The 57,671-nt window shown below is 41.4% G+C and carries 42 protein-coding genes and 1 tRNA gene (2 of these 43 only partly in view); 23 read left to right on the plus strand and 20 right to left on the minus strand.

The window, feature by feature from the left end:
• Positions 1-26, plus strand: the final stretch of a protein-coding gene (locus ACE38W_RS11910) for an aminopeptidase C (RefSeq protein WP_375831106.1). 1,120 nt of this gene lie to the left of the window's left edge; only the last 26 of its 1,146 coding nucleotides appear in the window; the start codon falls outside the window, past its left edge; it ends in the stop codon at positions 24-26.
• Between the two features lie 122 nt (positions 27-148).
• Here the strand turns inward: ACE38W_RS11910 and ACE38W_RS11915 are convergent, their stop codons facing one another.
• Positions 149-766 (minus strand): L-threonylcarbamoyladenylate synthase, encoded by a 618-nt coding sequence (locus tag ACE38W_RS11915; RefSeq protein WP_375831108.1) that lies wholly within the window; start codon positions 764-766, stop codon positions 149-151.
• A 71-nt stretch (positions 767-837) separates the two neighbouring features.
• Here ACE38W_RS11915 and mtgA point away from each other — a divergent pair, with 71 nt between their 5' ends.
• Positions 838-1,575 carry a monofunctional biosynthetic peptidoglycan transglycosylase gene (gene mtgA / locus ACE38W_RS11920; protein ID WP_375831110.1) on the plus strand — a complete coding sequence of 246 codons (738 nt, stop codon included), beginning with the start codon at positions 838-840 and terminating at the stop codon, positions 1,573-1,575.
• Here the strand turns inward: mtgA and ACE38W_RS11925 are convergent.
• The 4 genes from ACE38W_RS11925 to ACE38W_RS11940 all read right to left on the minus strand — a co-directional run bounded on the left by ACE38W_RS11925 (position 1,572) and on the right by ACE38W_RS11940 (position 5,177).
• Entirely contained in the window at positions 1,572-2,093 is a 522-nt protein-coding gene (locus ACE38W_RS11925; RefSeq protein ID WP_375831111.1) for an AAA family ATPase, read from the minus strand. The genes mtgA and ACE38W_RS11925 overlap by 4 nt on opposite strands.
• Positions 2,090-2,716, minus strand: coding sequence for a nicotinamide riboside transporter PnuC (gene pnuC / locus ACE38W_RS11930; RefSeq protein ID WP_375831113.1), 627 nt, complete (start codon positions 2,714-2,716; stop codon positions 2,090-2,092). The genes ACE38W_RS11925 and pnuC overlap by 4 nt, the downstream gene beginning before the upstream one ends.
• 78 nt (positions 2,717-2,794) lie before the next feature.
• A complete protein-coding gene (locus tag ACE38W_RS11935) occupies positions 2,795-4,480 on the minus strand; it encodes a PNGase F N-terminal domain-containing protein (protein ID WP_375831114.1) in 1,686 nt (561 codons plus the stop codon).
• A gap of 100 nt (positions 4,481-4,580) precedes the next feature.
• Positions 4,581-5,177 (minus strand): NifU family protein, encoded by a 597-nt coding sequence (locus ACE38W_RS11940; protein WP_167014124.1) that lies wholly within the window; start codon positions 5,175-5,177, stop codon positions 4,581-4,583.
• A gap of 370 nt (positions 5,178-5,547) precedes the next feature.
• Here ACE38W_RS11940 and ACE38W_RS11945 point away from each other — a divergent pair, with 370 nt between their 5' ends.
• Positions 5,548-6,000: a methylglyoxal synthase gene (locus tag ACE38W_RS11945; protein WP_375831116.1), complete on the plus strand. Its 453-nt coding sequence runs from the start codon at positions 5,548-5,550 to the stop codon at positions 5,998-6,000.
• Between the two features lie 157 nt (positions 6,001-6,157).
• Here the strand turns inward: ACE38W_RS11945 and ACE38W_RS11950 are convergent, their stop codons facing one another.
• Together ACE38W_RS11950 and ACE38W_RS11955 are read right to left on the minus strand one after the other, a co-directional pair.
• A complete protein-coding gene (locus ACE38W_RS11950; protein ID WP_375831117.1) occupies positions 6,158-6,730 on the minus strand; it encodes a nucleotidyl transferase AbiEii/AbiGii toxin family protein in 573 nt (190 codons plus the stop codon).
• Positions 6,731-6,814: 84 nt separating this feature from the next.
• Complete coding sequence (locus ACE38W_RS11955) at positions 6,815-7,342, minus strand: hypothetical protein (RefSeq protein ID WP_375831118.1); 528 nt, start codon at positions 7,340-7,342, stop codon at positions 6,815-6,817.
• Between the two features lie 180 nt (positions 7,343-7,522).
• On the opposite strand from ACE38W_RS11955, the gene ACE38W_RS11960 reads away from it, so the two are divergent.
• From ACE38W_RS11960 to ACE38W_RS11970, 3 genes are all read left to right on the plus strand, one after another.
• Positions 7,523-9,391 (plus strand): mechanosensitive ion channel family protein, encoded by a 1,869-nt coding sequence (locus tag ACE38W_RS11960; RefSeq protein ID WP_375831119.1) that lies wholly within the window; start codon positions 7,523-7,525, stop codon positions 9,389-9,391.
• A gap of 60 nt (positions 9,392-9,451) precedes the next feature.
• Positions 9,452-9,973, plus strand: a complete 522-nt coding sequence (locus tag ACE38W_RS11965) for an exonuclease (RefSeq protein WP_375831121.1) — start codon at positions 9,452-9,454, stop codon at positions 9,971-9,973.
• Positions 9,974-10,090: 117 nt separating this feature from the next.
• On the plus strand, positions 10,091-11,632 hold the full coding sequence (locus ACE38W_RS11970) for a family 10 glycosylhydrolase (protein WP_375831122.1): 1,542 nt from the start codon (positions 10,091-10,093) through the stop codon (positions 11,630-11,632).
• A 16-nt stretch (positions 11,633-11,648) separates the two neighbouring features.
• On the opposite strand, the gene ACE38W_RS11975 is transcribed toward ACE38W_RS11970, so the two are convergent.
• Complete coding sequence (locus tag ACE38W_RS11975; protein ID WP_375831123.1) at positions 11,649-12,725, minus strand: hypothetical protein; 1,077 nt, start codon at positions 12,723-12,725, stop codon at positions 11,649-11,651.
• Between the two features lie 500 nt (positions 12,726-13,225).
• Between ACE38W_RS11975 and gltB the strand changes: the two genes are divergently transcribed.
• The 5 genes from gltB to ACE38W_RS12000 all read left to right on the plus strand — a co-directional run bounded on the left by gltB (position 13,226) and on the right by ACE38W_RS12000 (position 27,974).
• The gene (gltB, locus tag ACE38W_RS11980) at positions 13,226-17,755 is read left to right on the plus strand and encodes a glutamate synthase large subunit (protein ID WP_375831125.1); all 4,530 of its coding nucleotides are present in this window, start codon (positions 13,226-13,228) and stop codon (positions 17,753-17,755) included.
• A gap of 59 nt (positions 17,756-17,814) precedes the next feature.
• On the plus strand, positions 17,815-19,290 hold the full coding sequence (locus ACE38W_RS11985; protein ID WP_375831126.1) for a glutamate synthase subunit beta: 1,476 nt from the start codon (positions 17,815-17,817) through the stop codon (positions 19,288-19,290).
• A gap of 256 nt (positions 19,291-19,546) precedes the next feature.
• The gene (locus ACE38W_RS11990; protein ID WP_375831128.1) at positions 19,547-20,176 is read left to right on the plus strand and encodes a hypothetical protein; all 630 of its coding nucleotides are present in this window, start codon (positions 19,547-19,549) and stop codon (positions 20,174-20,176) included.
• 207 nt (positions 20,177-20,383) lie between these two features.
• The gene (locus ACE38W_RS11995) at positions 20,384-25,456 is read left to right on the plus strand and encodes a translocation/assembly module TamB domain-containing protein (RefSeq protein ID WP_375831129.1); all 5,073 of its coding nucleotides are present in this window, start codon (positions 20,384-20,386) and stop codon (positions 25,454-25,456) included.
• Entirely contained in the window at positions 25,443-27,974 is a 2,532-nt protein-coding gene (locus tag ACE38W_RS12000) for a BamA/TamA family outer membrane protein (RefSeq protein ID WP_375831130.1), read from the plus strand. Before ACE38W_RS11995 ends, ACE38W_RS12000 begins: the two co-directional genes overlap by 14 nt.
• A gap of 53 nt (positions 27,975-28,027) precedes the next feature.
• Here the strand turns inward: ACE38W_RS12000 and ACE38W_RS12005 are convergent, their stop codons facing one another.
• Positions 28,028-29,764 carry a thiamine pyrophosphate-dependent enzyme gene (locus ACE38W_RS12005; RefSeq protein ID WP_375831132.1) on the minus strand — a complete coding sequence of 579 codons (1,737 nt, stop codon included), beginning with the start codon at positions 29,762-29,764 and terminating at the stop codon, positions 28,028-28,030.
• A gap of 135 nt (positions 29,765-29,899) precedes the next feature.
• Between ACE38W_RS12005 and ACE38W_RS12010 the strand changes: the two genes are divergently transcribed.
• The 3 genes from ACE38W_RS12010 to corA all read left to right on the plus strand — a co-directional run bounded on the left by ACE38W_RS12010 (position 29,900) and on the right by corA (position 33,405).
• Positions 29,900-30,280 carry a septal ring lytic transglycosylase RlpA family protein gene (locus ACE38W_RS12010; RefSeq protein WP_375831133.1) on the plus strand — a complete coding sequence of 127 codons (381 nt, stop codon included), beginning with the start codon at positions 29,900-29,902 and terminating at the stop codon, positions 30,278-30,280.
• A 328-nt stretch (positions 30,281-30,608) separates the two neighbouring features.
• Complete coding sequence (locus tag ACE38W_RS12015) at positions 30,609-31,865, plus strand: DUF3472 domain-containing protein (protein WP_375831135.1); 1,257 nt, start codon at positions 30,609-30,611, stop codon at positions 31,863-31,865.
• A 433-nt stretch (positions 31,866-32,298) separates the two neighbouring features.
• Positions 32,299-33,405 (plus strand): magnesium/cobalt transporter CorA, encoded by a 1,107-nt coding sequence (corA, locus tag ACE38W_RS12020; RefSeq protein WP_375831136.1) that lies wholly within the window; start codon positions 32,299-32,301, stop codon positions 33,403-33,405.
• On the opposite strand, the gene ACE38W_RS12025 is transcribed toward corA, so the two are convergent.
• Positions 33,402-33,908, minus strand: a complete 507-nt coding sequence (locus tag ACE38W_RS12025) for a DUF2480 family protein (protein WP_375831138.1) — start codon at positions 33,906-33,908, stop codon at positions 33,402-33,404. The genes corA and ACE38W_RS12025 overlap by 4 nt on opposite strands.
• A gap of 87 nt (positions 33,909-33,995) precedes the next feature.
• A complete protein-coding gene (locus ACE38W_RS12030; protein WP_375831140.1) occupies positions 33,996-36,092 on the minus strand; it encodes a SurA N-terminal domain-containing protein in 2,097 nt (698 codons plus the stop codon).
• Between the two features lie 766 nt (positions 36,093-36,858).
• Between ACE38W_RS12030 and nadA the strand changes: the two genes are divergently transcribed.
• On the plus strand, positions 36,859-37,866 hold the full coding sequence (gene nadA, locus ACE38W_RS12035; protein WP_375831141.1) for a quinolinate synthase NadA: 1,008 nt from the start codon (positions 36,859-36,861) through the stop codon (positions 37,864-37,866).
• 2,497 nt (positions 37,867-40,363) lie between these two features.
• Here the strand turns inward: nadA and ACE38W_RS12040 are convergent.
• On the minus strand, positions 40,364-40,600 hold the full coding sequence (locus ACE38W_RS12040; RefSeq protein ID WP_111591138.1) for a FeoA family protein: 237 nt from the start codon (positions 40,598-40,600) through the stop codon (positions 40,364-40,366).
• Between the two features lie 155 nt (positions 40,601-40,755).
• On the opposite strand from ACE38W_RS12040, the gene ybeY reads away from it, so the two are divergent.
• The 4 genes from ybeY (at position 40,756) to ACE38W_RS12060 (ending at position 45,407) form a co-directional block, all read left to right on the plus strand.
• Positions 40,756-41,184 (plus strand): rRNA maturation RNase YbeY, encoded by a 429-nt coding sequence (gene ybeY / locus ACE38W_RS12045; protein WP_375831143.1) that lies wholly within the window; start codon positions 40,756-40,758, stop codon positions 41,182-41,184.
• A gap of 393 nt (positions 41,185-41,577) precedes the next feature.
• Positions 41,578-42,186, plus strand: coding sequence for a hypothetical protein (locus ACE38W_RS12050; RefSeq protein WP_375831144.1), 609 nt, complete (start codon positions 41,578-41,580; stop codon positions 42,184-42,186).
• A gap of 90 nt (positions 42,187-42,276) precedes the next feature.
• A complete protein-coding gene (gene mnmG, locus ACE38W_RS12055; protein WP_375831146.1) occupies positions 42,277-44,145 on the plus strand; it encodes a tRNA uridine-5-carboxymethylaminomethyl(34) synthesis enzyme MnmG in 1,869 nt (622 codons plus the stop codon).
• 830 nt (positions 44,146-44,975) lie between these two features.
• Positions 44,976-45,407, plus strand: coding sequence for a hypothetical protein (locus ACE38W_RS12060; protein ID WP_375831147.1), 432 nt, complete (start codon positions 44,976-44,978; stop codon positions 45,405-45,407).
• Here the strand turns inward: ACE38W_RS12060 and cls are convergent, their stop codons facing one another.
• Positions 45,408-46,886: a cardiolipin synthase gene (gene cls, locus ACE38W_RS12065; protein WP_375831148.1), complete on the minus strand. Its 1,479-nt coding sequence runs from the start codon at positions 46,884-46,886 to the stop codon at positions 45,408-45,410.
• Between the two features lie 146 nt (positions 46,887-47,032).
• Positions 47,033-49,177: an alpha-galactosidase gene (locus tag ACE38W_RS12070; protein WP_375831150.1), complete on the minus strand. Its 2,145-nt coding sequence runs from the start codon at positions 49,175-49,177 to the stop codon at positions 47,033-47,035.
• Between the two features lie 497 nt (positions 49,178-49,674).
• Between ACE38W_RS12070 and ACE38W_RS12075 the strand changes: the two genes are divergently transcribed.
• The 3 genes from ACE38W_RS12075 to ACE38W_RS12085 all read left to right on the plus strand — a co-directional run bounded on the left by ACE38W_RS12075 (position 49,675) and on the right by ACE38W_RS12085 (position 51,650).
• Positions 49,675-50,115, plus strand: a complete 441-nt coding sequence (locus ACE38W_RS12075; RefSeq protein ID WP_375831151.1) for a hypothetical protein — start codon at positions 49,675-49,677, stop codon at positions 50,113-50,115.
• A 378-nt stretch (positions 50,116-50,493) separates the two neighbouring features.
• Positions 50,494-50,808: a hypothetical protein gene (locus tag ACE38W_RS12080; protein ID WP_375831153.1), complete on the plus strand. Its 315-nt coding sequence runs from the start codon at positions 50,494-50,496 to the stop codon at positions 50,806-50,808.
• A 23-nt stretch (positions 50,809-50,831) separates the two neighbouring features.
• Positions 50,832-51,650, plus strand: coding sequence for an IS3 family transposase (locus ACE38W_RS12085; RefSeq protein WP_375831154.1), 819 nt, complete (start codon positions 50,832-50,834; stop codon positions 51,648-51,650).
• Positions 51,651-51,697: 47 nt separating this feature from the next.
• On the opposite strand, the gene ACE38W_RS12090 is transcribed toward ACE38W_RS12085, so the two are convergent.
• The 6 genes from ACE38W_RS12090 to recQ all read right to left on the minus strand — a co-directional run bounded on the left by ACE38W_RS12090 (position 51,698) and on the right by recQ (position 57,074).
• Complete coding sequence (locus ACE38W_RS12090; protein ID WP_375831156.1) at positions 51,698-52,687, minus strand: hypothetical protein; 990 nt, start codon at positions 52,685-52,687, stop codon at positions 51,698-51,700.
• Positions 52,688-52,919: 232 nt separating this feature from the next.
• On the minus strand, positions 52,920-53,285 hold the full coding sequence (locus ACE38W_RS12095; protein WP_375831158.1) for a nuclear transport factor 2 family protein: 366 nt from the start codon (positions 53,283-53,285) through the stop codon (positions 52,920-52,922).
• 56 nt (positions 53,286-53,341) lie between these two features.
• A complete protein-coding gene (locus ACE38W_RS12100) occupies positions 53,342-53,554 on the minus strand; it encodes a hypothetical protein (protein WP_375831159.1) in 213 nt (70 codons plus the stop codon).
• Between the two features lie 354 nt (positions 53,555-53,908).
• Positions 53,909-53,981: transfer RNA gene (locus tag ACE38W_RS12105), tRNA-Phe, on the minus strand.
• 82 nt (positions 53,982-54,063) lie between these two features.
• On the minus strand, positions 54,064-54,831 hold the full coding sequence (locus ACE38W_RS12110; RefSeq protein ID WP_375831160.1) for a DUF3050 domain-containing protein: 768 nt from the start codon (positions 54,829-54,831) through the stop codon (positions 54,064-54,066).
• A gap of 41 nt (positions 54,832-54,872) precedes the next feature.
• Positions 54,873-57,074, minus strand: coding sequence for a DNA helicase RecQ (gene recQ / locus ACE38W_RS12115; protein ID WP_375831161.1), 2,202 nt, complete (start codon positions 57,072-57,074; stop codon positions 54,873-54,875).
• Between the two features lie 165 nt (positions 57,075-57,239).
• Here recQ and ACE38W_RS12120 point away from each other — a divergent pair, with 165 nt between their 5' ends.
• Positions 57,240-57,671 carry the beginning of an SIS domain-containing protein gene (locus ACE38W_RS12120; protein ID WP_375831163.1) on the plus strand. It continues 543 nt past the right edge of the window, so 432 of the gene's 975 nt are visible here — the first part of the coding sequence; it begins with the start codon at positions 57,240-57,242; the stop codon falls past the right edge of the window.

A 57,671-nucleotide genomic window follows, 5' to 3' on the forward strand; every position in this document is an offset into this window, starting at 1 on the left:
TCGCTAAGAAACTCGGCATCAAATAAATCATTGCGTTAACGCATTAAAAAAGCCTTCTCAATCTATTTGAGAAGGCTTTTTTGTTAACATTCTTATTCAGTTGACGATGTCAATCAAAATTATTTGACAGTGTCCAATTCAATAAATATCAGGTGATTGCCTCGAAACTACCGATGCCTTCACGGATTAATTCTGGTGTATCTCCTGTGCAATCTATCACCGTAGAAAAAGCGATTCCACCAGGGCCACCATCTACCACAATATCTACCTGACTACCAAATTTCTCATAAATAACTTCCGGGTCTGTATATTCCTCTACATAAGCATCTATGGGAAGAGTAGTACTCATGAGCGGATTCCCCAAATCATTTACGATGGTCCGGCAGATATTATTATCCGGCACCCTGATACCTACTGTATCTTTTTTCGTCTTCAGTAATTTAGGCACCTGTTTACTTGCATTAAGAATAAAGGTATACGGCCCAGGCAATGCCTTTTTCAGCATCCTAAAAATGGGCGTATCCACACTTTTTGCATAGTCCGACAGATGGCTTAAGTCATAACAGATGAAGGAGAACTGGGCTTTTTTAGGATCTACCTGCTTGATACGTGCTACCCGTTCGATCGCTTTATGCTGGGTGATATCACAGCCTAGCGCATACACAGTATCCGTAGGGTAGATGATGACTCCGCCGTCTTTCAGACACTCAATAATCATCTTCATATTTCGCGGATTCGGGTTATCCGGATGTACTTGTAAGAGCATACCCAAATTTAACAAAAATGCATGTCAAATTATCTTACTAACTTTCCGCGGATTTTTCTAAACCTACTTGGATGAAGCTTAAAGGAATTGTTCCGAGATTGTGGAGGAGATTGAAGAGAGTATTATTGGTATTGATTATTGCACAATTTGCCTATATCGTTCTATTGAAATGGGTAAACCCGCCTATCACCATAACAGAGATCTCCAGCTGGTTTAGCCTATGGGGAACTGATAAAAAATTACATAAAAGCTGGGCTGATTATGATGAGATTTCTCAACATGCAAAATTAGCGGTGATAGCCAGCGAAGATCAACTATTTACTGACCATGATGGCTTCGATTTTAAATCGATCGAAAAGGCCATGAAACACAATGCTACCAGTAAAAAAATAAGAGGCGCCAGCACCATCAGCCAGCAGGTAGCAAAAAATGTTTTTTTATGGCAGGGTAGAAGTTGGGTTAGAAAAGGGCTGGAAGTCTATTTCACCTTTATGATAGAAAAAATCTGGGGTAAAAAAAGAATACTGGAAGTCTATCTTAACGTGGCCCAAACCGGCGACGGCATCTTCGGATTTGAATCAGCGGCGCAAGCATACTATAATAAAAGCGCCGCCAGTCTTACCCGTGAAGAAGCTGCCATGATTGCTGCTAGTCTTCCTAACCCTGTCAAATACACAGTAAATCCTCCGGCGAAATTCACGGTATACCGCCAGCGTAAAATCATGATCCAGATGCGCAACATCGCTCCGGATCCAGATATCAACGAATTGGTTACTGGTATTCCTACCCCTGCAGATAAAAAGAATTAATCTTGCAGTAGTTGCTTTACAGCGGCTACTGCGGTGTTTTCCCGCTCAGTATAACTTCCTCGGATATCCGTAAATGGAACACCCGACTGCATCACAATATCTCTGTAAATATTATAAAAATAAGTGCGCATCTCCGGTTCCGGATATTCGCGCTGTGGATCTTCTTCCCATGGCAAATCAATTGCAGTAAGCAAGTACAAGTCACATTCCTGTTCAGCGATCATCTTTAAAATCCGGCTATCGCAATCGCCATATTTATGCTCGCTCCAAACTTTTACCACATATAAGTCGGTATCACATATCAGGACTTTATCTGCCTTTTCCGCCTGCTGTTGCTCTAATTGTACTTGTCCGGCGGCAATGTGCAGGAGGTCATCCTGTGTATAAGGTCTGTTAAGCTGATCTATATATTCACGCGCATATTCGGGCGTCCAGGCCGTATGAAAATAACGGGCGAGGAATTCGCTTAATGTGCTTTTGCCTGTAGATTCAGGCCCAATAACAACTACTTTCTTCATGAATGTGCGCTTTCGTTTGCCACCACTTCTTTTTTCCAGCTGAAATAGCCAAATACGGCAATGATAAATAAAAACACCGTTAACGCGGCGGTGAGATATAAATGTTTATAAACAAGCAGCGGAATAGCCACCAGGTTGGAGATATTCAGGAATAACCAGTTTTCCAGCTTACGTTTAGCCAGCAACCACATACCCGCGCAGGCGGATGCAGATACAAAAGCATCCATCACCGGCACATTAGAATCGGAGAAGTTCCGCAGCAGAAAATAAAATATTCCCCAACCAACAAAGGTGATCAATACAGCAGTGGATAGCTCCCGGCGGTTACCACGACTCACTTTCACATGCTCCTGTGTTGCTCCTTTTTTACGGGCCCAGTAAATCCAGCCATATACGCTCATGATAAAATAATAAGCATTGAGAGTAGCATCTGCATATAATTTGAAATGCTCCCTGGACAGCAGGTAAACGTAAATACCAGTGCTTATAAGTCCGGTAGGATATACGAGTATATTATTTTGTTTCTGGAAGATAACAGATAAAACAGCAAAGAATACTGCTATTAATTCTAATCCGGTCATCTCGTGAAACCCATTCAACAGGCCCTGGTAAATCTCATTCATGGGCTTAAAATTAAAACGAAAATGCGGAAGCAGTCTTAAATACCACTTCCGCATCTCAATTATTTTTAAACAGGCTGTTTATTTCTCTCCAATCAGGGTACCTGAAACATTCCAGAAGCTCTGGCTGGTGCCAGCAGGTTTTCCTTGCGGAATAGCCACCCTAAAGGTATGCAGCCCGGGTTTTACATCATGCAGATTAATAAACACAGGAGAACTCAACGTGCCAGGGCACCAGTTGCTACGACTCAAGTCTGAAGAGGATAATCCGTCTCCGAAATTACCACTAGCCGGATTAGAGAAACGATAGGTAGCACAGTCCGTGCGCCAAGGAATGAAATGATATGCACGTTGATTGTCGATAAAAATCTCATTCTCTTTAGGGTTGAACTCATCGCCACCTCCCCAGCCACCATGGCCAGTGGTGAGATAACGCAGCTGTAAGTTTTTAAGTCCTTCAGGAATGTTTACCGTAACGGTCAGACTATCCTTATCAAAGAGGGTTGCATATTCCTGTCCGGCCATTTCCATTACGTTGGTAGTATTGAATATTGGCATCACCCATTTGCTTTTGGCGGTAGTATCCGCGTCGGCGTCGGCTGGGTAATATTTGAAGCTAAGACTCACTTTATGGCCGCCTTTATCATAGTTGCCTATGTATACGCCAATCAGCACTTCGCCTTGCAGGGCGTCCTGGAGCTCAGTGATATCCTGTTTATAGATTACGGAATCTGCCCAGTTATAGCCTTTGATTTTCACCTGATCATTGAACTGACGAACACCAAAAGGTGTGAAGAAGCGCATAATTTCGAGGGTAGGCGTATAGTGCGAAGTGGCAACCATGCCTTGATATTTCTTGCCGTTTCTATCCTGGAAGGCAGGTAATGCAGCCACACCTTTTGTAAGGCCATCAAGGAAGGAGGTATCACCAGTAGTTGGAATCATGAATACAGAGCCAGTACGATCGTAGGCGTCGCCATTGGAGTATTGCACCAATTCTGCAAAGAGGGACTGTCCTTTCTTTGGCTCCGGTAATTTCACTCGTTTTACGATTACGGTGCCACCAGCAAAGTGGAAGGTTTTGTCCAGCTCATTGATAGCAGGATTGGCGTTATTATTTCCCCAGGAGATTTGTTCGTTCTGGAAGATAGGGAGTGTAGTATATCTGCTGTCGATAACAGCGCGCATATAAGCGGCATCATCTACCTGCTGACCTAAGGCTGCAGGCCATGACAGTTCTTGTGGCGTTACTTTACGGTATTCAATTTTGCGTGCGATGGTTTCGCTATTGCCATTGCGTACGATGCGTAAAATTAATCCCAGATTGGGACCATAGCTCAGAAAGGGAGTGCCTTTCAGTTGGACAGCGTTGGTATACCATACTTCTATGGTATTGGACCTTACGAAGAGTTTTGCTTTTTTACAAGGAAGACCCAATATGGTGGCGGTATCAGGGAGTAGTTCAGGCTGAGGGTGATCTTTAAAAGGTTTTTTCAGCGTGTATACATCACCGTTGGACAGCGATAGCACTTGTAAGGTGCTGTTGTCTGTGTAATCGAGGTATTGTTGTTCTTTTTGCGGTTTGCCACCAGGCAGGAGGTGGGCTTTTCCGTGGTCTATAACGAGTTTCAGGCCATCGCCACCGGTGGGTTTGCCATTACTGACATAACCATAGGTAATAACGGCTACAGTACTGTCTACTTTTTTTTTCTGGGCGGCAGTTGGCAGGGCCGCGGCCAGCATGACACAGGCTAAAATTCCTTTCATTGTTACTTCTGTTTAGGACTCCAAATAACAATATTAAATAAAAAAGCACAGTCACGAGGACTGTGCTTCAATTTAACACTATCATTCACTCAACTATGGCTTATTCTGCTTCTGCCACTACTTCCTTCACTTCAGGGATCATACGCTTCATCATGCCTTCGATACCGGCTTTCAGCGTAATCATTGAAGATGGGCAGCCTGAGCAGGAACCTTGTAACATCAGTTTCACGGTACCGTCATGGTAATCTTTGAACTGGATAGCGCCGCCATCCATTTCTACGGCCGGTTTAACATAGTTTTCCAAGAGTTCCTTAATACGTTTTACCACATCGCTGTCATCCGCGCTCACAGTGTTGCTGGCAGTAGCCTTGGTTACAACAACTTCTTCTTCGTTCACAACAGGACGGTTATCCTCCAGGTATTCCTTCAGGAAGGCTTTGATAGTAGGGATAACATCACTCCAGTCTGTTTCACTGGTTTTGGTAAGCGTGATAAAGTTAGCCATGATAAACACACCTCTGATGAAAGGGAAACTAAAGAGTTCCACTGCTAAAGGAGATGGTTTTGCGCTGGCTTCATCCGGAAAATCGATGCTTTTACCAGGATACAGAAGTTTGTTAGCAACAAACTTCATTGTTTCTGGGTTAGGCGTCATTTCCGTGTATATGCTGATAATGGGATTTCCTGTTTTAATCATTTTATCCATATTTACCGGGCAAAGGTAACATTTTTAGCGCAGACTCAGGTCTAAATTGGCTATCTAAACCATCGAATTTTACAATATCGTTATAGGTAAATTTGATTGGAGACGGCGATTTTATGGCAGAAACCGGCCAATCTCGCTATGGCGCGTGACTTCCTCTTATATTCATTATTTAATCAATACGAAATCATCCTTTCAAAATTTCCGTTTCGCGCAAAAAGGCCGTCAGGAATTCCCAAATGAATAAATGCATATTTACCACTGTCAATTATGCGGTGGAGATGATTTAAGGGAATGATTCACATAATATTAACAAAAAACAACATTTATTTATTTGTTTTCCTATGCTACTTTTGCAGAAGATATGCAACAAGTAAAAACGCTGAAAGCACGCAAACGCATCGCATTAATTGCGCACGATCACAAGAAAGCCGAATTGATTGAATGGGCAACTTACAACAAGGTTGTTCTGAGCCGCCATGAGTTATATGCTACCGGTACTACTGGTAAGCTGATAGAGCAGGCACTGGATGTATCTGTACGTAAGCTGCTCAGTGGCCCACTTGGTGGCGACCAGCAAATAGGGGCGCTGGTAGCTGAAGGCGCCCTGGATGTGATCATCTTCTTCTGGGATCCTATGGAAGCATTGCCCCACGATCCCGATATTAAAGCACTCCTGCGACTGGGCGTTGTTTGGAACATTCCAATCGCCAATAATAGGTCTACCGCAGATTTTCTACTGACATCACCTCTGATGCATGAGGATTACGAAGTGATTTTACCAGACTACACACAGTACCTGGGTCGTAAGGTTTAATAAGCTGCTGGTTTTATAATTTCCTGATTTTTACTGCCTGGAGCCATAATGGCTAGAGGATTTCTGTAATTAAGTTTACGGGAAGAAGGGGAGATATTGCTATCGTTAAATAGTAATAGTTATCGAATAATATTGATTTCCAATTCAAGGCTGTAAATTAATTTCTGGATACTGTCGGCAGGATCAGCTCCATATGGGGCTGATCCTGCCGACAGTATAATCCCTCTTCGAATTCTGGAGTTAATAGTATTTCTCCTATCTCCTGTGCTAAATATTTTCTAACAACGTCCGGGCCATAAATAAGATGAGTAGGGAAGTCATCAATATGTTCAAATATATAAACCATATCTTCAAAATCCTTGCTTGTTCGAAGGTCATTACCTCCACGCGATTTATAAGCCTCCCATTTTGATGCTAAAAAATAGGGAAGCGAAAAAATAAGGACTTCTGTTTCCTCATCTAGTTTACAATTAACTGCATTGCGCAAACCATCTGTATACCATTTGTTACTAAATCCCAGGATTGTTGAATTGGTAGGCATTATATCTACAATGATTCCTTGTACAACATACCTGCAAATAACTCCAGAGTCGCTATCATTCGTAAAGCCCAGATCTCTCAATCTTTCTTCTATTCTGGTGTGGTCAGCGTAAGTTAATAACTCAACCACTATATCAACATCTTCCGTGGGCCGAACACTTGACGATAAAAGCGGAGAGGTAGCATACAAGGAGACGGTAGCCCCTCCTACAAAGCATAATGTTGATGTAGATTCTTCAGGATATTGGCTATTGCTTTAATCCGTATTATGTTTTCATGCATGATGTTGGTCAAATTTTTCTTTCAGCAATTTCATAGCAACCTCCTTCTCTCTAACCTTTCCAACTCGCATCACATCTACCAGAATTAATAATTCATACAGCTCCGGGTCGTGAAGTGCAGCCTTAATAATATTCGGATATAATGGACTTATGGATTCACCTTTAACAGTTCCTTTTGGATCAGCCCAAACCAGGTTGTCACTTTGATCTCTGATGAAAAATTTTGACATAATAGGCGCCGAATATGCAGTCGGTAGCCCCTTCGCAGCACTCCCTCTAATCGCTGGAAAAACATGTGGTAATCCATACTGAATAAATTCTAAAAGCGTTCTACGCATAACTTTTCGGCCAGTTTTATCTATCAGTTCGGCCAGTTTAGACCGTTGTAAAGAATTATTTACCTCAGCTGCACTCAAAAAAAGCGCAGCCGCAATATCCTTCTGCATCCATTTACCAGGTGAGATTATTATTTTCAATAAAACGGCGATATCCTGTGGTCGCATACCATTATGCTGTGTCATACAATAAAGGCAATCATTGTTTCAATTCACAATTCATGATTTGTGAATCATGAATTAAATAATATTTTTAATTACTTTATTACACTCTAATTCTCTTTAGGTCTAATATTTCCTGATTTTTATTGCCTGGAGCCATTTCCGCTTGAGGAATTTTCCGTACTTTAAGATAAAGCTTCGGGAATGAGAATCTTATGCACCGTTATATTAACCTGCATACTGTGCTCTTTCGGACGGAATGCCCAGGCACAGGCAGATAGTTTAAAAGCGAAACAACAGTCAGCTATTGATACCCAATTGGTCATTACCACGGCCTGGCTACGGGAGACCGATTCTATCATTAAAGCCGATTCGGCTGAAAAACAAGCCCTAATCTCACAACTCGAATCACTCAAGTCTTCCAATGATTTCAGAAAACAAAAAGAACTACAGGAAAAACTAGCGGTTTTTCAGCTAGCCGATTCTCTGAAAAAACAACAGCAACTCCAGCGTATAAAGAGCCTTCGCGCCACTAATACAGGCATTCCCGTTACCCCCTTCGGCAATACGCTTTTCTTTATCTATAATAAACTCGGGCCCCTACTTCCAAGCGAAAGAGCCGCCAATACAGAACATAAAATCAAACAGCTAGCAGATGATCCGCTATTCTCTAAAGATTCTCTACAAGCTATCAACAACGAAAACAATATAGATATTACCTATGGAGATCTCATCCTGTCTACCATTACCAATGATGATGCATTATGGATGGACCAGGACAAGCCAGCTGTTGCCCAGGCACGCCTGCAGGCAATTTCCACAGCCATAGATAAATACCAGCAAGACAATAGCTGGAAAAGCCTGCTGAAAAGAATTGGGCTGCTCATCGCCATACTGCTCGTTTTTGTTGGTTTGGTATATCTCATCAATCGGATCTTCCGGCGAATACGCCGAGGCATAAACGAAAAGAAAGAGCGCTACTTCAAAGGGCTTAAGGTACAGGGATACGCCGTTATGAACCCCGACAAGCAACTACACTTCGCCTATAACGTACTTCGTATAGTCCGCATCGTTATTATAGTTCTCGTGTTTTATCTCACGCTCCCTTTAATATTCAGCATTTTTCCCTGGACTAAAGGAATTGCAGACAGCCTGATTCAATGGACACTTGCCCCTATAAGATCTATTCTAAATGGCGCACTTCATTATCTACCTAAGTTATTGACTATAATTGTAATATACATAGCAACAAGGTATATTGTAAAGGGAGTGGACTATCTTGCAAAAGAAATAGCAACAGGCAATTTTGTTATTAAGGGTTTTTATGCAGACTGGGCAAGGCCTACAGCAAGCGGAGTAAAATTTCTGTTGTATGCTTTTATGTTCGTGATCATATTTCCATATCTCCCGGGCTCTGATTCTAAAATATTCCAGGGAGTATCTGTCTTTCTCGGGATACTGTTTTCGCTGGGTTCATCCACTGCGATATCCAATATTATTGCAGGTTTTGTCATCACATATATGCGACCATTCAAACTCGGTGACCGTATTCGCTTAGGAGATATTACCGGCGATGTGATAGAAAAAAGCTTGCTAGTGACACGCCTTAGAACGATTAAAAACGAAGAAATTACTGTTCCCAATGCCAGCATTCTCAATGGATATACCATCAATTTTTCTTCATCCAGTCAGAAGCTGGGATTGATCCTGCATACAACCGTCACCATTGGCTATGACACTCCCTGGGCACAGGTCCATGAACTGCTAATACAAGCGGCGCTTACCACCGATGGGGTGCTGAAAGATAAAGCGCCCTTTGTGTTTCAAACAAGCCTGAATGATTTCTCGGTTGCCTATGAGATAAATGCTTTTACCGACCAGCCTCAGAAGATGGCTGATATATATTCAGCGCTTCATCAAAATATCCAGGACAAATTCAATGAAGCCGGTGTTGAGATCATGTCGCCCAATTACTTTGCACACCGAAACGGTGCGTCGTCTACCATTCCTAATGAATATCAGGGCAAGCAAAAACCTGAAGATCCAATGTTTAACATCCGTGTGGAAAAATAGAAATAACAAAAAAACACAATATCTTTGCGCCCATATTTGTTAAACCCAATTGTTTATTTTATGCCTTACATTATGGTAGATATCGAGGCCGATGGCCCGATACCAGGGGATTTCTCAATGATCAGTTTTGGAGCTGTGGTAGTAGATGAATCTCTCAGCGAAACTTTTTACGGACAACTCAAACCTATTTCTCAAAATTATATTCCTGAAGCACTCGCCGTTTCTGGTTTTACTAGAGAAGAAACATTAGCGTTCGAAGAACCATCCACTGTTATGCACAACTTTTGTGCGTGGCTTAAACTGCAAGCCCGTAAAGGTCAGCCACGCTTCATTAGCGATAATAATGGATTTGATTGGATGTTTATGTGCTGGTACCTGCATCACTTTACTAACTCAAATCCATTTGGCCACAGCAGCCAGAATCTCGGTAGTTTGTATAAAGGATTAGTCAATGACTCTTCTAAAAACTTTAAGCACCTGCGTATCCGCAAGCATACACATAACCCTGTAGACGATGCTATTGGCAATGCCGAAGCACTGCTTACAATGAAAAAGGAACTCAACTTCAACATAAAATTGTAACGGTACATAGTAATTACAACAACATCTCCGTTATACGTGTAGACTAGTAATCAAATAATTAGGGTCTCTCACAATGGGTTTTCCTATTTTCGCATTATACGTATTTAAATAAGGCAGATGTTGAAGCAATTATTAGCTGGTGCAATCTTATTGATAGGCATTATGCAGCAGGCCTGGGCGCAATTACCGCCCAAAAGGGAAATGAGAGCCGTTTGGGTAGCCACGGTAGAAAACATCGACTGGCCATCCCGAAGAGGCCTGAGTTCGGACCAGCAAAAGCAGGAATTTATTGCACTGCTGGACCAGATGCAACGCAATGGTATGAATGCTGTGGTAGTTCAGATAAGACCTGCCGCAGATGCATTCTATCCATCTCAGTATGAGCCCTGGTCCGAATACCTTACCGGCCAGCAAGGGAAGGCGCCATTTCCTTATTATGATCCATTACAGTTCATGATTGAGGAAACACATAAACGTGGTATGGAATTTCATGCCTGGTTCAATCCTTATCGTGCAGTCTTCAACGTTAGTCGCAGCACTATTGCCTCAGATCATATCACACGCCTGAAACCACAATGGTTCCTCACTTACGACGGTAAGAAATATTTCGATCCCGGCGTTCCTGAAGTGCGTGATTATGTTACTTCTATTATTAAAGATGTTGTTAAGCGCTACGATGTAGATGCTATCCACTTCGACGATTACTTCTATCCATATCGTGTTCCGGGAAAAGAATTTCCTGATAACACATCATATCGCTTATATGGCGGTAATATGATGAAAGATGACTGGCGCAGAGCTAACGTAGATGCTATCATTGAAAAGTTAAGCAAAGCCATCAAAGCAGAGAAGCCATATGTAAAATTCGGTATCAGTCCTTTTGGCGTATGGCGCAATCGGGACCGCGACCCTGAAGGTTCGTATACCCGTGGGGGTATGTCTAATTATGACGACCTGTATGCCGATGTGGTAAAATGGTTGAAGAAAGGCTGGATTGATTATGTAACACCACAGTTATATTGGGAGAGAGGCCACAGACTGGTAGATTATGAGATTCTGCTCAACTGGTGGAGTCAACATGGGTTTGGCCGTCAGGTATATATTGGACATGGTGTATATAAAATAAACAGTAATGCCATCTGGAGAAATCCAAACGAGATCCCTAGCCAGATTGAAGAGGCACGTACTCTCAATACCGTGCAGGGTAGCTTCTTCTACAGTGCAAAATCTTTTGCCGGTAATCCACTCGGCATAGAAGATACACTACGTAATCATCTTTATAAATACCCTGCTTTACGACCAACAATGGACTGGTTGCCTAATACGGCCCCTGAAGCGCCTTATTTCGATGATGCCTTTGAACGTCCGGGATATTTGGAAATACACTGGTCAGATAGCGATACCAGTGGCCATACCAAGCAATATGTATTATATAGATTTGAGCAGGATGAAACGATTAACCTGACAGATCCAAGTAAGATCTTAGCAATATTGCCACAGGCCTCTGATCCTGAGTATAAGGACCGCACTTATGTGAAAGGCAAAGACTATACTTATGTCATCACTGCACTCGACAGAATGCAGAATGAAAGCCTGGCCAGTGAGCCACTACGGGTACGCCTAAACGCAGGCAAAGTGCAAATGTTTTTTGAACAATAACCGGATTGCCGGTGCATTAAAATATTAATGCACCGGTTTCCATATCAATAGCAGTGCCGGCTGGCATAGGCGTCAATTGTGGAAAAGCATCTGCTGTTACCAGTTGTACAGTTCCCATCACTACAGCACCCGCTATAGCACCACCGCCAATTGTAGACCAGATAATCCCCGCATTTCTCTTTTTAGCATTATCCAGATACTTAGTGAGGATATAACCATCCTGGTTTTTAGATAATGGCATCACGGTATAACCCATATTTTTAAAGAGTTGTCCTTCTTTCACTGCGCCCCAGCATTCAATGTGGTTACCGCTTTTGTCTACTACAAAAATTTTCCTTTTCTCTTTTTTAAATTCGAAATCTGTCACGGCAGGTTTGTTTTCCCTAAAATCAGCGAAAGTGAGATACACCCCTTCTTTTAAAGAATCCTTTAATGCCGGGATATTTCTTTTAGCATCGTATATGGCTAATATTCCTTGACGGGATAGCGACAGTGCATTGGAGGAAGCCATACCATCCATATGGGCAACGGTGGAATCTATCAATTCCTGGAGTGCGTTGGCAATATTGGTTTTGTGCTTATGTGTAACGTCCATTCCACCGTTTGATCTGGCAATATTAGCAGCAGCCAGTTCTCTATAGTTGACTCCATCTAAAGAGCCATAGGAAGTTCCTTTAAAGTGGATGTAAGCTTTTTCGCTCATTCCACCGGTTCTTTCTGCGATACGGAGCGCTTCCACCACCAGCAAAATCTGTGCACCTCCAGGTTGGTAGAAGTGCCCATAGGCCTTGTCAATATGATTTTGCAGAAATGCAGTGGCATCGGTATCTGGTATGGCTACGACCATACTGTTCATCATACCTTTTTGTGCATAACCGATATGGGAGCTATCCCATAGATACTGCACTACCTGGATTTTACCAATTGGGTGAGTGGAAAAAGAGCTGATATCTCTTTTACTTTCGCTCAGGCTGATCTTCGTGGTTTTAATTTCTTTTGCGGTGGTATCTTTTTCATACATCGCATCTTGGGCAAGGGTGCAAACTGCTATGGAAGACAATAACAGTGTCGTGGTGATAAATTTAAATGACATAAAATTAGTTGGAGATATAGGTTACTGATTACTGTTGGCTTCGGTATAAAGTTAAATGTCCCTTGCGAATAAATAACAAGTTGGATTCTTTTTGTTTTAACCTCAGGAAGTAAATAACATACATATATTATTATCGTCTCATTATTATAAAATTTAACATCACAAGACAACTTCACTCGCTGAAACCCGCCACTGTATGCTATTTTAATAAATTCATGTAGAATTTTCCCATTTAGGGAGCTCAGGATTTTTTTTATTGTTGATGACCAATGTCAGCGCACTGTCCCCAGCCTTCCGCGCGTCCTTTTTTTTTTCAAAAAATTCAAATCATTTCGAATAATTTTTCAATTTTTCTAAATTTTACCCCTATAACAAAAATTTGTATAAAAAATACCGCATTCCTTTAGTATCTTTAAACCGTTCCCGAAACATATCGTACACCATCACCCAACGGCGCAAGTCATATGGGGAGAGTGTGCCTAAGAATAAAATCTAAATCAATGGATGAAGTGAAGCAAACGCAAGGTTTATACCGTCCTGAATTTGAACATGATGCCTGCGGAACAGGTTTTACCGCCCATATCAAGGGGCGTAAATCCCACCATATTATTAGTGATGCGCTCACCATGTTAGAAAACATGGAACACCGTGGGGCTTGCGGTTGTGAGCAAAATACTGGTGATGGTGCAGGAATCCTGTTTCAGCTGCCACATGAGTTTTTGTATGACGAGTGTCTGAAGCTGGGCATTCGTTTACCGGAATTTGGTAAATACGGTGTAGGGATGATTTTCTTCCCTAAAGAACCTCGTTGGCGCGAAGAGTGCCGTGAAATCCTGGAGCGCAGCGCAGAGAAGCTGGGCCTGGAAATTCTTGGTTACCGCAAGGTGCCTGTGCGCCCCGATGGAATCGGCGAAAGCGCCCTTTCTGTAGAACCTGAAATTGAACAGGTATTTATCGCCTGTCCTTTTAATATTAGTGATGTAGATACTTTTGAACGTAAGCTCTATGTTCTTCGTAACTACGTTTCTAAAACAGTGCGCAATACAGTGCCTAAAGAAAAAGCGCTGTTTTATATTGCCTCACTTTCCACTAAAACCATCGTTTATAAAGGTCAGTTGACTACATATCAGGTACGTCATTATTATCCTGACTTGTCCGATGAGAAAATGGTTTCTGCGTTCGCGCTGATCCACAGCCGCTTTGCGACCAATACTTTCCCAAGCTGGCGCCTGGCGCATCCTTACAGGTATATCGCTCATAATGGTGAAATCAATACATTAAAAGGTAACCTCAACTGGCTCCGTGCCGGCGAAAGAGATTTCGTATCTAAATATTTCAGTGCTGAAGAAATGGAAATGCTGCTTCCTATTGTGGAAGAAGGCCAGTCCGACTCCGCCAGCCTGGACAACGTAATTGAGCTGCTGACCTTATCTGGTCGTTCCCTTCCTCATGTAATGATGATGCTTGTTCCTGAAGCATGGGATGGCAATGAGGATATGGACCCGGTGAAAAAAGCATTCTACGAATACCATGCTTCTCTGATGGAGCCATGGGATGGTCCAGCCTCTATCTCTTTCACAGATGGTAAGATCATCGGTGCTACGCTAGACCGTAACGGCCTGCGTCCCAGCCGCTTTGTAGTGACCAAAGACGATCGCGTAATCATGGCTTCTGAAGCCGGCGTATTACCGATCGATCCTAAAAATGTTAAAGAAAAAGGCCGCCTGCAGCCTGGTAAAATGTTCATTGTGGACATGGAACAAGGCCGTATTATTGGTGATGAAGAGCTGAAACAACAGATCTGCTCTCAGCAACCTTATGGCGAGTGGCTTAATAAATATAAGATCCGTCTGGAAGAACTGCCAGAACCACGTGTTACATTCACTCACCTGGAACATGAGCAGATCTTTAAATACCAACGAGCATTCGGATATACTACAGAAGACCTGAACACCATCATTGCGCCAATGGCCATCGATGGAAAGGAGCCTATTGGTTCTATGGGTACAGATGCGCCGTTGGCTGTATTAAGCAATCAGCCACAACATCTCTGTAACTATTTCAAACAGTTATTTGCACAGGTTACCAATCCGCCTATTGATCCTATCAGAGAGAAACTGGTAATGTCGCTGGCAACTTTCGTTGGTAACAACGGCAACCTGCTGGATGAAAACCCGTTGCACTGCCATGGCCTAGCTTTACAGCACCCTATCTTGAACAACTATGAGCTGGAAAAAATCCGCAGCATTGATACTGGTCTGTTCCAGGCTAAAACACTGCAGACATACTTCAAGGCTGATGGTAAACCAGGATCATTGGAGAAAGGTCTGGCGAGATTATGCCGTTATGCAGTAGACGCCGTAGAAGATGGTTTCGAAGTCGTTATTCTTTCTGACCGTGCCATCGACTCAGAACATGCGGCGATTCCTTCTATACTGGCTGCTTCCGCAGTACACCACCATCTGATCAGAAAAGGTTATCGTGGTCAGGTAGGACTGATCGTTGAAGCTGGCGATATTTGGGAAGTACATCACTTTGCTTGCCTGCTGGGCTTCGGCGCAACAGCTATCAACCCTTATCTGGCATTGAGCACCATCCGCGATATGAAGCTGAATGGTAATCTGGATACAGAGCAGGACCCTGATAAACTGAAGAAGAATTATATCAAAGCGGTTTGTGAAGGCTTGCTGAAAGTATTCTCTAAAATGGGTATCTCTACACTACAATCATACCAGGGTGCCCAAATTTTTGAAATCCTCGGTATTAGTCAGGCGGTAGTGGATAAATATTTTACTGGTGCTGTTTCCCGCATCCAGGGCTTAACTACAGATGATATTGCCCGTGAAACACTGGCAAAACACTGGATGGGTTATGGCCGCAAAGAAACACCTGTACAACGCCTCACTGAAGGTGGTGTATACCAATGGAAACGCAAAGGTGAATTCCATCTTTTCAATCCTAACACAATACACCTGCTGCAATATTCCACTCGTATGGGAGATTACAGCGTGTTTAAAAAATATTCCAAAGCGGTTAATGACCAGGCGGAAAAAGCATGTACCCTTCGTAGCATGTTTACGTTCAAACGTACTCGCCCGTCTATTTCTATCGACGAAGTAGAACCAGCTAACATTATCCTGAAACGCTTTGCTACAGGGGCTATGAGCTTTGGTTCCATTTCACATGAGGCGCACTCCACACTGGCTATTGCCATGAACCGTATCGGTGCTAAAAGCAATACCGGTGAAGGGGGAGAAGATGAACTCCGCTATGAGCAGCTACCAAACGGCGACTCTATGCGTTCTGCCATCAAACAGGTAGCCAGTGCTCGTTTCGGCGTAACCAGTGAATATCTGACCAATGCAGATGAACTGCAGATCAAGATGGCACAAGGTGCGAAACCAGGCGAAGGTGGCCAATTACCTGGTCACAAAGTAGATGAATGGATCGCGAAAGTTAGGCACTCCACACCTGGTGTAGGGCTGATTTCTCCGCCACCACACCACGACATCTACTCAATTGAAGATCTGGCTCAGCTGATCTTTGATTTGAAAAATGCAAACCGCGCTGCACGCATTAGTGTGAAACTGGTGTCTAAAGCCGGGGTTGGTACTATCGCTGCAGGTGTTGCAAAAGCACATGCCGACGTAGTACTGGTGTCTGGCTTCGATGGCGGTACCGGTGCATCTCCAATCAGTTCTATCAAACATGCGGGTCTGCCTTGGGAACTTGGCCTGGCTGAATCTCACCAGACACTCGTAAAAAATAAACTCCGCAGCCGTGTTGTTCTTCAAACAGACGGACAGCTGAAAACAGGTCGTGATATCGCTATCGCTACACTGTTGGGCGCGGAAGAATGGGGCGTTGCTACCGCTGCACTGGTAGTAGAAGGTTGTATCATGATGCGCAAATGTCATGTGAATACCTGCCCTGTAGGCGTAGCCACCCAGGACCCTGAATTGCGTAAACGCTTCACCGGCGATGCTCAACACGTGGTAAATCTCTTCAACTATTTAGTAGAAGAACTGCGTGAAATCATGGCTGATCTTGGATTCCGTACCATTAACGAAATGGTGGGCCAGGTAGACAGTCTACAGATGCGCGAAGATATCAGCAACTGGAAAACACAGAAACTGGATCTCACTCCAATTCTCTTTAAAGAGCCAGCAGCGCCAGAAACTGGACTGTACAAACTGGAAGAGCAGGATCATGGTTTGAGAGAAGTTTTAGACTGGCAGCTCCTGAAAGCTGCACAGCCTGCGCTGGAAAAGAAATCCAGGGTATATCAACAATTCCCTGTTAAAAATACTGACCGTACAATCGGTACAATTTTATCAAACGAAATCACTAAACGCTACAAGAGCGAAGGCTTACCGGAGGACACCCTCCACTTCAAATTCCTTGGTTCAGCAGGTCAAAGCTTTGGCGCATTTTCAACCAAAGGTTTGACCCTGGAACTGGAAGGAGAAGCAAATGACTACTTCGGTAAAGGCTTGTCAGGTTCTAAACTGATCCTCTATCCAGCGGGAGAAGCTGGCTTCAAAGCAGAAGAAAACATCATAGCAGGCAACGTATGCTTCTATGGCGCTACTTCCGGAGAAGCTTATATCCGCGGTAAAGCAGGCGAACGTTTCTGCGTACGTAACTCCGGTGCTACCATCGTAGCAGAAGGGGTAGGCGATCACGGTTGTGAATATATGACTGGCGGCCGCGCTGTAATCCTAGGTGAAACAGGACGCAACTTCGGCGCAGGTATGAGTGGTGGTATTGCATATGTATATGATGTCAAAGGCAACTTCGCCAATCATTGCAACCGCGATATGATCGACCTGGACCCACTAGATCAGGAAGATGTAGCCGCACTACAAGACCTGATCACTAAACACCACGCCTACACGAATAGTACCGTGGCGAAGTTTATACTGAAAGACTGGGATAATCAACTGCGTCACTTTGTGAAAGTATTCCCTAAAGAATACAAGGCAGTATTGAAATCAGGAAAAGCAGTAGGCCAGAAAGTAGGTAAATAGTAACAATTAACATTCATCATCAAAATATCCCTTGCTGAAGGGACTTGTGGAGGAAAATTATGGGTAAGCCTACAGGATTCCTGGAATTTACACGCGAGATGCCGGGGAAAACAGAGCCACGGGAAAGGACAAAAAACTACAACGAGTTTGTAGAACGCTATGCCGATAATAAATTAAATCAGCAGGCCGCCCGCTGTATGAACTGCGGTGTGCCTTTCTGCCACAGCGGATGCCCGCTCGGCAACGTTATTCCTGAGTTTAACGATGCTGTATATCGTCAGGACTGGAAAGAAGCATACGATATTTTATCATCTACCAATAACTTCCCGGAGTTTACCGGCCGTATATGCCCCGCACCTTGCGAAAGCGCCTGTGTACTGGGTATCAACCAACCGCCGGTTGCTATCGAAGAGATAGAAAAACATATCATTGAAATCGCTTTTGATAAAGGACTGATACAAGCAAAAACGCCTCGCGTTCGTACAGGCAAGAAAGTTGCAGTGGTTGGCTCAGGTCCTGCCGGACTTGCAGCAGCAGCTCAACTGAACTATGCCGGTCATCAGGTAACAGTTTTTGAAAGAGATGATGCCCCTGGAGGCTTGCTGCGCTACGGTATTCCAGATTTTAAACTGGAAAAATGGGTGATAGAACGCCGCGTGAAACTGATGGAAGAAGAAGGGGTAACCTTCCAATGTAATACCAATATCGGTGTGGATATTCCTGCCAACGATCTGTTGAGAGAATTCAACGCTGTGGTGCTCGCAGGTGGTTCTACAATTCCACGCGACCTCACCATCACCGGCCGCGAATTGAAAGGTGTTCATTATGCAATGGACTTCCTCAAACAACAGAACAAGCGCGTTGGTGGCAAACAAGTAGAAGGAAATGATATCTGGGCTACTGGTAAAAATGTAGTAGTAATAGGTGGTGGTGATACCGGTTCCGACTGTGTAGGTACCAGCAATCGTCATGGTGCCGTAAGCATTACACAGCTTGAGCTATTACCAAAACCTCCGGGTGAACGTACCGACTATATGCCTTGGCCTACTTTCCCAATGATCCTGAAAACATCTTCCTCTCATGATGAGGGTGCAGATCGTCAGTGGGCAATAGCAACCAAAGCATTCATCGGCGACGAAAACGGTAATCTGAAAGCACTCCGCATCGTAGACCTGCAATGGTCGCTGAGTCCAGATGGCCGCCCGGCTAAATTTACCGAGGTTCCAGGATCAGAAAGAGATATTCCTTGTGAACTGGCCTTGCTGGCTATGGGCTTCGTTCATCCGCAACATACCGGTATGCTCGAGCAGCTGGAAGTGGAAAAAGATGAAAGAGGTAACGTAAAAGCTACTGAAAGAAATTACCTGACATCCATACCAAAAGTCTTTACCGCAGGTGATATGCGCCGTGGTCAATCACTCGTAGTATGGGCAATTAGCGAAGGTCGCGAATGTGCAAGGAAAGTGGATGAATTCCTGATGGGCAGCTCCCAACTGGAAAGTAAAGACCATTCGTTACAAGCAATGGCATTGTAACAAGCTGTTTAAGACACAGCCTGTCTTAAAATACTGACAGTTTAAAAGCTGTCTCACTTTTCTCATAAGCAGGTTTAGATTTTGTTGTAACCTTCAGTCGGGCCGGGTCTTTACCCGGCCTTTTATTTTATAGCAAACGCCACCATTTTGTCTTTAAAATTCTCTTGTAGACAGAATTAATTTTTATAGAGAAGAAAACAGCCCATTCAGCTATTTCTCTCCATTTCCGCAGTCATGGCAGATATATTTGTAGGATATGAAAAGAGCACTGCTGTTTTTGGGAAGCCTTTTACTGACAGTTTCGGCTGTTGCGCAGGAAATGCGCAACACGACAGATCTTTCTACTCTTATCATCTACGCAAAAGAATATAACAAAGGGCTTTACAGAAGCTTTAAGGATTTCCAAACCAATTCCCCTTCAGAGAATGGCGACCTGGTCATAATAGACCGCAGCACCGCCGCGCAAACCTATTTACTCGCCGATAAAAACCAGCTGGTCATCAGAGATGGGGCAGGAGAGCATAAAGTGAAAGACTATTGGGGATATTGTGATGGCAGAAATCTCTATGTAAAAGACAACGGCCTTAATAAAATCATAGAAACAGGCTACTACTGCATATATCGTCAACACGGCCAGCAAGCCTCAAGGGGGTATTACAACCCCGCAGACATGACGGTTAATAATATTAGCAACCCTGTGGAGCTGGTCAAGGTAATTAATATCATGACTGGCGAAATCTACGACCTCTCTGCCTACAACCTCAGAAAATATATCCTCCCTCAAGACAACGAGCTACTGGAAGAATTCAGAAGTGACAAGGAAAAAAAGGACAAACTGGAATATTATATACGTCGTTTCAACCAGCGAAACAAGCCCACCATCTGACCCTTTCTCCCTAAAGAATACTAAAAAAAAGTATGCCCGTTTCCGTATTTAACGTATCCTTGCATGGAGTCATAACCACCATGCCCCAGGTATGAATTTTGTATAACGTCCTATTTCGTGGCAAAATACAATCCTGTTAACGAGTAAACCTATACGTACGTTGGTGCGTTTTATTTCAGTAATTATTTAATTACCCTGAAGAATCACGTGACAGAACCAGAAGAAAAAGAAGAACATCAAGGCCGCCCCTGGTGGAAGTGGCTACTGTGGATAATTGTAGCGGTGCTTTTACTGCCCGTTATGTTGGTTTTATTGCTTCAACTCGAAGGAGTACAAAATTACCTGCGTCAACAAGGAGAGTCTTACCTCCAAAAGAAATTAAACACAAAAGTCAGAATAGGCTATCTCCGTGCCCGTGGCTGGCAATACCTGGAATTAAGAGATGTATATGTTGCCGATACTACCCAGAATGCACTTTTATATTCCCGATCGCTCAAAGTTCAATACAACTTGCTCTCTTTACTTAGTAATGAGCTAAAAATATACAAGCTGGAATGGGATACAGTGCTCGTTAACGCCTACCGCCTAAACGATTCTACCTTTAATTACCAGTTTGCTATTGACGCCTTCGTATCGCCCAACAGGCAACCGGATACTTTAGCTTCTACTGGTACCAGTTTGCAGTATGCGCTGAAAGATATCACCTTCCGGGCGTTTACACTGCGTTATGATGATACGCCTGGTGGCATGACCGCCGCTATTATCTTTAAAGAACTACATCTGGATCCCGATGACATTCTGGTAGATGACGGATTATATACGCTGCGCGAGATTAAATTAGATGGACTCAGAGGATATTTCAAACAATATTATAACCCAAAATTGGCGACTACTGGCGCGCCGCCGCCGCCGCCTAAAATCGATTCTTCTGCTGCATCATTTCACTTGCTGCTGAAAAAACTCGACATTACCAATAGTAGTTTCCAATACAGTAACGATGCTATAGATATCAACACCGTATGGTATCTCGGGAAACTCCAGCTGGAAAACTCCAGTTTGGACCAGGATTCTGCCCGTATCCAAATAGGAAGCCTGATCCTGAAAAACGCCAATGGTATCGTTACCCTCCTACCTGGAAAAGATAATACGCCAACTCCTCCCGATACTTCTTCTTCAGATAGCTGGAAAGTGGCAGCTGCTATTATTAACCTCGATAAACTCAACGTTCGTTATGATAATGGCGCCCCGCCACCAAAGGCAGCGGGCCCTGACCCGGACTATAATCACTTGTCCTTGTCGAATGTATCCACACAGCTGCGTAACCTGAAGTACCAGCCTGATACAATCAGTGCGTCTTTAAAATCTTTGGCTGCACGCGACTGGTCTGGATTTGCCATCAAAAAAGCCAATCTGGACGTTGTGTTCACACCACAAAGTCTGGTGCTGAATAACTTTCTCGTTCAAACCAATAAAAGTATCCTTCGAAAAAATATAGCCGTTACCGTGCCTTCCTGGTCTACCATCTCGAAAGATATGGATAAGATAGGACTGGATGCCAACCTGGACTCTGTTCGTGTAGCCCTGGGCGAGTGGCTGGGATTCGTTCCTGGCGCCCGCAAAAACAAATCCTTCGCTCCATTATGGAATAAGGAACTGACATTGTCCGCCATGCTGAAAGGCAACCTGAGTATGCTTAATATCAAAAGCCTCTACTTAAGTGACAATACTGGTAACGTTATTAAAGTAAATAATGGTCAGGTCAGTCACGCCATGGATGTGGATAAACTGAATGCCAACCTGAACAATCTCTATGTACAAACAGGCAATAAACCGCTACGCGGCTGGCTCCCGAAAGGCATGCTACCCGATACTCCGCGCATCCCTGAACATATACTCATTACCGGCTCTTTTATTGGCGGTATGAAAAATATGAATACCAACCTGCAGCTGAAAAGCGACTTCGCCAACGCGGATGTGAAGGCAAAGCTGGTGAATATCACTGATAAAGTTCATAGCCAGTATGATATCAATGTGCCCTATTTCCATGTGCAGGCTGGCAAGATGATGTATGATACCACCATGGGTTGGATCAATGGAAAGCTGTCGGCTAACGGACAAGGATACACGGTAAATGGCATGAACGCGAAAGCAGCCATTCAGCTATACGACGCCTATTACAATAACTACAACTATCACGATATTAACATCGCCGCTGATATCAGCAAAGGCGCATTCAACGCACAAGGCGAAAGCCAGGACACCAGCATTACCACCACTTTCAACGTCAGCGGCCAGCTTTCAGACTCTACCATACATGATCTGCTGGTAGATATGGAGCTGACAAAAGCTGATCTTTTTGCCACCCATTGGTATAGCACTCCGCTGACACTTAGCGGTAACCTAAATGCCAACTTCGCAAACATAGATCCACAGCGTATCGATGGTAATGCCTTCCTAACCAAATGGCAGGTTATTACGGAAACGCAAGTAGTACCACTCGATACGATCTCTCTGGTCGCTAAATATACAGACCAACAATATGTTGATCTGAAAACACCACTGGGCATTATCAATACCTGGGGACATTTCGACTATACGAAAATAGGCACTGCCATGGCACAGGTAATCGCGAAACCATTGCAGCCAGAAGATTCCGGGAAAATTATTATTCCGGCGCCAGGACAAGTGCTTGCCTGGACAGGCTCTCTGATATGGCCGCGTAGCCTCAGTGCCCTTGTGCCAACCTTGCGTATCGATGAACCATTGCTCATCAACGGCCGCTTCAATAGCGACAGCAGTCTGTTGAATTTTCACGCCAGCGCCCCTAAGATTGGATATGATTCACTACGTGTAGACAGTCTCGTTATATCCGCAGGTATTCTCGATACCGCAATGCAAGCAAATGTTTCACTGACACACCTGGCACATCCTACTTTTCCATTACAGTATACAGAGTTGAGGGCCCATGCAGATACAGGCGCCGTTAACTTCGATCTGGTGCTCAATGATGTCAGATATAAGCCTAAATATGCACTGGGTGGACTTTTCACATTCTTGCCAGACAATGCAATGCAGCTTTCACTGAAGCCTTCGTTGTTGCTCAATTATCAACAATGGGCCGTGGATAATAACAATATCCTGCGGTTGAAAAATAGTTTACCAGATACCGCTAATATTCGTTTATCTCATGGCGATCAGGCTATACACCTGGTTACCGTGCCGGATACCACTACCACTCCGGCATTACGCCTGCAAGTGCAGAACTTCCAGCTATCCACCATTACAGGATTGCTGGCTACGGATACACTCCTTGCCAATGGTTTACTGAATGCTGACGCCTATGTACGTAATTGGGACAAATCTCCCATTATCAATGCTACGCTGAAAGTGGATAGCCTGGAAGTGAAAAATACACCGCTGGGCACACTCAACGCACAAGTAGAAAATCCAGAGGCTGGCCAGTACAAATTAGACGCAACCCTTGCTGGTAATGGAAATAATGTGCAGGTAACAGGTACTTATGATACTACTATCAATGCACATTTGCAGATAGACAACCTGAACATGAAAACGCTGGAACCATTTACCATGGGTAATATGGACCATATGTATGGATCTGCTAATGGTAAATTCGATATATCCGGAACCATTGATCAGCCTAAAGTATTAGGAAGTCTGCATTTCGATAATGCGGGAGGCATTGTAAGCTACCTGGGAAGTAATCTTCATTTGCCAAACGAAGATATCGTTATCGATGATAGAGGTATCCTCTTCAATAATGTGGTCATCGCAGATAGCCTGAAAGATGAAATGGTCGTGAATGGTCGCATCAATACACGCGATTTCAAACGTTATAGTTTCAATCTGAATGTAAATGCAGATAACTTCATGGCGTTGGGGCCTCAGCAGAATAACGACCAATGGCTCTATGGGCCCGCATTTGTTGACAGTAAAATTACCATCCGTGGAAACATGGATCTTCCTCGTGTAGACGCCAACGTTAAGCTGCGTGATAAATCTAACATTACCGTGATCCTGCCACAGGAAACGCCAGGCATCGCAGATAGGGAAGGCGTAGTGGAATTCGTGGATATGTCTAACCCTATAGACTCTTCACTGATAAAGCGTGTGGACAGTCTTAAGTTCCAGAACCCAAGACTAAAAGGAATCAATTTCTCTGCCGTTGCGGAAGTAACACCAGCATCTACCATAAAAATTGTTATTGATAGCCAGAATGGCGATTATGTTACCGCCAAAGGTACGGCCAACATCAATGCCACATTGGACCCTAGTAGCAAAATGAGCTTAACAGGCCGATATGAAATTAGTGAAGGAAAGTATGAAATGTCGCTGAATCAACTCATCAAACGTTCCTTCGATATTCAGAAAGGCAGTACAATTACCTTTAACGGCGACGCCATGGACGCGGATCTGGACATTACGGCAAAATACACCGTAAACGCACCGGTTATTGATCTCGTTGGTGATCAGCTCAGCAATTTGAGTCAACAGGAAAGAAACACCTATAAACAACGTGTTCCTTTTGAAGTATACCTGATGATCAAAGGAAATCTTAAAAAACCTGATATCAGCTTCCTCCTGGATATGCCTGAAAAAGACAGGAATGACTTTAACGGTACACCTTATAATCGTATTAAGCAGATCAACCAGGTTCCATCTGAATTGAATAAACAGGTAATGGGATTACTCGTGCTGAATTCATTCATTCCGGATGACCCAATGAGCACCTTTGATAATGGTGGCGGTGGGGTGGAACAGGCTGCAAGAAATAGTGTGAGCAAGATTCTTAGCCAGCAGCTCAACAACCTCGCCGGCAATCTGATCAAAGGCGTTGATCTGAATTTCGATCTGCAAAGCACACAGGATTATTCTTCCGGAAGTGCACAGGAACAAACCAATCTTAAAGTTGGTGCTTCTAAAAATTTGTTTAATGATCGTTTAACCGTCAGCGTTGGTTCCAACATTATGCTTACTGGCAACCAGCAAAATGCAAGCTCTTTATTAGGTGATATTTCTGTTGACTATAAGCTTAGTCGTGATGGCAGATACAGACTTCGTGTCTACCAACAAAATGATCAGTCTGTGATTGAAGGACAGCTGGTAGAAACAGGCGTCTCATTCATTCTTGTAATGGATTATGATGAGTTCCGCGAAATATTCCAAAGAGCCAAAGGAAAAGCTGCAGCAAAAAGACTACGTGCAGCAGATAAAGCCAACAATAAAAACAAGCAGGGTAATTCGGCTAATGCAGATAACTAATCGTCATATCATCGCCTGTATTTGTTGCTGCCTGACATGGCTGGCAATATCCTCGTGTAGTACAACTAAATCAGTACCCGAGAATGACAGACTATATACCGGTAGCAGCGTTAAATGGAAGAGTAAAAAGAAACCAAAAGATTATTCAACATTATCAGATGGACTTACAAAAAGAATCCGACCCAATAGGAATAAGAAGTTTCTTGGTATGCCTATAAAGCTCTGGTTATATAACTTGGGCCACGAGCCCAAACCTAAGGGCAAGGGCTTGAATTATTTATTACGTAAGAAATGGGGAGAACCACCAGTGTTACTAAGTCAGGCCAAACCTGATTACACCTCCAATGTGCTGGAGCAATATCTTGTGGACAATGGCTATTTCCATGCAGATGTTACTTCTCAGATAAAAAATAAAGGTTCTAAAAAAGCATCTATAGAATATGATGCCGTACCACGACATAGATACACAATCAAAAAAGTAACCTTCGTAACAGATAGCTCCGCTATTGGCAAAACAATTGCGGCTACAGCATCAGAGAGCTCGCTGGAAGTAGGGGCGCCATATTCACTGGATAGCATAAAAGCCGAACGTGAACGCATACACGCAGTTTTAAAAGAAAAAGGATATTATTATTTCACGCCAGATAATTTAATTGTTCAGGTAGATAGTACAGAGAATGGGAAGGTAGACTTATATGTGAAAGTCAAAGATAACACGCCTGTTGCGGCACTACGGCCTTACAGGCTACACGATGTTATCTTATATCCTGATTACTCGCTGGACAATGATTCTACATCTACCGCAGGCACGCCTGTTAACTATAAAGGAATTTGGATTATCGACTCCACAAAACGCTTTAGGCCATTGGTTTTCGATAAATCTGTATTCTTAAGACCTGATAGTTTATATCGATTAAGTTCACATAATATCACCCTACAACGCCTCATCAACCTTGGTACTTTTAAATTTATTAAAGGTCAATTCAGGACGGTGAGAGATACCTCTATTCATAATTTCAGAGAGTTCAATCCTAATGCTCCATTTAATATGGATGGAAGCCCAAGGAGGCAGGTTCCTGATACTGCCAACACAATCGTCTCCAAAGGCGATACATTATATGCGCGTATTCAGAGGGATACTGCCCGCAGCAACAGCAGAGATACCAGCGGTGCTAATTTCTACCGTCAGTATGGAAACTATTATAGCGTTCCTGATAGCGGCTGGCTGGATGCGCGTTTCTATCTCACACCTTATCAGCGCCGTTCTTTACAAGCTGAGCTGAGAGGTACTTCTAAGTCAAATGGCTTTGTTGGTGGATTGGTAAAAATTACTGCTAAAAACCGTAACTGGCTACACGCCGCCGACCTCTTGGAAATAGGCCTCAGTGGCGGCATGGAATGGCAGACGGGCGCTAATACCAGCGGCGGTTCCAACTCATATGGATTTGGAGCTGAAGTAGCAGTAACCATTCCGAGGTTCTGGACGCCATTCCGTATCAACCCGCGTACACCTTATGTTCCACGCACTCGTGTAAGTTTTGGATATGATTTATACAGCAGGGCAGCACTATATAACCTTAACGCCTATACGGTGCAATTACAATATCTCTGGCAACGTACCAAATATCTTACACATCAGTTTGCGCCAGTTGCCGTAACATATGTTTTACCAACTAAAACAACGCCGGCATATGATAGTATTCTAAAGAATGATCCAAGCCAACGTGCTGCTATATCCAAGCAATTCATCCTTGGTGGCAACTATACAATTACCTACAATAACCAGGCATCTAATAAAATACATACTTGGTATCTCAGTGGAAACATAGACGTATCTGGTAACTTGGCGGGATTGATCATTCCAAAACGTGGTGATTCTACCAGAGAAATTTTCAAAAATCCTTTTGCACAATATGAACGTTTAACGTTGGAAGCCCGCCATTATTGGAGTCTTGGTAAAGGCAAACAGTGGATCAACAGGTTGATGATGGGATATGGTCTTCCTTATGGAAACAGTATCTATGGCGAATCAAATTCTCTTCCTTTTGTTAAACAGTATTTTACTGGAGGTAGTAGTAGTATCAGGGCTTTCAGGGCTCGTACGTTAGGTCCGGGTTCTTATCGCAATCCATCATTGGATACATCCAATTTACTGGCTAACCAGGCAGGGGATGTGAAGCTGGAATTCAACTCTGAGGTACGACTTCATATCGCAAGTGTTTTCAACTTCGCAGCATTCGTGGATGCCGGTAACATCTGGTTATCCCGCGATGATCCTAATCAGCCTGGTGGTAAGTTCCAGTTTGGCACCTTTTACCAGGATATCGCCGTAGGCGCGGGTGCGGGCCTGCGTATAGATGCGTCTATCGTGGTGGTACGCTTCGATCTCGCATTCCCATTACGCGTTCCTTATCTTCCTAAAAATGAACGATGGGTAATTGATAAAATAAATTTTGGAGATCCTGATTGGCGAAAGAAAAATCTCGTTTTGAATATTGCGATCGGATATCCTTTCTAACAATAATAGTTAACATATAACAAGGGCCTGCATTCGATGCAGGCCCTTGCTTTTTATAGTACATCTTTGATATGTTTATAATTCGATTTTATCGCATCAAAAACATCTTCATATCGGCCACTCAGTATCAGCTTTCCCATCCACAATGCAAAGCCTTTCATCTGTGAAAATTCAATCTTTGGAGGCATTGCAAGAGAACTGGGATTTGTGAATATATTAATCAATGCGGGTTCATTTGATGTCAACGCTGTTGTTAACGTTTTCTGTACATCATCCGGTGATTTGATGGTATAGGCAGATATACCCATGGCCGTTGCCACAGCTGCAAAGTCTGGATTCAGCATATCCGTTTGCCAGTCCGGTAATCCTGCTACTTCCATCTCTAATTTCACCATACCCAAAGAGCGGTTATTAAATACAATTATTTTTATCGGCAGATGATATTGTTTTATTGTCATGAGATCTCCCAGACACATACTAATACCTCCATCTCCACATAATGCGATGACTTGCCTGCCTTTATGTGCCAATGCCGCGCCAATAGCTTGTGGCAAGGCATTCGCCATGGAGCCGTGATTAAAAGACCCTAGCAATACTCGTTTTGCGCCACCTTGTAAATAACGTGCTGCCCAAACGTTGGTCATACCCGTATCTACTGTGAATATGGTTTCAGCAGAAGCGAGTACATTGATCACGCTGGCTACAAACTCAGGACTGATGGCCTCCTCTTTACCACGGTCATCCACATACGTTTGTAATCGCTTTTCTACTTCTTTATGGAATTCCAGCATGGCATTCAGGAAATCAGTAGCAGGTGCTGCTGTCAGCAAAGGAATCAGCGCCCTCAAAGTATCACGGACATCTCCACAAAGGCCCATTTCCAGGTTGGTACGTCGGCCAAGTCGTTCTGGCTGAATATCTATCTGTACTGTTTTCGTTTTTTCGGGCAAAAATGGAGCATAAGGAAAGTCTGTTCCCAGCAGTAACAATACATCTGCTTCATGCATACTTTTATAAGCAGATGCGATACCTAATAAACCCGTCATACCTACTTCGTTGGGGTTATCATACTGAATACCCATTTTTGCCCGGAAAGAGTAGGATACAGGCGCTTTCAGTAGCTGAGAGAGCTCTACGATCTCATCATGCGCGGGCATCGCGCCATGGCCGCAATAAATCGCAATTTTGCTGGCGTTGTTCAAAAGGGTGGCCAACGATTGTAACTCCACATCAGAAGGCCGTATTACTGGCTTTGGATTATATAGTTGTGTAGCCATAGTAATATCCACTGCATTTGCAGCGGCTACATCTCCCGGAATACCTACTACCGCTACTCCCTGTCTGCTGATAGCATGTTGCAAGGCCATTTGCAACATACGGGGCGCCTGTTGCGGCGTAGCCGCAACCTGGTTAAAGCAGCTGCAATCGTCGAAAAGCTTGATCGTATTCGTTTCCTGGAAATAGTTGCTACCAAATTCAGTAGTCTCGCAGGTAGAAGCCAAAGCAATCACCGGTGCACCAGATCTATGCGCATCATACAAACCATTGATTAAGTGTACATGACCCGGGCCACTGCTGCCAGCACAGCAACCAATACCCAGCAATTGTGCATCCGCGCCGGCAGCATAGGCGCCTGTTTCCTCATGACGTACATGAATCCACTGAATACGCCCATCTCTCCGCACAGCGTCATTGATATGATTCAGGCTATCTCCTGTAACAGCGTAAATTCTTTTTACACCAGCATTTGCCAGCATGTCTACAATCTGATCAGCAACTAATTTTGCCATAAATAAAATGTTTATGCAGCGGTTATTGTATCCATGCAAAAAACACCAGGGAAATAGCATTGTTCACCCTGCATTCACTCAAAACATTAATTTTTTTTCTATTTTTATGGCAACCTTTAAACCAGCTTATACTGTATGTCCACAACGAAAAAGCATTTTCCTGTATTCCTGGTAGCGGCACTGTTACTGCTTTGCACTGCATGCAGTAAAAAAATTACGCAAACAGGTAAGGCATCCTATTATGCGGATAGCTTTGATGGCAAACGAACTGCAAGCGGACAGGTTTTCCATCAAAACAGACTTACTGCTGCGCATCCTAGTCTGCCTTTCGGTACTAAACTTAAAGTCACTAACATGGCCAATGGCCGTACTGTTACGGTACATGTCAACGATCGTGGTCCTTTTGCCAAAGGCCGCATCATCGACCTGTCAAAAAAAGCAGCGAAAAGACTTGGCATGGTCAGCACCGGCGTAGCAACCGTTCAGATCAAATACAAGAAGCCAAAGAAAAGCTAACGTTATAACGCATGCGTAACTTCAGAGATTTGCTCCAGCATCTTTTTACAAAATGCTGGTAAATCCTTTGGTGTTCTACTAGTTACCAAACCATTGCATTTAAGCACTTTTGCATTTTCCAACTAACGCCGGCATTTTTCCAAATCTGTTTTCAGGGAAGGGTATTACGCCATGCTAAGGCCCTGCAATTCTCCCAATTCCATTAATCTCCAGGGTCCATATTCGATGAGCAATCTTATATTCTCATCCTTATGTAATTTTTGATGAACGAAATTGCATTTCCCTCTTTTACTATCTTTATTTGTCGATTATCAATCAAAACAGAACAATGAAAAAGAAATGGCTAATAATGGCTGCCATGCTCGCTATGGGCGCCATTAACAATACTTGGGCACAAACGCCTCAGGTAGATCTACCTGGTTTCACCGCCTATGCTGATCCTGTAGAAGAAAATGTACAAATCAGTCAACGTAATGGTGTAGTAAAATGGACCGATAATAATAACACGGTTAACTTCTACTTTCATGTTGCCACTCCTGGAAATTTAAAAGTTGCGCTCACCGCAAAGGCTGATGCAGTCAGCAAAGTAGCCGTTAAAGTAAATGGGGTAGAAAAAGTTATTGCTATTAACTCTAACGACTACACGAAGTTTTCGGTACTTGAAACAAAGATCAAAACACCAGGGTTTTATTGTGTTTCGTTAAGGGGTGTGGAGAAGCAGGGAACTGTTTATGCAGATGTTAAATCAGTAAATCTAGAAGGTGCTGCTGTGAAAGATATTCAGTTCAACCCGAAACCATGGCGCCGCGCGGCTTCTGTACATCTGAACTATCCTGTTCCTGAAGGGAAAAATGTAGAATGGTTCTATGGTGAAATCAAAGTACCTGAAGGCGAAGATAAACTGGGTACCTATTTCATGTCCTGTGGATTCCACCGTGGCTATTTTGGTATGCAGGTAAATGGTCCAACAGAAAGAAGGGTTATCTTCTCCGTATGGGATGCAGGTGGAGAGCCAGAATCGCGCAATAATGTAAAGTATGAAGATCAGGTAGTAATGCTGGCTAAAGGCGATAGCGTTTATGCAAGCGGCTTCGGCGGAGAAGGTACCGGTGGACATAGCCACTGGGTCTATAACTGGAAAGCTGGAGAAACATACAAATTCCTGATGCACAGCGTTCCGGAAGGCAACACCACCACATACACCGCCTACTTTTATGTGCCAGAACACCATGAGTGGAAGCTGATCGCTAGTTTCCGCGCACCTAAAGATGGTAAGTATATGGGGCACCTCTATTCTTTCCTTGAAAACTTTTCCTTTGAAAATGGTCACCTGGGCCGCAAAGGCTTCTTCGGTAATCACTGGATTAAAACGAATACTGGAGAATGGATAGAACTCACTAAAGCAAAATTCACCAATGATGCTACCGCAAAAGCAAAAGACCGTATCGACTATGGAGGCGGCAGCGAAAATGGCTGGTTCTACCTCTGGAACAGCGGTTTTAAACCTGCCAATGCACAATATGGGGATATCTTCGAACGCCCGGCAAATGGTCAGCATCCAGATATCAATCTTCCTAAATTCTAATACAGGCTTCAGTCTTATATACAATCCTGGTGGTTTATTCCATCAGGATTTTTTTATTTATCCACGAAAATTGATCAAATTTTGTCCACATTTATTACCCTATATAGCCCATAGGCTTAGAGGGAGCAATATATTTTTTACCTGCTCACGCGTCTGGTTTGATTTCTCTGGCTTTTTTTCAACAAAAAAGCGGGGATCTGAAAAAATATTTTCAGATCCCCGCCATCATAAGGTTTTCAATAATTCGCTTGTTAAAACAAGCAGGGGTTTACAAACAATAAAAATATCTTTAGGTCATCATAGGAGCGATGGTTTATGTCATCCAATTTGTTCGACAATGCAACAAAACTAAGCGAGTGGTATTACAGAATCGTTAAGAGAACTTTATTTAAATTTAAATTCGATTCAATACACTAAACAATGCACGAGTAATATGGCGAGTAAGAAGAAAATCCCCATTCCACAGGTATTGGATGTGCTAAATCCTTTCCGGCAGCGGAAAGAACGTATCATGCAATTCAATCCTGCGGTAGGAATAGCAATGAGGAAACCTTCAGATGCAGTAAAAATCACGGTTTTTAATTATAATGCTACTCATCTGATAGAAAGAACATTGGAAAATGTTTCCGATGTCTTTCCTTATCTTGAATCCAATGGTATATCCTGGATAAATGTAGATGGTATCCGAAAAGAAGAAGTGCATGCAATTGCCACCTGTTTTATGATACATCCCTTGCTGGAAGAAGATATCCTGAGCGTAGGTCAACGTGCAAAAATGGATGAAATAGGTGAACATTTGTTTTGTTTACTCCCCATGATGTACTTCAATGCAGATACTTCCATCGTTGAACAGGAGCAGGTTAGCATTGTACTGGGGAAAAACTTTATCATCTCTTTTCAGGACGATCCCACCAGGGACCTTTTTGATCCAATCAGAGAGAAACTTCGTGTAGCCTCTAGCCGTGTACGTAACGGGATGGCAGATTATCTCTGCTATTCTTTACTGGACGTTATTGTGGACAACTACTTCGTTGTACTGGATAAATTAGCAGAAAGGATAGAATTAATGGAAGACATGGTCCAGCATCAGCCTAATACCAAAACACTAGCACGTATAAATTTCCTTCGCAGAGAAGTCCTGCTGTTTAAAAGAGCAATAGTACCTGTTCGGGAATTAGTAAATGGCTTCCTAAAAAGTGAAAGCGATCTGCTGGAAGACAGAGATACCAAATATTTTAAGGATGTCTATGATCACATTGTGCAGTGTGTGGAGTTAGCAGAGAATTATAAGGATATGGTGATGAACCTTCAGGAAATGTATCATACCCAGCTGAATCTCAAAATGAATGAGATCATGAAGGTATTGGCGGTGGTTACTACTTTGATGGCGCCACTAACGCTGATAGCAGGTATTTATGGGATGAACTTTACTAATATGCCAGAACTGCGCTCCCCGAATGGATACTTTGTAACTTTAGGATCCATGGGACTTATCCTGCTGTTTATGATCTGGCTATTCAGGAAGCGCGGCTGGTTCTAATTTTTTTTCTTATAGACAGGTACAGTAGAACACGGTTCTCCATACATAATACTTTTTACCACAGGCAACAGCAACCTGGTGATTTCAGCATAGGCAATTTCTCCTACACGCTTATCCCCACAACCTTTAATTACTACTCTTTTATCTGTAAATGAGGCTATATCAATAGCTGCCAGGTTACGGAGATAAAGGGTATTGTGGATAAACGTTGCATCTCCAAACGCAGCATAAGCCGCTATTGGCTGCAGATAGGTCATTACCAGCATATATGCCCACAGTGGAATAACAGTATCCACACTGCAAATCATTCCTACATTTTTTCCACGGTATTGTTCCCAGTCGTGCGACTGCAGTGCTGCTCTGAAGTCTTTCTCTTTCAGGATCATTTCCATGAACAGAAATGGCTTCAGGTCAAAAACAACGATTTCTCCCTGGGGATAAAACTGCTCCAGGTCAATGGTTTCAATTCCACTCTGTGCTACTTTATTTACGATTTCTTCCATTTTATCCACATTTAGACTACAAATTTACGAATAAAAAACGCCCCCGCTGGTGCGGAGGCGTTCCCTTATGTCAGTAAAATGTATTTATTAGAATAGTTTGCCGCGGGTATCTTTCACGCTGCTGAGTTTTTTCAGCACGTTGAACAGTTGGTTGTTCAGCATAGAAGCAACACCTTGTTCATAAGACGCCTGCATCGCAGCAATGTCCATAGCTGGTTGGCCAGATGGCTGGTAAGCATCTACTTTTACTACATATACGCCGCTACCACCTTCAATTGGAGTAGAAACAGCAGCAGTACCCCATTTCTTATTGAAAGTAGCACCTACTACGCGAGGCTCAAAGCCCAATGAAGCGATGAATGGAGTAGTAAAGGAAATGTTCTCAGCTTTCAGCACTGGCTGATTGCTAGCTTTAGCAGCAGCATCCAGGGAGTTAGGCGTACCGATCTTAGCAATGATCTGTTCTGCTTTTTTCTCTTTTCTTACTTCAGCTTCAACCAGTTGTCTAACATCAGCAAGAGGAGCAGTACCTTCCTGACGGATGGTAGTCAGTACAGCTACTACATATTTATCATCCAGAGTGAATACTGGACTAACTGAATTTTCTTTATTGTCATAAGCCCAACGAACCAGTTCACGAGATTGACCAAGACCTGGGATTACGAATTCCATTGGTTGAACGCGGTCAGCGATTCTTTTCACCAGTTTACCTTCAGCGATAGCTTTGTCAAAAGCAGCTTTGTTAGTTGCTTTCGCTACGAAGTCGCTGGCAGCGCCATAAGCAGTATTGTTGGTTTCTTTACTTGCCTCAACAGATTTAGAGAGATAAGCCACTTTAATAGCAGAACCAATATTTTTCTGGTCCATTACTTCAGTTACAAAGTAACCATACTGAGTTTTGATATTTTTCAGCTGACCTTTGTTACCAACAGTCAGTGCGAACTCAGAGATTTCTGGTAAGAACTGAGTAGAAGGAGTCAGTTCAAATTCACCACCATTTTCTTTAGTACGGTCGTCATCGGAGAACTGCTTAGCCAGATCAGCAAAGCTTGCACCACCTTGGATAGCAGCTTTCAGACTGTCAGCACGTTTAGATGCGATTTCGTCAGTTACACCACCATTAGGATTAATACCTACCAGGATGTAGCGGATTTTTACGCTATCTGGCATAGACTTACGGTCAACCATTTTAGCGTAGGTGATCAGGTTATTATCATAATAAGGACCGAAGTCGCCACCGATTGGCAGATCCACTACTGAATCTTTCATTGGGAACTTCGCTTCGTTTTTAGCGATATAACCATTATAGAATTTAGTATCAGAATTACGGTTGATGAAACCTGCGATGTCTTTAGTAGAATCCAGTTCAGCTTTCAGGGCTACCAGCTGTTGAATGGCAGCAGCAGAATCCTGGGCAGAAGGGATAGCATCGAAAGCAACATATTCCAGTTTACGGGATTCTTCTACCTGGAACAGTTGTTTGTGTGCCTGGATATAACGATTCAGGTCAGCATCTGTCAGTTTGATGGTAGAATCAGCGATAGTAGCATAAGGAACGTTAACATAAGAGATGTTAGCGGTTTGGCTATTATCTTCCTGTTGTTGTTTAGCTAACCATTTAGGATAATAAACACCTTGTCTGATGAGAGTGAGGTATTTATTCTGCAGTTGGTAACGTGCAACATCCGCCTGAATACGATGTAATTCCGCGCGATATTGGTCGTTGGTACCAGCTTGTTGAATTACCTGTTGTAATAAGTTGCGATCGAGTTTACCATTCTGGCCAAACTGACGCATTACAATCGGGTTATTATGTTTGTCATTAAATTGATCAACTACTTCAGCTTCGGTTACTTCGAGGCCGAGTTTATCATATTGACCATTTAATATTTCTTCAGTCAGGAACTGATTCCAAACCTGCTCACGGATTTGCTGACGGTCTTCGTCTGTAAGACTAACATTACCCATCTGCTGGCGAACATTGTTTTCATAGTCCTGGATTCGACGTTGGTAATCTGAATATTCCAGTTCTTTACCATTTACTTTACCCACAGACGTTGAACGACGGGTCATGGAATTTTTGCCAAAGAAGGCATCCTGCAACAGGAAACTAGCAATAGCCACGCAAATCACAACTACGATGACAACGGCGTATTTGTCCCTGATTTTCTGAATTACTGACATATATTATATAGTCTACATTTTTAAGGATAGCAAAAATAGAATAAAATAACTGTAACTGCAAAAGAGTATTTTTTCCGCTCAAACCCAATACAGTAAAGGGTTTGAGCGACTTATAACACTTTTGGGTACTGTGTGTCATTAACAGGTTTTCCACAGTAAAGGCAATTTTCCAACTTCTTTTTTTTCAGCCTTTTAGTATTTTAAAATGCAGATCAGGCGTGATATTTTCGCAGTATTCAACTTAACTTATCCTGTATTGCTTATTCACATTTGTGTAAAAGTCAAAAGTTGAAATCCACAGAGATTTGTGAATAAAATAGGTCAAATTGCTCGTGAGACGCATTTTGGCGTTTTGAGATTCCCGTCGCATTTTTTTCCACAATTGATGTGTAAAAACCCCTGTAAAACGTAAAATAAGGTGGGAAAACATGCCCTTGTCCACAGGTAAAACTAATTTTGTTTTTTTGCCAAAAGTTTCCCTCTGAAATTTTAAATGTGAATTGTGGATTGTTAACTGCATCTTTTAACATTTTCCTAATACTGTGTACAACGAAAAGATTTACACGAGTTACGATATCCACGTATGTGGATGAAAGATACAAAATGCAGTATTGGCGCGGAAAGAGCGTGTTAATTTAATGTGGATAGTGATGGCAAAAAGAATAACAACTACATTTGTATCAAGGTCGAAAATTTAATTTCCACATATTCACAGCCCTAATAGTAGTGGGCTTTTCTTTTTAAATAAATAAATAGATATATAGGTATGATTACGGAATTAGCCACCGCAAAAAAAAATTTGCAACACAACGGATTTTTGGATATACCGGTGGATCCAGCTTTGGACTTGTTCGCAGCGATCGAAGATTTGAAAAAGCGGAAAAATGCAATCGTCCTGGCACACTATTACCAGGAACCGGATATCCAGGACATCGCAGACTACATCGGTGACAGTCTCGGTCTTTCTCAACAAGCCTCCAAAACCGATGCCGACATTATCGTATTCGCTGGGGTGCACTTTATGGCCGAAACTGCAAAAATCCTTAGTCCACAGAAAAAAGTTTTGCTCCCAGACCTGAAAGCTGGCTGTTCACTGGCCGATAGTGCACCTCCAGAGCTATTCAAGAAATTCAGGGACAAGTATCCAGATCATATCGTGATTTCCTACATCAACTGTTCTGCAGGTATCAAAGCGCTCAGCGATATCATCTGTACCTCCTCAAACGCCGAGAAAATCATCGAAAGCGTTCCTAAGGACCAGCCGATCATTTTTGCTCCCGACAGGAATTTAGGCGCTTATTTGATCAAAAAAACGGGTAGAGACATGGTTTTGTGGAATGGTGCATGCATGGTTCACGAAATATTCTCCCTGGAAAAGATCATGAAATTGAAGGTTCGTCACCCCAAAGCCAAGATACTGGCCCATCCAGAGTGTGAACCAGCAGTATTGGCAGTGGCAGACTATATCGGTTCTACTACCGGGATCCTGAAATTTGCAAAAAAGGATGACGCGAAAGAATACATCGTTGTTACTGAAACAGGTATCCTGCACCAAATGCAAAAAGATAATCCTGAGAAAAGTTTTATTCCTGCTCCTCCAAACAATGCATGTGCTTGCAATGATTGTCCGCATATGAAATTGAATACATTGGAAAAACTTTACCTGTGTATGGAATATGAGCAACCAGAAATCAATATGGATGAGACTTTACGCATTGCAGCAAAGAAACCTATTGACAGAATGTTAGAAATTTCAGCAGCAGCAGGACTCTAAGCATTTGATTTACAATATATTTTGACTTATCAACATAATTCACATTTTCTAAGACCATGTAATCACATTACATGGTCTTATTTTTTTGAGCACTTTTGCTTTTAATAATCAATAAGTTATAAGGATATTGCTTCAATTTCCCCAAAATTATTTCCCCAGCTACTTCACATCATTTATTACATCTGCACATAGTTGTTCACAAATAACATTTTAAATGGCCTCTTTTTTTGAAAATGAAGGCGCTGAGAATTGAATATTTTTTTCAGCCATTGGTATACCTCACAAAAAATTAAAATATTGGATTCTCAGCGCCTGTTCAATGCGCTGAGAATCCAATTTTCAGAATGAGTTTTACTCACTGATCAGTATATTATCCCCATACAAGCTAAGCAGAGCTCACAAAGAAGGCCATGAGAATTAAATGAATGTCAATATCTCGGGGATACCCTTCTGTATTGAGTTTCATAGAACTGTAACGGCCTTCATTTTTTATTTTCCTTATCGATTTTGTTGTGGTCCTATTCTTTTATGCACATATTCACATTCACAGGTAATGTGGATATCCAATTATATCAACAGGTTTGTGCACAGTATCTACTATTTATTGAGAATTCGAATTTTTGAGTGCGCTGAGAATTGAATAATAAAAAAAATACTGTGGTAACCCCATGTTCAAATATTTTATGCAATCCTCAAGAGACACCTAGTAGCGTGAGAATTATTGTAGAATGTATAGCTGTTCGGTTCATCGTTTTTCACGAGATTCTCAGCGCTTTATGAATGCGCTGAGAATCCGATATTTCATTAAGTGATTTGGGACAGTCGATCATTTCATTTTTGAGGGGATTCTCGCGTCACAATGAAGCGCCTGAGAATTGAATATTTTTTTGGCTTTTGAGAACTGGAATTAAAAATAGAAGTGATTGAAATGTCAGAAGCTTAGGAGTGCGTTGAGAATTGAATATTTTATAAATAGCTGGGAAGTTGGTAGATATGCTGTTCTCAACGGTGGAAGGAAGGCGCCGAGAGTCGAATTTTTTTTCTTTTTTCGGGGTAACCCCGTGTTTTTTGGAAATTTTAAAATGTAAGCGTGATGACAGTGCGCTGAGAATTGTATGAAATTATTCTACTCAGGCTGTTGAAGGGAAATGAATTTCTAAGGCCAGTAAATCGACTTTCAATTTTTTATTCAATTAAAATTATTTGTGAATAACCCTTGTAAACTGGCAATGAGGCCGAAATTTTTTTTGATGTTTTTTGTGTAGCTATGTGGATAAAGGAGTTATGAAAGTTCGTTTCAGAATTATTTTCAATAAATTTTTGTTGAGAATGTGAATAAGAAGAGACTCAAAAGCCATTTCGAAAAATTTTCGAAAATTTTTCTTCTTAAATGTGCATAAACCATGTCTGGAATTGATTTTCAAAATTTTTTTTAATTTTTTCTTAGTTCGATGTGTATAAAGTGGCTATCAGTTTATGTTTTACTTAAAAATTTTTCCTTTTTCCTTCTTGGATGTGTATAAACTAGCTCTGGTACTGATTTTCAAATTTTTTTTTAATTTTTTTCTTAATTCGATGTGTATAAAGTGGCTATCAGCATACGTTTTGCTCAAAAATTTTTATTTTTTCCTGCTTGAATGTGTATAAACTAGCTCTGGAATTGATTTTCAAAAAATTTTTTGATTTTTTCTTAGTTCGATGTGCATAAAATGGCTATCAGTATAAGTTTTGCTCAAAAAATTTTACTTTTTTCTTCTCAACTGTGTATAAACCAGCTCTGGAATTGATTTTCAAAATTTTTTTTTGATTTTTTTTAGTTTGATGTGTATAAAATGGGCATCAGTATGTGTCTTGTTCAAAATTTCTATTTTTTTCCTTCTCAATTGTGCATAAACCAGGTCTGGTATTGGATTCCAGAATTTTTTTTTGATATTTTCTTAGTTCGATGTGTACAAAGTGTCTACCAGTATACGGTTTGCTCGAAAATTTTTACTTTTTTTCTTTTTCAACTGTGCATAAAGAACGTGAGGTGTTGATTTTCAAAAAATTTTTTGATTTTTTTCTTAGTTCGATGTGCATAAAGTCGTTATTAGCATATGGTCTGCATATGAATTTTGCTTTTTTTCTGATGTAGATGTGTATAAGAGGAATTTAAAGATTATTCTGGCTGGCCTTTAGGGAGATTTCATTCTTGGGGTATATATGGATCCGAGCAGCTGTTATATGCCTTATTATGCCTTTGAAAGGAGAATAAACTAATCATTCATTGCAATAACGACTGAAGTGTTTATTGGGTTTCTAAAGCCTTTTTTACATTGATTAATAGATGCCTGGATCTTGGATCAAATACCAGGTATAATCCAGTGATAGAGTTTTAATTTAGGAAGAGAGTTTACCCCCTTTACCACTGCTAAACAAGTGAATTTTAATGCGAGATAGGGGAAAGTAATTATAATGAAGATCTGTGAAGAGGAGAGGGCAAAAAAAAGGTAGAGGATTAAATTTCCTCTACCCAAATATGATCAGCTTCTGTTTTTCGGAGCGACAAGTTATAACCTGCTACCATGATAGAAATTGGATCTCCGAGCGGTGCGACTTTTTCGATCTTCACCGTTTCGCCAGGTACGCAACCCATTTCCATCAGTTTGATATGAAGATCATCTTTTTCAAACTCTATTATCACAGCACTTTTACCTGTTGCAAGTGAGGACAATTTAATAATGCCATTTTTCATTATCTAGTAATTGGTCCGTTTAAACTTAGTTTCGGCATCGGGGTTCATTTACATGAATGATATAGCAAAGGTACCGCCGATGAGGCAATATGCAAAAAGAAACATTACTGGTATCATTTTTCACTTTACTTTTACATCAATTTTAAGAGAAATCAATGGCAATACACTTTAATGATCATGAGGTAAAGTCGGGATTAAAGAACAAGACCCGATTGAAGCAATATCTGACTGAATTGTTTGAAAAAGAAGGGCAGGGGCTTAGTGGATTGAACTATATTTTTTGCACTGATGATTATCTGCTGGAAATAAACAAACAGTTCCTGAATCATGATACTTATACCGATATCGTTACTTTCGAAATGTCAGAAGATCCAGACGTTACAGAAGGAGAAATCTATATCAGCTTTGATAGGGTAAAAGAAAATGCAGCCAAGTTTGATGTGTCTACCGAGCAGGAGTTACACCGTGTCATTTTTCATGGAGCGTTACACCTTTGTGGATATAAAGACAAATCGAAAAAGGATAAAGAGTTGATGACCCAGAAGGAAGACGAGAATATTAAGAAATACTTCAAAAAGGCTTAGGACATAAGAATTTATGAAACCGGAATGTTCCACGTGAAACATTATTCAAAAATGTTCCACGTGGAACATTTTGTTTTGGGTTGGGTCTGGCAGAAAATGAAAGAACATGGATTGATCTCATGGTAATATCGGTCTTAACGTTTGACTTACATCTGCCCTTGCTTCACTTAATTCAAAGTTCGATCTTTCCCTTAAGTAATCTCTTACTTCTATTCTTATAAATACTTATATCGGAATTGTACCTTGTAATGGGTTCGAATCCGCTCCTCGCTACATCACTAACAATTTAGAACGAGTCTTATAGAATATTGCGCCAAGAATTCGCAATATTTTAATTTCATTATCAAAACTTCGGAGGGGATGTTCGTGTTGATCTAATATGAATCTGATCATATGGGCTACAATATTCTTTCATACGCGGTAGACTATGCCAAACTGAAATCTGCAATTGGTTCGGAGGATCATTCCTTGTACCATGATATAAAAAATAATCCTTCCTTTATTGGATGTACCGGGCAAAATTATCCTGGTTTAAGCAAAACGAAAGAAGCCCTAAAACAATTGATATTTGGCTTGCCCAAAGAAAAGGATATTGTATCCTCTGCTTATTTATATGCACTCATTGGCCTGGTCAATCAAACAGGAAAGAAGTTACCTGGTACCCATGAGATTCAATTGGATTATGAAACGGATCTTATTAATAAATACCTGAAGGATGATTTTAAGGTTGATGTACATATAGCCGATGAATTATTAAATGATGCTGTTCAACTCGGACTCCCTTTATCTGGAGATAAACCCTACTCAGGGCTTTTGAGTAAAAGTCAATTATTAGTACTCCAGGCTAAATTTGAAGGGATCCATATTTCCGAGGAGGAATTAGAAGAATTGTTGCAATGCGAAACAGAGAAAGAAATGGTGTACGATAGTATCCATCAAATCAAAGACAATGTGAATTTTTGTTTGTCTGAGAGCATGTCCATGATCTCCTTTTGTCATTGAAAAACCACATTAGAATGTTCCACGTGGAACATCTCACTTTATACCAACAATCTCCTTACTTCTATGTAATTTTGCACTTTCAATTTTAATATGTTTCCATCATACGATATAATAGTTGTAGGTGCAGGGCATGCGGGATGTGAGGCTGCTGCCGCTGCTGCTAATATGGGCTCGAAAGTTTTGCTTGTTACTATGAACATGCAGACGATCGCTCAGATGAGCTGTAACCCGGCCATGGGAGGAATCGCCAAGGGCCAAATCGTTCGTGAAATAGATGCCTTGGGTGGTTACTCTGGCATCATTACGGACCAATCCATGATACAGTTCCGCATGCTGAACCGTTCTAAAGGACCCGCTATGTGGAGTCCAAGGACGCAGAATGACCGCATGTTGTTTGCTGCAAAATGGAGAGAAGCCTTGGAGAAAACACCAAACGTGGATTTCTACCAGGACATGGTAAAAGGCTTGCTCGTGAAAGACGGAAGATGCCATGGAGTTATTACAGGTCTTGGTCATGAGATTCAGGCAAAGGCAGTAGTATTGACCAATGGTACTTTCTTGAACGGGGTAATCCATATTGGAGAAAAACAATTTGGGGGAGGTCGCGTAGCAGAGAAAGCTGCGACTGGTATCACCGAGCAGTTGGTCTCTTTAGGATTTGAAAGCGATCGCCTCAAAACAGGAACACCTCCTCGCATCGATGGCCGTAGCCTCGATTACTCAAAAATGGAAGAACAAAAAGGGGATGATGAAATCGTTGGTTTCTCTTACCTCAATGTTCCTAAAATACAACCAGCACAACAGAGAAGTTGCTGGATCACTTATACCAGTGAAGCGGTACATGAAATGCTTCGTACAGGGTTCGATAGATCTCCAATGTTCCAAGGTCGTATCCAGGGAACTGGTCCTCGTTACTGCCCAAGTATTGAAGATAAAATTAACCGCTTCGCTGAAAGGGAAAGACACCAGCTTTTTGTTGAACCAGAAGGTTGGGATACTGTGGAAATCTACGTAAATGGATTCTCTACCTCCTTACCCGAAGATGTACAAATGAAAGCACTGAAAATGGTTCCGGGATTTGAAAACGTTCGTATGTTCCGTCCAGGATATGCGATCGAATACGATTATTTCCCACCTACCCAGCTGCAGTTTTCCCTGGAAACAAAACATGTACAGAACCTCTTTTTCGCCGGTCAGATAAATGGTACCACAGGATATGAAGAGGCAGCTTGCCAGGGTTTAATGGCAGGTATCAATGCTCATCTGAAAGCAACTGAGCAAGATCCTTTTGTACTGAAAAGAAGTGAAGCTTATATTGGTGTACTCATCGATGACCTGATTAATAAAGGCACTGAAGAACCATATAGAATGTTTACCTCCAGGGCAGAATTCAGGACCCTGCTTCGTCAGGATAATGCAGATCTCCGTCTTACAGAGAGAAGCTATAAAATGGGACTTGCATCCGAAGAAAGAATGCAACGTGTGCAGCAGAAAAAAGAAGGCGTTGAAAAGGTAAAAACAATTCTTCGGGATCTTTCCATTGAGCCTGCTGAAATCAGTGATTTGCTGATTGCTAAATCTTCTGCTCCTTTAACACAGAAACAAAAAGCACATCAGATCCTCCTGCGCCCTGGTTTAGATATTATTTCCATGAGGAATGAAGTACCTAAAATTGCAAAGGCACTCGAAGGATTTGATACCGAAATTTTAGAACAAGCAGAGATTCAGGTGAAGTATGATGTGTACATAGAAAAAGAAAATGAACTGGTACAAAAAATGAGTCAACTCGAAGACCTCATCATTCCAGATTCTTTTGACTATGGAAAATTGGTTTCTTTGTCTGCCGAAGCAAAACAGAAATTTAATAAAATCCGTCCACGCACTTTAGGACAAGCCAGCCGAATCAGCGGAGTGAATCCAAGTGATGTACAAATACTCATGGTGTACATGGGCAGATAATTTTCTCATAAGAAATTTTCGAAAAGGTCAGGTAATAACACCTGGCCTTTTTTATTTCCCTATGATCCCTTTTTTATGAAAAAAACGTCAAAATTGGCGAAAACCGATCTTCAGAAATAGGGTAAAATTAAATGATCGTTGTTGATGTGAATATGTGTGTTCAAAACAGGGGTGATGCGCTTAAATGGGCTAAAAATGGCTATTTTTGAATTGAATGGAACAAATTGTAAGAGATAAGATTTAAAATTAGAAACAGGTTCAAATCAAAGGAGAGAACGCTACTCCATATCACTAAGTGTAAAAATTTTTGCACTTCAGATTGCTGAAATAAAAATTCGAAAGGCTTTAACCATTTCTCTATCTTACGAAAACTATAAGTCAACAGTCGAACCAGTAATTACTAGCCTGAAGATGTTTTTATCTTATTTGAAACACTCCTTGGTTAATCGCCTTAGTATTATCACCATAAACCACTATAACGTTAACGTATATACGAAATAGCTAAAGTCAATATCTCCCAATAAGAAATCAATGGTATCATCTACCTACAGCTTAACAATAACCATCTCACATAATTTAATTCACTGCCACAATTCTCTTTTTTACTAATCATTAAAAGGATGTAAAAATTCCACTTATTGTAGCAACAATCGGACAGTTATGCAATTGTTTTTTGTTAACTGATTTTTAACGGTTATCTAATGGTTGATGGCGCTTATAATCCGCCACCACAGCGATATCTGAACAATCTATTTTCTGTATTGTTATTCTCTAAGCAAGACTTCCCTATATGGCATAATATTCTTTCTGATCTATTTAAAATTAATTGTATGGCAAATAAAAAAACAAATCCTCCGAAAAACACAGATAAACCAAATGGAAAAAAGAAGAAAGAAGAATTTCCTGGTTATCCCGAATATCCTGCTGGTGAAGATATAATGAATGCAGGTAACAGAGATAATGAAGTAGACCTGGATATGGATGAGGTAACCCGCTCATTTAGACATAATAGCGAATTGCCTGAAAAGCCGGGAAAAAGTCCTTCTAAAAGCGACGAACAAGATGAAACATGGCGCCAGGATAAAGTAGGGGATGACCTCGATGTTCCTGGCTCAGATCTGGACGATGAAGAAGAAGATATTGGCGCTGAAGATGAAGAAAATAATATCTATAGTATTGGTGGCGACAGACACGACGACCTGGAAGAAACCAATGATGATATTGTTGAAGACGATGAAGATTTTGAAGAAGAAAAATATTGATTATAATAATGGAGCTAATAATCTGCAAGCACTGTCCATGAAGCGTTTCAAAGGATTTCTTTTATTCCATCGCGTTTCCTGGACAGGTGCTGCATATAATAAGTCTTCATCAAATATTCTATTCAATTTCTTAGCAGTTTCTTCATCATACATCATAACACCAATTTCACAATTGAGATAGAAACTTCTGTTGTCAAGATTTACAGAACTAATCCAGGAGAGATTATCATCTATCACCATTGTTTTTGCATGAATAAATCCACGCGTATAGAAGTATACTTTTACACCAGCTTCCAACAAAGGTTTCATATAAGAAAGCGCTGCATGCTGCACTATAAAAGAATCCCCACGATAAGGCAATAACAACTCCACGTCTTTACCTGCAAGTGCCGCAATTTGTAAGGCTGATAGCACCTGGTCTGTTGGAATAAAATATGGATTGGTAATCCGTATCCTTCGTTGTGCAACGTTAATAGCCAGCACCATGGCATTCATAGCCATAGGCCATTCTGAATCTGGCGCACTGGCAACTATATCTGTAAAACAGTTGCCTACACAGGCAGAGCGCTGGAAATAAGGAGTTGCAAATGGAAATACTTTCTTACTGCAATAACGATAACTCATCAGAAATTGCAACTGTAAAATATTCACTGCATCACCAACAATTTTGAGATGCGTATCACGCCAGAATAATTCATGCTTACCATTATTCAAATAACGATCATCTAAATTAATACCTCCTACAAATCCTGTGGTTCCATCCACCACAATGATTTTGCGGTGATTTCTATAATTAGCATTTACGTAAAAATTGATACGTACAGGAGCAAATGCATATACTTCTGCTCCATGATCTTTTAATAGTTGGGGTATCTTACTAATATGGTTGCTACCCATATCATCATAGATGAATCTTACCTGTACTCCCTGGTTTATTTTTTCTAACAAAATATTTAGTAATTCCTTACCAATATCATCGTTAGTAACGATGTAATATTCAATGTGAATATGATGTTTAGCATTCCGTAATGCATTGAATACTTCAGGGAATTTTTCTTCACCATTTACAAGGATTTTTACTTCGTTATTTTTAGTGAGAATAGATTGTCGCGTGTTCAATAACATAGCAGATATTTCCTGCTTCTTTCCTTGCAGCTGTCGTAACTCTATCTGCATCTGTTCCAGCTCCGCACGCTGCATTTGCATATAGCTTTCAAACAACACTTCATCCTTTGTTCCTTTTAATGTAAACCTTCGTTTCTTCCTATAATCTCTTCCTAAATAATAATAGATGATGAGCCCAAGGACGGGCACAAAAACCAACAGCATTATATAGGCAATAGCCTTTACTGGATTGCGGTTTTCCATTAATATAGTAATGACCACACCAATCAATGTTAGTGTAACAAGAATAGTACTGCCCACTTTCATATATGGATGCCAGTCAATACCGTAGATAAAAGAATAAAGCTGTTGCAAGAACGTAGTTGTTTATTTAATAACGCAGGGAACGAAAAATGGTTATGAAGGTACGAAACATATAGTTGATGAATGCTAGCCTGTAACCTGTAACTAAAAAGGCCTCGAGTTTATCGAGGCCTTTTTAGTGCTATATTTTAATAAGATTATTCAGCTGTTATTTCCAGTACATTACTAGTTAATGCAACTGCACGAGGTGCTAGATTTAATCCTACATTCATTAAATAATCGCCGCTGTAAGATTGGTTAAACTTCAGTGCTGGATTAGTTCCAGGGAAAAGGTTAATTTCTTTTACAGTGTATTGTTTTTGCGGATCCAGTCCTTGCAGCTTTACATTTTCAAACACTTCTTTTCTTCTTACATTCATCTGGTAATTGAAAATAATCGCATGCTTCTTATCGGTAGTATTGTATTGGAATACCGCTCGTTCTTCATCATATGGGGAAATAATTCTGTACATATCTCCATACCATATGATATCACGTATACGGCTATACGTTGCAACTGCATCATGGGAGAATTGCATTTCTTTATCTGTAAAAGCATCCACTTTGATATCATAACCAAGCTTGCCCATCATGGCAACATCTGTTCTGAATTTGAGTGATTGTTTACCCCAGTTGGTAACATGAGCCGACATTGTATTTGCAGGGAAGAAATGTGAGTAACCATATTGAATAAATATACGCTCAAGCCCATCGGTATTATCACTAGGCCAGAATTCTGTAAAGTATTTCATAGCGCCATAATCGGTACGGCCACCTCCACCAGAGCAAAGCATAATAGGTAAGTGTGGGTATTTAGCTCTTACCCTGTCCATCACCTTGTAAAACGCACGTACATAATCAATAAAGAGATGTGATTGTTTTTCTTTCAGGTATGCTGAATATGGATTAGTGAGCATGCGGTTGCAATCCCATTTAATATAAGCGATGCCTGGATTTTCAGAAAGCGTTTTATCCACAATTCCATAAACAAAGTCCTGAACGGCGGGATTGGTAAGGTCCAATACAAGCTGATTCCTGAAATAATTCTCACTTCTATTAGGAAGACGCAAGATCCAGTCTGGATGCTTGGTATAGAGTTCGCTTTTCGGATTGACCATTTCTGGTTCTAACCAGATACCAAATTTGATATTTTGCTTTTCGGCTTCTTTGACCAGATAACCCAGTCCTTGTGGGAGTTTGGTTTTATTTGGTTCCCAATCACCTAGTCCGGCATTGTCTGCATTTCTTGGATATTTATTGGCGAACCATCCATCGTCGAGGAGGAAGAGATCCACACCAAGTTTGGAAGCGCCACCAAATAATTCGGTCAGGCGTTTATCGTTAAAGTCCATACCAGTGGCTTCCCAGTTGTTCAGGAGGGTGAGTCGTGGGGTATGGCCATCGAGTATACCGTATTCAACTGCCCAATGATGGAAGTTGCGACTAGCCTGTCCTTTACCGGTATTGGATAACGTGAAAATAAATGCTGGAGTGGTAAATACTTCATTAGGCTGCAGCATATAGTCCGAGGCATAAGGGTTTATACCTGCGTTGATATGTAAAGCATTTAATTGATCAACTTCGAATGCGAACCGGAAGTTCCCTGTCCAGGCGAGTGTTCCAGCAATTACTTCACCGTTATTTTCGGTGGCGGGTTTATCTACGGACAATAAGAACATGGGTGATTCATACATATTAGCTCTGGTGCCGAGTTTGGTATCCAGGATTTTCATGCCGGGGGTCAGTGCTTCTTCTACCATGTTTACTTCCCGGGCCCAATCACCGTGGAATTGGGTCAGATAATATTTGTCAGCGTTGAAATGCAGCATAGAAGAAGAATAGTCGGTGAGTCGAACCGGTTGTTTCTCTGTATGTTTTATTTCGCTCCAGGCTTTGATGATATCTTCTTTATAATAACTTTCGAAGTGGAGGGTAACGTTTACCGGATATACGGGATCTTTTAGATAAATATCCACATTGGTGACATTATTATCTTTTTTGGTAACCTGGTGTGACTGGTATTTTAATTCCAGGGAAGGGTTACCATCATTATGAATGAGTCGGATGGCGGGTTCCAGTAGACTTTCCATTCCGGCGGTAACATAGGCTTCCTGAGACGATTTATTAAGGGTATCGATATTTTCAGGAGTTAATCTCTTTCCGAGGTACCGCTGAATGAGACGTCCCTGGTTATTGATGGTGAATACAAGGCTTACATTGCTGGTGGTGATCCGTATCGGCTGATTTTGTGCATAGGTAGATACAGAAAAGAGTACCAGCAAAAACGTGGTGAATTTCTTCATGAGATGATTGATTTTTTCTAACGGGCAGATTAAGCGTATAAAGTACAAATAAAGAATAAGTAATTCAGATAAGCTAATGGAATATTAACTGGATTCGTAGGTGGATAGATAATATTGAGTAGATAGGAGCCGTATTTTTTTTGTTATTTTTTTGAAAAGCATGGGTTTGTTAACATTTGGTAAAGGAATGAAGATTCCAAAGGGTGTAATTTCTGTTTAATGCGCACTAAAAAAATAATTATTTGACTCAACAATAGAAATATTTCTTGGGAGCAAATCTTAATAAAAAAAATGAAGGCAATCTGTCAAAATCAGTCGGAACGTGAGTTTGTTAACCGCGGAGAAAGTACTGAATGCAAAAGCGATACTATATTCCTGTCACGAACTTTATTGAATGTATGGTTAACCCAAATAAAATCTTTGTACTGATCAATTTGCCTAATACAGGGCAGTTTGATACTGTAGCCAGAATATTTAAAAGGAAAAATTTTTTTCCGATGAAGGCGCCATTTGCGATCTCACGTTTTGGCTTGCACAATAAGTTTGCGGTAATGGGGACGAATAACTGGCGACTTACTACCCAGGAATTTATTAGCGAGCTAATTAAGGTATTAGCGAGCCATAAGGAGATGGGGGTACACTTTGTACTTAACCTGGCCCTATATCTTGATGGACCACATGACATCAGTGAAATCATCCAGGTGCTGAACAGGCACACTTATAAAGTCCATTATTTTGTTCTGGTCAATAATTACCTGGATGATAGAAAAATCACGGAGGATATGCAGGAGACATTACAGGAGCTGGTACAGCGGGGAAGTATCCATATGGTGGATACGTTGGTAAGAAATTCCAGTATCCGTATGGATCAGCGGGCCGATAGCATCGCTAATATTATGAGTGATATCCTGGACAAAAACATATATTTTCCATTGTAGCTATAGTATATGTTATAGAGAATGGCATTTAATGCGTGTTTGCTGGCGGATATGGATGGCATTTTTGTTATCTGTAAATATATTCCCGTGTTTATCTTTTGAGGCGAAAAAGGCTATTTATGTGATGATGCGCGGTGGTTGGTCTATGGATAATGCTAGTTAAAGTGAAGAAGAGAAGATACACAAGATTGCTCCAATAAATAATGTCATCTTGAATATAAATAAAAAAGGGTCATCAAACATTGATGACCCTTAGTATATAATCTGTCCCGTCCTAAAATAAGTTGACATTGAAGTAACTTACCAATGGGATATCGAATACCCGGCAGTGATCGCCGTAGCCAAAGAAATTATAGCCTCTCCCTAAAATTGCAAATAGTGTCAGAAATAGAAAGAGGGGAGCTTAGTTTTAGACAAGCAAGTACAAAATATGGCATTCAGGGAAGTAGTACAGTGTCAAAATGGTTTAAAAAACATAGTAACTTAGACTGGAAAGAACTACCTACTATGTCTAATCAAAAAACACCTGAACAACGTATTAAAGAGCTAGAAACTTTGCTGGCAAAGGAGAAGGAAAAGGTGAAAGTGCTGAATATAGCTATCGATATAGCAGATGAAATGCTAAATACGGATATTAGAAAAAAGTATTCGCCCGAACAGTCCAGCAAGCCCAATACCAAGCCAAACTCATAGGTATCAGTGGGATATGCAGCTTGTTGGGATATACCCGGCAAGCCTATTATAAAAACAGGGCTGATCGGGTCCGGCGTTTAGAAGACTTGAAGGTCGTTAGAGATCAGGTAATGAGCATCAGAGGCATTATGCCGCGATTGGGTACCCGTAAACTATATTATCTAATAAAACCATTAATGGATAAGCAATCCATTAAAATGGGAAGAGATACATTATTTAATTTTTTAAGAGCAGAACATCTGTTAATAAGGCCCAGGAAAACATATACACGTACAACCAACTCAAAGCACTGGTTAAAGAAATATCCTAATCTAACTAAAACATTGGTTATTACTAAGCCAGAACAACTGTGGGTCACGGATATAACTTATCTTAAAACCACGGAAGGCAATATGTATCTCAATATGATAACGGATGCCTATAGCCGAAAAATAGTAGGGTACAGCGTTAGTAACGGAATGGAAGCCAGTAGTATGGTACCTGCACTCAAAATGGCCTTACAGGCCAGAATATATAAGCACACATTGGTGCATCACTCTGATAGAGGGCTACAATATTGCAGCAGAGAGTATACCGATATAGCAGTAGGCGCCAATCTGAGAATCAGCATGACTGAAAATGGAGATCCATATGAAAATGCACTGGCCGAAAGAATGAACCGCACTATCAAGGATGAGTTCTTATTGGATGAAATCAGGGCATCGGCTGGTAATACCCAAAAAATAATCGACCAATCGATTTATACCTACAATCACAAAAGGCCTCACCTGGCGTTGAACTTTAAAACTCCAGAAAGCCTCCATAGAAGGAAAAATCCCGGCCGCCAAAGGCAACCGGGATAATTATTTAACCGTCAACTTTTTCAAGGACGATTCAATCTTTTGCGGAATTAAAAATTGATAGACTCTCTTTTCTGCCAGTTGGAATCAATTGGCATCGTAGGAATACCAGTACCCTGGTTTGGAACCGTAATATTGATATCAGTCAAAACATTACGTTTGAAAGAGATTCTTTTACTACCAATGGGAACAATGGAACCATCTGGTTTTTCCCATTTCAAAGCAAGATTAATCGGATTTAAATTCAACGAATCAACCCATTGAAGCTCATTTGCGGTATATACAAATACTTTGGAAAGGTCGCTTGTTGTTGTGAATGTCTTAGCTGGCATGAGTCCCCCGAAATCGACAATTAGTTTACCATTAGCAAAATTGGAAACATTGTATTTGATTCCAAAAGAGATTCGCTTCATGTTGAGATTAATCGCAGCAGGAGTTTGGGTGGCATTAAAACTAACTCTACCCACATAGGAATCAATTTCTGAATTGCGGGTGGTTGTCTGTGCTGCATTTGTTCCAAGATCATTAAACAGGAGAATATTGTTGATTGAATCAACAGAATACATCAGCTTTCCCAGATAAATGGTATCCATAAAATTATAGGGAATAACGCCGAACCATGGATAATTGAAAACGGGTTTGCCTGAAAAATAATCTATGTGACTTTCGCAATAAATTCCAGGACCAGTTCCTTTTTTTAATGCAATTGCATTTACATCAATGGAGCCGCTATTAGGTATTCTTAATATTACACTGTCAGTTTTAGAATAGAGGCCATGGAATTGAGCCTTTCCATCCTGATTGACATAAATTGCATAAACAGTACTGTCTGCAAATGTTTTGGCAAGAGAAAGATCATTTGTATTTTTTCTACCAAGGGGAGACTCAGTAGTGCTAATGTCGCCAGTAAAATTAACTTTTACATTCTTAGTTCCTTGTGGTACTACTTCGGATGTTGTATCTGCATTCTTCTGGCAGGAAATGACCATGGCCGTCATTGTGATTACCAATGCTACAGGTAGTAGGGATTTTAATTTCATATTATAGGTAGTTCGGTTATTATCCTCAAAAGTAGGGTAATGCGGTATTATTGCAGAGAATTAGTTAGAGCTAGATAATCTCAAGCATGTGGATTAATTGCATTAGAAATAATAAAAAAAGAGAGCACAACGTGTGATCTCTTTTTCTAGTGAAACAGAGTGGGGAAATATTGTGTTATTGTAGGATCAGGAAGCAATTTGAAAATAGGCTTGTCAGATGACACCATACACGTTAATTTTTTGCTTCCACAACTGCCAGGTTGTTGACAATGCGCCATTCGTTATCGATATCCAGTACCAGCGAATTGTAGGAAACGAAATGGTTTTCTGCACTCTCCAGACGTAGTTTCACCATGGCGATATTGCCACTTTGCGCTATCGTTTCAATCTCCATCTTTCTTGGCAGGCCACCGAAAATGCCGTCCCTAATATTTTGCAGGTATTTTTCTTTACCGATAATAGTGACGCCAGGTGTTCCCATAAAACCATTGTTGGTAACGCGGAAGTCTTGATGCAATACTTTATCTAATAATGCTACATCGCTGTTATCGCCGCCTTTTACAAAGTTGATGATGGTTTGTTCTATTGTGTTTGCCATGATTAAGTTTTTATATTGATGTTATATTGATGAGGTGTGTGATGCTTTATATTGATTTAGCTGTTTAGCCAATTGCGGAAGAGTTTATTCAGTAATGGCACAATACCATAAAACATCACCGGAACAGCGATCATGGTCATAATCAGCGTTCTGACGTATAAAGGAAGATGAATCAGGTATTCTCCCAGTGACATGGTTAAGAAGGTAATTAAAGGATAGATTGCCAGCCAGATGATAAAGGCTCTTTTGTGTTGTTCGTTTGGTTTCATATACTCGAGTTTTTATTTGTGTTGTTATGATAAAAAGACCAATGAGAAAATAAAAACGTGACAACTATTTTAATAAAAACGTGATTTTTTTATTTTTTCCAGATCAGCATTGGGTTCAACAATAGTGTTGAACCTGCGTTGGGAAAGGAAAAGGAGGGGAGCCAGCCATCTGAATAATTATGTCAATTATTTGCAGTGAGCCATTATATAAACTGTCTGGATGGGATCTTGTATAAAAGAAAGAATGAAATGTGTCGGACTGTAAGCAGGGGTGGAATTATTGCTTTAAATGCAAGTCATGCGTGGGAGTTATGGGCATAAAAAAAGGCCACTTTTCAGTGACCTCTTTTTGTGTGGTGTGAGCCGGGATCGAACCGGCGACACAAGGATTTTCAGTCCTTTGCTCTACCTACTGAGCTACCGCACCATCTTTTTATTGTGCCCCTCTCGTGTGATGGGATTGCAAAAGTACATAAACTTTTGAATTCACAAAATTTTTTTTAAAAAAATTATAAAAAAACTTTTTCGTCGAGAATCGCGGACCAGAGCTGATGCCTCCAAACCAGTGACTGGCGGGCATATTCAGCAGCTTCATTCCATTTGTTTTCATCATCGCCACAGAGTTCCTGTACCATCTGCATAGCCAGTTGACTGTGATGATCGCCATCAACTTCGATATGTCTTTCTAAATAATAAATGAAAGTAGTAAGCTTACCTGGGAATTTTTTATCCAGATCTTTAACGAGTGCGTAGAACATATCAGGGATGAGATCTTCTCTGCCGAAAGTAAATACAGCTGCCATGATATGTGCCTTGCCTGTTGCGATAACCTCGAACGTAAATCCGAGGAAACCTTTTACGGCTTCAGGAAGGTTTGCTTGCTGAATAATATCATTAACAGGAATTCCTTGCTGTGCCGCGTTAATAAGTCCCTGGATAGCAGTAATATCCGCACCGGCTTGCTGCATCGCCTTTTCGTAGAGTTCGAAATGGCTGCATCTGTCGCCATTCATGTCCACATCACTTTCTTCTCCGGTAACAATTTCATTGATAAGATACCTGGTAGCAGCGCTGCCCTTTGGTATCCATGGAACGTTCACACAAGTCAGTTGTTGCTGCAGTCCTTTCAATAAAGACATGAAATCCCAAACGGCATAAACATGGTACTTCATAAAAGTACGTACATCATCCAGCGACTGTAATTCGGCGTATAACGGGTGTGCAACTACCTGTTCTCTGGCAGGAGCAATGGTTTCCTGTATCTTCCTGATACTCATAAAAATCTTATTATGATCACATGCTTAACTGGTGGAGGGTATTAGTTACCGTATTCCACCAGGAATTTAATCCTCATCAATTTCAGCTGTTCCAGTGTATAATCACTGTCGATCAGTTCTTCACGTGCAAGTGCCAGACTGGAAGTTTCGCAGCCTTTGAAATATTCCATAATCTCATCCTGTGCGTAGTCGTCCAGTTCTTCATCCAGACAATAATCCACGTTCAGTTTGGTACCACTGGCTACGATGGTTTCCATCTCATCAAGCAGTTTGGCAATGGTAAGTTCTTTGTTTTTAGCGATGGTTTCCAGCGGTATTTTCTTATCGATATTCTGAATGATAAATACTTTCAGACCGCTTTTATTTACAACGCTTTTCATCACGAAATCATCCGGTTTGGTGATATCATTTTCTTCCACAAATTTGGAGATGACATCCACAAACTGTTTACCATAGCGTACTGCTTTACCTTTGCTCACGCCCTGGATTTTTTCCAGTTCTTGAACGGTGGTAGGATATTGAGTAGCCATATCTTCCAGAGATGTTTCCAGGAAGATGACAAAAGGAGGGAGATTTCTTTCTTTAGAAACTTTCTTACGAAGTTCTTTCAGCATTTCGAATAACACAGGATCAGCAGACGCATGAGCTGCAGCACCTGTTTCTTCTTCCTCATCGCCGCTTTCTTCGTCGAACTGGTGGTTGAGTGCCACCATAATAGAATAAGGCTTTTTCAGGAATTTGGTTCCTTTCTCTGTTACTTTCAACAGGCCATATTCTTCTATATCTTTTTCTATCAATCCTTCCAGCATCATCTGACGGAGGAGGGAATTCCAGAAGTGAGCATCAAATTCTTTTCCTTCACCGAAAACTTCCAGTTGATCATGGCGATAGGTCGCGATCTGAGGGCTGGTTTTACCGGTGATGATATTAACAACGTATTCGGTACCGAAGCGTTCTTCCAATGAACGGATTGCTTTTAAAGCAATAACTACACGGTTTTTTACTTCGATTTTTTCTTTTGGATTACGGCAGTTATCACATTGTCCACAGTCTTCCGTTTCATATTCTTCCCCAAAGTAGTGGAGAATTACTTTACGGCGACAAACAGCGCTTTCTGCATAGGCTACAGTTTCATTGATGAGCTGCGCACCCATTTCGCGTTCGCTGAGTGGTTTATCGCGCATGAGGTGTTCCAGTTTCTGCACATCTTTATGAGAGTAGAAGCATACACAGATACCTTCGAGACCATCACGTCCTGCACGTCCTGTTTCCTGGTAATAGTTTTCCAGGGATTTAGGAATATTAAAGTGAATTACAAATCGAACATCTGGTTTGTCGATACCCATACCAAAGGCGATGGTAGCAACAATTACTTCCACGTCTTCATGCAGGAACATATCCTGGCGTTGAGCCCTGGTAGTAGGATCCAGGCCGGCGTGATAAGCTACAGCCTTGATGTTGTTTGCTACAAGCATATCGGCTAATTCTTCGGTAGTTTTACGATTGAGCGTATAGATAATACCGCTTTTGCCTTTATGCGAATGGATAAATTTTACAATATCCTTGATGGTCTGATCTTTCTTACGTTTCTGCCTGATTTCATAATACAGGTTTGGACGGTTAAAAGAAGATATGAAGATATTTGGATCGTTCAGTGCGAGGTTTTTCACGATATCGCTTTGTACTTTCGGCGTAGCTGTAGCCGTAAGTGCGATGATCGGTAATTTATCACTGATTTGCTCAATCATTTCTTTCAGACGACGGTATTCAGGTCTGAAGTCATGACCCCACTCAGAAATACAGTGTGCTTCATCTACAGCGATGAAAGATATCTGAAGGTCTCTGAAGAACTCCAGGTTTTCCTGTTTTGTCAGTGTTTCAGGTGCTACATAGAGCATCTTCGTTTTACCGGAAAGCAGGTCTGTGCGCACTTTTTTAATTTGCGCTTTTGAGAGGGTTGAATTTAAAAAGTGAGCCACATTGTCCTTACTGCTATAACCACGTACCAGGTCTACCTGGTTTTTCATTAAAGCGATAAGGGGAGAAACAATGAGTGCACAGCCAGGACTCATGAGAGCGGGGAGTTGGTAGCATAGTGACTTACCTCCACCAGTTGGCATAATAACAAAAGTATCTTTGCCTGACAGGATGCTTTTAATAATAATCTCCTGATTTCCTTTAAAGGAATCGAACCCGAAATGTTCGCGTAATGCATCCATCAAACTTTCCTTAACAACAGCCATTGCATTTCATTTTATATACGGTAAACTCTAAAGAACTAACAAATGACAAATTTAGTTTATATGTTTTTTAGGGGACACGAAGTTACTTAAAAAAGTGCGGAGTGGCAATATTAATTAAGGATAGTTCGGGGGCTGGGTAAAAAATGATTAAATTTGTAAATCGTCATGAAAAGGAATCAAACTATCAATATAGGCCAGGTAGCTAAACGCACAATAGCAATGGAAGCGACAGCGATCAATGATTTGCAGCAGTTTATAGATGCAGATTTTGAGAAGGTGGTAGAGCTTATTGCTACATGTGAAGGCAGACTGGTTGTTACAGGGATAGGAAAAAGTGCCATTATCGCACAAAAAATAGTTGCCACGCTCAACTCAACCGGCACGCCGGCTTTATTTATGCACGCAGCTGATGCGATTCACGGTGATTTGGGAATGATTCGTCAGGAAGATATTGTGATGTGTATCTCCAAAAGCGGAACATCTTCTGAAATTAAAGTCCTCGTTCCACTTGTAAAAAACTTTGGCAATACATTGGTTGCCATGGTAGGTAATACCACTTCCTTTCTCGCTGTAGAGGCGGATTACATCCTTAATACT

Origin of the sequence: Chitinophaga sp. Hz27 (genome assembly GCF_042263525.1) — a bacterium.
GTDB lineage: Bacteria > Bacteroidota > Bacteroidia > Chitinophagales > Chitinophagaceae > Chitinophaga.

Bases quoted from the DNA above. Each gene is read 5' to 3' on its own strand.
- gltB (WP_375831125.1), top strand. From the start codon at position 13,226: ATGGATGAAGTGAAGCAAACGCAAGGTTTATACCGTCCTGAATTTGAA.
- ACE38W_RS12000 (WP_375831130.1), top strand. From the start codon at position 25,443: ATGCAGATAACTAATCGTCATATCATCGCCTGTATTTGTTGCTGCCTG.
- ACE38W_RS11940 (WP_167014124.1), bottom strand. From the start codon at position 5,177: ATGATTAAAACAGGAAATCCCATTATCAGCATATACACGGAAATGACG.
- ACE38W_RS11960 (WP_375831119.1), top strand. From the start codon at position 7,523: ATGAGAATCTTATGCACCGTTATATTAACCTGCATACTGTGCTCTTTC.
- ACE38W_RS11955 (WP_375831118.1), bottom strand. From the start codon at position 7,342: ATGACACAGCATAATGGTATGCGACCACAGGATATCGCCGTTTTATTG.
- ACE38W_RS11935 (WP_375831114.1), bottom strand. From the start codon at position 4,480: ATGAAAGGAATTTTAGCCTGTGTCATGCTGGCCGCGGCCCTGCCAACT.
- mtgA (WP_375831110.1), top strand. From the start codon at position 838: ATGAAGCTTAAAGGAATTGTTCCGAGATTGTGGAGGAGATTGAAGAGA.
- ybeY (WP_375831143.1), top strand. From the start codon at position 40,756: ATGGCAATACACTTTAATGATCATGAGGTAAAGTCGGGATTAAAGAAC.
- ACE38W_RS11915 (WP_375831108.1), bottom strand. From the start codon at position 766: ATGCTCTTACAAGTACATCCGGATAACCCGAATCCGCGAAATATGAAG.
- ACE38W_RS12050 (WP_375831144.1), top strand. From the start codon at position 41,578: ATGGGCTACAATATTCTTTCATACGCGGTAGACTATGCCAAACTGAAA.
- ACE38W_RS12100 (WP_375831159.1), bottom strand. From the start codon at position 53,554: ATGAAACCAAACGAACAACACAAAAGAGCCTTTATCATCTGGCTGGCA.
- ACE38W_RS12030 (WP_375831140.1), bottom strand. From the start codon at position 36,092: ATGTCAGTAATTCAGAAAATCAGGGACAAATACGCCGTTGTCATCGTA.
- ACE38W_RS12040 (WP_111591138.1), bottom strand. From the start codon at position 40,600: ATGAAAAATGGCATTATTAAATTGTCCTCACTTGCAACAGGTAAAAGT.
- ACE38W_RS11945 (WP_375831116.1), top strand. From the start codon at position 5,548: ATGCAACAAGTAAAAACGCTGAAAGCACGCAAACGCATCGCATTAATT.
- ACE38W_RS12025 (WP_375831138.1), bottom strand. From the start codon at position 33,908: ATGGAAGAAATCGTAAATAAAGTAGCACAGAGTGGAATTGAAACCATT.
- ACE38W_RS12090 (WP_375831156.1), bottom strand. From the start codon at position 52,687: ATGAAATTAAAATCCCTACTACCTGTAGCATTGGTAATCACAATGACG.
- mnmG (WP_375831146.1), top strand. From the start codon at position 42,277: ATGTTTCCATCATACGATATAATAGTTGTAGGTGCAGGGCATGCGGGA.
- ACE38W_RS12015 (WP_375831135.1), top strand. From the start codon at position 30,609: ATGAAAAAGAAATGGCTAATAATGGCTGCCATGCTCGCTATGGGCGCC.
- ACE38W_RS11965 (WP_375831121.1), top strand. From the start codon at position 9,452: ATGCCTTACATTATGGTAGATATCGAGGCCGATGGCCCGATACCAGGG.
- ACE38W_RS12010 (WP_375831133.1), top strand. From the start codon at position 29,900: ATGTCCACAACGAAAAAGCATTTTCCTGTATTCCTGGTAGCGGCACTG.
- ACE38W_RS11970 (WP_375831122.1), top strand. From the start codon at position 10,091: ATGTTGAAGCAATTATTAGCTGGTGCAATCTTATTGATAGGCATTATG.
- recQ (WP_375831161.1), bottom strand. From the start codon at position 57,074: ATGGCTGTTGTTAAGGAAAGTTTGATGGATGCATTACGCGAACATTTC.
- ACE38W_RS11925 (WP_375831111.1), bottom strand. From the start codon at position 2,093: ATGAAGAAAGTAGTTGTTATTGGGCCTGAATCTACAGGCAAAAGCACA.
- ACE38W_RS11975 (WP_375831123.1), bottom strand. From the start codon at position 12,725: ATGTCATTTAAATTTATCACCACGACACTGTTATTGTCTTCCATAGCA.
- ACE38W_RS12070 (WP_375831150.1), bottom strand. From the start codon at position 49,177: ATGAAGAAATTCACCACGTTTTTGCTGGTACTCTTTTCTGTATCTACC.
- ACE38W_RS12110 (WP_375831160.1), bottom strand. From the start codon at position 54,831: ATGAGTATCAGGAAGATACAGGAAACCATTGCTCCTGCCAGAGAACAG.
- ACE38W_RS12005 (WP_375831132.1), bottom strand. From the start codon at position 29,764: ATGGCAAAATTAGTTGCTGATCAGATTGTAGACATGCTGGCAAATGCT.
- ACE38W_RS12075 (WP_375831151.1), top strand. From the start codon at position 49,675: ATGAAGGCGCCATTTGCGATCTCACGTTTTGGCTTGCACAATAAGTTT.
- corA (WP_375831136.1), top strand. From the start codon at position 32,299: ATGGCGAGTAAGAAGAAAATCCCCATTCCACAGGTATTGGATGTGCTA.
- pnuC (WP_375831113.1), bottom strand. From the start codon at position 2,716: ATGAATGAGATTTACCAGGGCCTGTTGAATGGGTTTCACGAGATGACC.
- ACE38W_RS12060 (WP_375831147.1), top strand. From the start codon at position 44,976: ATGGCAAATAAAAAAACAAATCCTCCGAAAAACACAGATAAACCAAAT.
- ACE38W_RS12095 (WP_375831158.1), bottom strand. From the start codon at position 53,285: ATGGCAAACACAATAGAACAAACCATCATCAACTTTGTAAAAGGCGGC.
- ACE38W_RS11985 (WP_375831126.1), top strand. From the start codon at position 17,815: ATGGGTAAGCCTACAGGATTCCTGGAATTTACACGCGAGATGCCGGGG.
- ACE38W_RS11990 (WP_375831128.1), top strand. From the start codon at position 19,547: ATGAAAAGAGCACTGCTGTTTTTGGGAAGCCTTTTACTGACAGTTTCG.
- nadA (WP_375831141.1), top strand. From the start codon at position 36,859: ATGATTACGGAATTAGCCACCGCAAAAAAAAATTTGCAACACAACGGA.